Source organism: Lacinutrix sp. MEBiC02404, from assembly GCF_053601575.1.
The window spans coordinates 57,672-115,342 of the sequence record NZ_JBSHNV010000146.1; the positions used below are offsets into that span (position 1 = coordinate 57,672).

General features: G+C 33.3%; 51 protein-coding genes (1 of these 51 only partly in view). 25 read left to right on the top strand and 26 right to left on the bottom strand.

Features of this window, described 5'->3' with window-relative positions:
* Positions 1–2,945 carry the 3' portion of a T9SS type A sorting domain-containing protein gene (locus tag ACVCXO_RS05605; RefSeq protein ID WP_452228615.1) on the top strand. Its footprint begins 40 nt before the window's first position, so the window shows 2,945 of its 2,985 coding nt (coding positions 41–2,985); its start codon lies off the left edge, out of view; it ends in the stop codon at positions 2,943–2,945.
* Positions 2,945–3,751 carry a DNA/RNA non-specific endonuclease gene (locus tag ACVCXO_RS05610; RefSeq protein WP_452228616.1) on the top strand — a complete coding sequence of 269 codons (807 nt, stop codon included), beginning with the start codon at positions 2,945–2,947 and terminating at the stop codon, positions 3,749–3,751. Before ACVCXO_RS05605 ends, ACVCXO_RS05610 begins: the two co-directional genes overlap by 1 nt.
* Before the next feature lie 39 nt (positions 3,752–3,790).
* Here the strand turns inward: ACVCXO_RS05610 and ACVCXO_RS05615 are convergent, their stop codons facing one another.
* The 4 genes from ACVCXO_RS05615 to gcvP form a co-directional block, all read right to left on the bottom strand.
* Complete coding sequence (locus tag ACVCXO_RS05615) at positions 3,791–4,639, bottom strand: glycosyltransferase family 2 protein (RefSeq protein WP_452228617.1); 849 nt, start codon at positions 4,637–4,639, stop codon at positions 3,791–3,793.
* 58 nt (positions 4,640–4,697) lie between these two features.
* A complete protein-coding gene (locus tag ACVCXO_RS05620) occupies positions 4,698–5,219 on the bottom strand; it encodes a methyltransferase (protein WP_452228618.1) in 522 nt (173 codons plus the stop codon).
* A 51-nt stretch (positions 5,220–5,270) separates the two neighbouring features.
* Positions 5,271–6,329: a 3-oxoacyl-ACP synthase III family protein gene (locus ACVCXO_RS05625; protein WP_452228619.1), complete on the bottom strand. Its 1,059-nt coding sequence runs from the start codon at positions 6,327–6,329 to the stop codon at positions 5,271–5,273.
* A 94-nt stretch (positions 6,330–6,423) separates the two neighbouring features.
* Entirely contained in the window at positions 6,424–9,276 is a 2,853-nt protein-coding gene (gene gcvP, locus ACVCXO_RS05630) for an aminomethyl-transferring glycine dehydrogenase (RefSeq protein WP_452228620.1), read from the bottom strand.
* 188 nt (positions 9,277–9,464) lie between these two features.
* On the opposite strand from gcvP, the gene ACVCXO_RS05635 reads away from it, so the two are divergent.
* Positions 9,465–10,304 carry a hypothetical protein gene (locus tag ACVCXO_RS05635; protein ID WP_452228621.1) on the top strand — a complete coding sequence of 280 codons (840 nt, stop codon included), beginning with the start codon at positions 9,465–9,467 and terminating at the stop codon, positions 10,302–10,304.
* Here the strand turns inward: ACVCXO_RS05635 and ACVCXO_RS05640 are convergent.
* The 10 genes from ACVCXO_RS05640 to ACVCXO_RS05685 all read right to left on the bottom strand — a co-directional run bounded on the left by ACVCXO_RS05640 (position 10,272) and on the right by ACVCXO_RS05685 (position 17,531).
* Positions 10,272–10,535: a hypothetical protein gene (locus tag ACVCXO_RS05640; protein ID WP_452228622.1), complete on the bottom strand. Its 264-nt coding sequence runs from the start codon at positions 10,533–10,535 to the stop codon at positions 10,272–10,274. The genes ACVCXO_RS05635 and ACVCXO_RS05640 overlap by 33 nt on opposite strands.
* A 2-nt stretch (positions 10,536–10,537) precedes the next feature.
* Complete coding sequence (locus ACVCXO_RS05645) at positions 10,538–11,092, bottom strand: sigma-70 family RNA polymerase sigma factor (protein ID WP_452228623.1); 555 nt, start codon at positions 11,090–11,092, stop codon at positions 10,538–10,540.
* A 49-nt stretch (positions 11,093–11,141) separates the two neighbouring features.
* Positions 11,142–12,044 (bottom strand): TIGR01777 family oxidoreductase, encoded by a 903-nt coding sequence (locus ACVCXO_RS05650; protein WP_452228624.1) that lies wholly within the window; start codon positions 12,042–12,044, stop codon positions 11,142–11,144.
* A 4-nt stretch (positions 12,045–12,048) separates the two neighbouring features.
* Positions 12,049–12,480 (bottom strand): hypothetical protein, encoded by a 432-nt coding sequence (locus ACVCXO_RS05655; protein WP_452228625.1) that lies wholly within the window; start codon positions 12,478–12,480, stop codon positions 12,049–12,051.
* 3 nt (positions 12,481–12,483) lie between these two features.
* The gene (locus ACVCXO_RS05660) at positions 12,484–12,909 is read right to left on the bottom strand and encodes a hypothetical protein (RefSeq protein ID WP_452228626.1); all 426 of its coding nucleotides are present in this window, start codon (positions 12,907–12,909) and stop codon (positions 12,484–12,486) included.
* A gap of 8 nt (positions 12,910–12,917) precedes the next feature.
* Positions 12,918–14,954 carry a M3 family metallopeptidase gene (locus ACVCXO_RS05665; protein ID WP_452228627.1) on the bottom strand — a complete coding sequence of 679 codons (2,037 nt, stop codon included), beginning with the start codon at positions 14,952–14,954 and terminating at the stop codon, positions 12,918–12,920.
* 351 nt (positions 14,955–15,305) lie between these two features.
* The gene (gene purE / locus ACVCXO_RS05670) at positions 15,306–15,782 is read right to left on the bottom strand and encodes a 5-(carboxyamino)imidazole ribonucleotide mutase (RefSeq protein WP_452228628.1); all 477 of its coding nucleotides are present in this window, start codon (positions 15,780–15,782) and stop codon (positions 15,306–15,308) included.
* 13 nt (positions 15,783–15,795) lie between these two features.
* Positions 15,796–16,170 carry a type II toxin-antitoxin system death-on-curing family toxin gene (locus ACVCXO_RS05675; protein ID WP_452228629.1) on the bottom strand — a complete coding sequence of 125 codons (375 nt, stop codon included), beginning with the start codon at positions 16,168–16,170 and terminating at the stop codon, positions 15,796–15,798.
* Positions 16,167–16,346 carry a hypothetical protein gene (locus ACVCXO_RS05680; RefSeq protein ID WP_452228630.1) on the bottom strand — a complete coding sequence of 60 codons (180 nt, stop codon included), beginning with the start codon at positions 16,344–16,346 and terminating at the stop codon, positions 16,167–16,169. The genes ACVCXO_RS05675 and ACVCXO_RS05680 overlap by 4 nt, the downstream gene beginning before the upstream one ends.
* 30 nt (positions 16,347–16,376) lie before the next feature.
* Positions 16,377–17,531, bottom strand: a complete 1,155-nt coding sequence (locus ACVCXO_RS05685) for a 5-(carboxyamino)imidazole ribonucleotide synthase (RefSeq protein ID WP_452228631.1) — start codon at positions 17,529–17,531, stop codon at positions 16,377–16,379.
* A gap of 205 nt (positions 17,532–17,736) precedes the next feature.
* Between ACVCXO_RS05685 and ACVCXO_RS05690 the strand changes: the two genes are divergently transcribed.
* The 3 genes from ACVCXO_RS05690 to ACVCXO_RS05700 all read left to right on the top strand — a co-directional run bounded on the left by ACVCXO_RS05690 (position 17,737) and on the right by ACVCXO_RS05700 (position 20,740).
* The gene (locus ACVCXO_RS05690) at positions 17,737–18,846 is read left to right on the top strand and encodes an adenylate kinase (RefSeq protein WP_452228632.1); all 1,110 of its coding nucleotides are present in this window, start codon (positions 17,737–17,739) and stop codon (positions 18,844–18,846) included.
* Between the two features lie 169 nt (positions 18,847–19,015).
* Complete coding sequence (gene obgE / locus ACVCXO_RS05695; protein ID WP_452228633.1) at positions 19,016–20,014, top strand: GTPase ObgE; 999 nt, start codon at positions 19,016–19,018, stop codon at positions 20,012–20,014.
* Positions 20,015–20,215: 201 nt separating this feature from the next.
* A complete protein-coding gene (locus tag ACVCXO_RS05700) occupies positions 20,216–20,740 on the top strand; it encodes a DUF4136 domain-containing protein (protein ID WP_452228634.1) in 525 nt (174 codons plus the stop codon).
* Positions 20,741–20,744: 4 nt separating this feature from the next.
* Here ACVCXO_RS05700 and ACVCXO_RS05705 read toward each other — a convergent pair whose 3' ends face one another.
* The 3 genes from ACVCXO_RS05705 to ACVCXO_RS05715 form a co-directional block, all read right to left on the bottom strand.
* Complete coding sequence (locus tag ACVCXO_RS05705; RefSeq protein ID WP_452228635.1) at positions 20,745–22,130, bottom strand: M64 family metallopeptidase; 1,386 nt, start codon at positions 22,128–22,130, stop codon at positions 20,745–20,747.
* 2 nt (positions 22,131–22,132) lie between these two features.
* On the bottom strand, positions 22,133–22,639 hold the full coding sequence (locus ACVCXO_RS05710; RefSeq protein ID WP_452228636.1) for a hypothetical protein: 507 nt from the start codon (positions 22,637–22,639) through the stop codon (positions 22,133–22,135).
* A 468-nt stretch (positions 22,640–23,107) separates the two neighbouring features.
* Positions 23,108–29,197, bottom strand: a complete 6,090-nt coding sequence (locus ACVCXO_RS05715; protein ID WP_452228637.1) for an alpha-2-macroglobulin family protein — start codon at positions 29,195–29,197, stop codon at positions 23,108–23,110.
* Positions 29,198–29,358: 161 nt separating this feature from the next.
* Between ACVCXO_RS05715 and ACVCXO_RS05720 the strand changes: the two genes are divergently transcribed.
* The gene (locus ACVCXO_RS05720; RefSeq protein ID WP_452228638.1) at positions 29,359–30,312 is read left to right on the top strand and encodes a tetratricopeptide repeat protein; all 954 of its coding nucleotides are present in this window, start codon (positions 29,359–29,361) and stop codon (positions 30,310–30,312) included.
* Positions 30,313–30,585: 273 nt separating this feature from the next.
* Positions 30,586–31,941, top strand: coding sequence for a UDP-N-acetylmuramate--L-alanine ligase (locus ACVCXO_RS05725; protein ID WP_452228639.1), 1,356 nt, complete (start codon positions 30,586–30,588; stop codon positions 31,939–31,941).
* 14 nt (positions 31,942–31,955) lie between these two features.
* Here ACVCXO_RS05725 and ACVCXO_RS05730 read toward each other — a convergent pair whose 3' ends face one another.
* Positions 31,956–32,396, bottom strand: coding sequence for a hypothetical protein (locus ACVCXO_RS05730; RefSeq protein WP_452228640.1), 441 nt, complete (start codon positions 32,394–32,396; stop codon positions 31,956–31,958).
* Positions 32,397–32,844: 448 nt separating this feature from the next.
* On the opposite strand from ACVCXO_RS05730, the gene ACVCXO_RS05735 reads away from it, so the two are divergent.
* Positions 32,845–33,492 carry a hypothetical protein gene (locus tag ACVCXO_RS05735; protein WP_452228641.1) on the top strand — a complete coding sequence of 216 codons (648 nt, stop codon included), beginning with the start codon at positions 32,845–32,847 and terminating at the stop codon, positions 33,490–33,492.
* On the opposite strand, the gene ACVCXO_RS05740 is transcribed toward ACVCXO_RS05735, so the two are convergent.
* Positions 33,479–34,084 carry an FMN-binding negative transcriptional regulator gene (locus ACVCXO_RS05740; protein ID WP_452228642.1) on the bottom strand — a complete coding sequence of 202 codons (606 nt, stop codon included), beginning with the start codon at positions 34,082–34,084 and terminating at the stop codon, positions 33,479–33,481. The genes ACVCXO_RS05735 and ACVCXO_RS05740 overlap by 14 nt on opposite strands.
* A 94-nt stretch (positions 34,085–34,178) precedes the next feature.
* On the opposite strand from ACVCXO_RS05740, the gene radC reads away from it, so the two are divergent.
* From radC to ACVCXO_RS05770, 6 genes are all read left to right on the top strand, one after another.
* Positions 34,179–34,877, top strand: coding sequence for a RadC family protein (radC, locus tag ACVCXO_RS05745; RefSeq protein ID WP_452228643.1), 699 nt, complete (start codon positions 34,179–34,181; stop codon positions 34,875–34,877).
* 98 nt (positions 34,878–34,975) lie between these two features.
* Positions 34,976–36,277, top strand: coding sequence for a polysaccharide deacetylase family protein (locus ACVCXO_RS05750; protein WP_452228644.1), 1,302 nt, complete (start codon positions 34,976–34,978; stop codon positions 36,275–36,277).
* Complete coding sequence (locus ACVCXO_RS05755) at positions 36,270–36,956, top strand: YjjG family noncanonical pyrimidine nucleotidase (RefSeq protein ID WP_452228645.1); 687 nt, start codon at positions 36,270–36,272, stop codon at positions 36,954–36,956. Before ACVCXO_RS05750 ends, ACVCXO_RS05755 begins: the two co-directional genes overlap by 8 nt.
* 50 nt (positions 36,957–37,006) lie before the next feature.
* The gene (locus ACVCXO_RS05760) at positions 37,007–37,582 is read left to right on the top strand and encodes a hypothetical protein (protein ID WP_452228646.1); all 576 of its coding nucleotides are present in this window, start codon (positions 37,007–37,009) and stop codon (positions 37,580–37,582) included.
* Entirely contained in the window at positions 37,579–38,997 is a 1,419-nt protein-coding gene (locus tag ACVCXO_RS05765) for a DUF5723 family protein (RefSeq protein ID WP_452228647.1), read from the top strand. Before ACVCXO_RS05760 ends, ACVCXO_RS05765 begins: the two co-directional genes overlap by 4 nt.
* On the top strand, positions 38,987–39,865 hold the full coding sequence (locus ACVCXO_RS05770; RefSeq protein ID WP_452228648.1) for a hypothetical protein: 879 nt from the start codon (positions 38,987–38,989) through the stop codon (positions 39,863–39,865). Before ACVCXO_RS05765 ends, ACVCXO_RS05770 begins: the two co-directional genes overlap by 11 nt.
* A gap of 13 nt (positions 39,866–39,878) precedes the next feature.
* On the opposite strand, the gene ACVCXO_RS05775 is transcribed toward ACVCXO_RS05770, so the two are convergent.
* A complete protein-coding gene (locus ACVCXO_RS05775; protein WP_452228649.1) occupies positions 39,879–41,156 on the bottom strand; it encodes a replication-associated recombination protein A in 1,278 nt (425 codons plus the stop codon).
* A 119-nt stretch (positions 41,157–41,275) separates the two neighbouring features.
* Here ACVCXO_RS05775 and ACVCXO_RS05780 point away from each other — a divergent pair, with 119 nt between their 5' ends.
* Complete coding sequence (locus ACVCXO_RS05780) at positions 41,276–42,034, top strand: rhomboid family intramembrane serine protease (RefSeq protein WP_452228650.1); 759 nt, start codon at positions 41,276–41,278, stop codon at positions 42,032–42,034.
* An 11-nt stretch (positions 42,035–42,045) separates the two neighbouring features.
* Here ACVCXO_RS05780 and rlmB read toward each other — a convergent pair whose 3' ends face one another.
* The 6 genes from rlmB to ACVCXO_RS05810 all read right to left on the bottom strand — a co-directional run bounded on the left by rlmB (position 42,046) and on the right by ACVCXO_RS05810 (position 51,384).
* Complete coding sequence (rlmB, locus tag ACVCXO_RS05785) at positions 42,046–42,780, bottom strand: 23S rRNA (guanosine(2251)-2'-O)-methyltransferase RlmB (protein WP_452228651.1); 735 nt, start codon at positions 42,778–42,780, stop codon at positions 42,046–42,048.
* Positions 42,781–43,180: 400 nt separating this feature from the next.
* Complete coding sequence (locus tag ACVCXO_RS05790) at positions 43,181–44,071, bottom strand: hypothetical protein (RefSeq protein WP_452228652.1); 891 nt, start codon at positions 44,069–44,071, stop codon at positions 43,181–43,183.
* A gap of 20 nt (positions 44,072–44,091) precedes the next feature.
* A complete protein-coding gene (locus ACVCXO_RS05795) occupies positions 44,092–44,982 on the bottom strand; it encodes a hypothetical protein (protein WP_452228653.1) in 891 nt (296 codons plus the stop codon).
* Between the two features lie 17 nt (positions 44,983–44,999).
* The gene (locus ACVCXO_RS05800; RefSeq protein WP_452228654.1) at positions 45,000–46,418 is read right to left on the bottom strand and encodes a SusD/RagB family nutrient-binding outer membrane lipoprotein; all 1,419 of its coding nucleotides are present in this window, start codon (positions 46,416–46,418) and stop codon (positions 45,000–45,002) included.
* 13 nt (positions 46,419–46,431) lie between these two features.
* Positions 46,432–49,569, bottom strand: a complete 3,138-nt coding sequence (locus tag ACVCXO_RS05805; RefSeq protein ID WP_452228655.1) for a SusC/RagA family TonB-linked outer membrane protein — start codon at positions 49,567–49,569, stop codon at positions 46,432–46,434.
* Positions 49,570–49,689: 120 nt separating this feature from the next.
* A complete protein-coding gene (locus ACVCXO_RS05810) occupies positions 49,690–51,384 on the bottom strand; it encodes a POTRA domain-containing protein (protein WP_452228656.1) in 1,695 nt (564 codons plus the stop codon).
* 180 nt (positions 51,385–51,564) lie between these two features.
* Here ACVCXO_RS05810 and rpsL point away from each other — a divergent pair, with 180 nt between their 5' ends.
* The 9 genes from rpsL (at position 51,565) to rpsS (ending at position 57,668) form a co-directional block, all read left to right on the top strand.
* The gene (rpsL, locus tag ACVCXO_RS05815; protein ID WP_008269190.1) at positions 51,565–51,939 is read left to right on the top strand and encodes a 30S ribosomal protein S12; all 375 of its coding nucleotides are present in this window, start codon (positions 51,565–51,567) and stop codon (positions 51,937–51,939) included.
* A gap of 21 nt (positions 51,940–51,960) precedes the next feature.
* Positions 51,961–52,437, top strand: a complete 477-nt coding sequence (gene rpsG / locus ACVCXO_RS05820) for a 30S ribosomal protein S7 (RefSeq protein ID WP_452228657.1) — start codon at positions 51,961–51,963, stop codon at positions 52,435–52,437.
* A gap of 3 nt (positions 52,438–52,440) precedes the next feature.
* The gene (fusA, locus tag ACVCXO_RS05825; RefSeq protein WP_452228658.1) at positions 52,441–54,567 is read left to right on the top strand and encodes an elongation factor G; all 2,127 of its coding nucleotides are present in this window, start codon (positions 52,441–52,443) and stop codon (positions 54,565–54,567) included.
* A 12-nt stretch (positions 54,568–54,579) separates the two neighbouring features.
* Positions 54,580–54,885 (top strand): 30S ribosomal protein S10, encoded by a 306-nt coding sequence (gene rpsJ, locus ACVCXO_RS05830; protein WP_010181931.1) that lies wholly within the window; start codon positions 54,580–54,582, stop codon positions 54,883–54,885.
* Between the two features lie 121 nt (positions 54,886–55,006).
* A complete protein-coding gene (gene rplC / locus ACVCXO_RS05835; RefSeq protein ID WP_452228659.1) occupies positions 55,007–55,624 on the top strand; it encodes a 50S ribosomal protein L3 in 618 nt (205 codons plus the stop codon).
* Entirely contained in the window at positions 55,624–56,253 is a 630-nt protein-coding gene (rplD, locus tag ACVCXO_RS05840) for a 50S ribosomal protein L4 (RefSeq protein WP_452228660.1), read from the top strand. The genes rplC and rplD overlap by 1 nt, the downstream gene beginning before the upstream one ends.
* A gap of 7 nt (positions 56,254–56,260) precedes the next feature.
* Positions 56,261–56,551 (top strand): 50S ribosomal protein L23, encoded by a 291-nt coding sequence (gene rplW / locus ACVCXO_RS05845; protein ID WP_452228661.1) that lies wholly within the window; start codon positions 56,261–56,263, stop codon positions 56,549–56,551.
* Between the two features lie 10 nt (positions 56,552–56,561).
* Entirely contained in the window at positions 56,562–57,386 is an 825-nt protein-coding gene (rplB, locus tag ACVCXO_RS05850; protein WP_452228662.1) for a 50S ribosomal protein L2, read from the top strand.
* A 3-nt stretch (positions 57,387–57,389) separates the two neighbouring features.
* Positions 57,390–57,668, top strand: coding sequence for a 30S ribosomal protein S19 (gene rpsS / locus ACVCXO_RS05855; protein ID WP_055442880.1), 279 nt, complete (start codon positions 57,390–57,392; stop codon positions 57,666–57,668).
* Positions 57,669–57,671: the final 3 nt, after the last annotated feature.

Here is a 57,671-nt window from a genome sequence, read left to right on the forward strand (position 1 = left end):
TATTGGCTCCTATTTATATGTTTTCGCAAACCGGTCCAGGTGGCGTTGGTAATGTATCTACAAATGGCTTATGGCTAAAAGTAGATGATTTAGAATTATTAGATGGAGAAGCCGTTTCTAATTGGCAAGATGCTTCAGGTAATAATAATGATGCAAATCAAACCATTGCCGGTGAGCAACCATCTTTTATTAGTAGCTCATCTTTTAATAGTTACCCAAGTGTGGACTTTAATGGTGTTAGAGATTATTTAAAAGTGGATGATGCCGATATTTTAGATGGTACTACTGGAATTACTTATTTTTCTATCTTTAGACCAAAAGGTCTTTATACAAGTAATAATGTGCACGCTATAGTTGGAAAGAGATTAACTTATAATGTTAATTCAAACTACGCGTATACCTTTTTTCTATATAATAATAAGCTTACAACCGATATTGTAACTTCAAACAATCGTTATACTAGTTCTGCATCTTTTTCTAATGATCAAAATTATATTTTAAGTTTTGATTTTGATGGAAGTAAACCTGCTAACTCTAGAAGTTCTATGTCTAGAAATGGAAGTGTTTTGTTAACAAGTACAGAAAGCAGTACGAGTATTATAAATTCAAATCAGCCCTTAACAATTGGAACCATGAATGTGGATTACAGTCGTTATTCAAAAGGTGAAATGTCTGAGCTAATTCAATATAATTATAAGTTGAATCAAGCAGAAACCATAATCGTTAATAATTATCTTTCCGCAAAATATAATATCGCATTAACTTTAAACGATCTATACAAACAAGACGATAGTGCTAATGGTAATTTTGACCATCATGTTGCAGGAATAGGTCAAGCATTAGATGGTAGTAAGCATTTAGATTCACAAGGATCTGGTATTGTTAGAATCCATACACCTTCCGCTTTAGCTAATGGAGATTATTTATTTTGGGGAGAAGACACCAAAGATTCTTCCTATAATTTTGTTACAGAAACCGTAAATTATAGAGAGCAACTAGATTCAAAATGGCGCGTTAGTAAAATTGGAAACCTAGGAACTGTAAATGTTAGTTTTAATATTTCCGCTTTAGATGTAACAAAAAAACAAAGTTGCCAACCATTACAATTAGTAGTAGGTAGTGATAGTGGTTTTTCTTCTGCAACAAGTTATGATTTAACAGTTTCAGGATCTACAGCAACAGTATCGGGAGTTTCTTTTTCTGATGGAGATTATTTTACATTACGCTATTTAGATCAAATTGTTTGGGATGGCATATCGTATTATAATGGTTCTGGTATTGGGAATGCACCAGGAGTAACAGACTCTTGTTTAAAATTAACAGTACAATCTGGAGCAATAGGATTGTTAAGTGAATCTGGGTATGTTAGAGAGGTTGAGGTTGAGTTAGGAGCAACATTACACGTTAATGATGGTTTACTATTAGAAGTTGAAAATGGGATATTAAATAATGGAACGATTACTTTTATAAAGGAAGCGCAATTAATTCAAAACCACACAGGAACATCTTTAAATTCGGGAAGTGGTGATTTAACCATTACGCAGGAAGGTTCTAATAATTTATATAATTATAATTATTGGAGTGCTCCAGTACATAGAAATGGTAATTGGCAAGTGAATTATTTAGAAACGGAAACGGCACCTATTGGGTTTACAACTAGTTATGATGCTAATCCGTTAGCTAGTCCAATGGAATGGAGTAGTCGTTGGTTGTACACTTTTAATGGCTTAGCCAATACGTATGCAGATTGGCATTATATCACACCAACAACACCAATTCTTCCGGGATTTGGTTACACCATGAAAGGTTCTGGAAATACATCTGTTTTAGAACAAAGATATACTTTTAAAGGTACAGCAAACGACGGAGATATATTTATAAATGTATTAGCAGGGGATGAAGTTTTAATAGGTAATCCATTTCCTTCTGCATTAGATGCTACGCAATTTATTAATGATAATCTTTCTGTAATAGATGGTTCCCTTTATTTTTATGAGCAATTTGCTTCCAATGATACACATGTATTATCCGAATATCAAGGTGGTTATGCAACCTACAATTTATTAGGATCTGTAAGTTCTCCTGCTCCAGTAAATGGAGGAGTATCCTCTAAAGGAAGTCCGAAAGATTATATTCCTGTAGGGCAGAGCTTTTTTGTTAAAGCGCATACAGATGGTGTCATTGTATTTAAAAATAGTCAACGTGCCTTTAAAAAAGAGTCTTCGGGAGATGCTGTTTTTTATAGAACGTCAGAAGAAGACGTTACAGATACTCGAATTAAATATTGGCTTAAGTTTAAAGACGCGGATAGTAACGAGTCTACCATTGCTTTGGGTTATGACACGAATGCTAATGCGGATTTTAATAATGGTTATGATAGTAAAACGTTTAATGCACTTTCTAATGAGATATATTGGGCGATTACAGAGGATGCGCTATGTATTCAAGGGCTTAATCGTTTTGATGTATTAGAGGAAATACCTTTAGGAATACATATTACCGATTCTGGTGCTTATACTTTTGAGATTACAGAAACCTTAAATTTCCCGGAAAATGAAACTATTTATTTGAAAGATAGTGAGACGAATATGTTTTATAATATAATAGATAACCCAATAACTTTAAATATAAACAGTAGTGTAGATGTCTCTCGTTTTTCAATAGTTTATCAAAATAATGAAACTTTATCTTTACAAGATTTTAATGCGAATCCAGTTTCCGTTTTTTATAATATGGAAAAAGAAATATTAGTATTAAATGGTATAGAAGATTTAAATGAGATTCAAAGTTTGCATATTTATAATTTGCTAGGACAAAATATAAAATCTTTAAGTAATGTGAATTCAGAAAATATAGATGTTTCCTTTTTAAATTCAGGAATGTATATTGCAGAAATTATGCAAAGTTCTGGTCGAAAAATAAAGCTTAAATTTATAAAACGGTAATGGCTAATAAAAAAGTATACTCTGTAATTGCTATCCTAATTCTTGTTGGGGTTTATGGATATGATGCTTATTTTGATAATGAAGTTAAAGTTGGTATCATAGAACAAGGTGGAACGGTAAAAACCAACACCAACGAATACTTTTTACCAACGAGTACCACAGGTCAGATTGTCCATCACGAAGGATATAGTTTAAGTTATAGCGAAGCACATGAACAAGCAGAATGGGTTGCCTATGAACTAAAGAAATCACACTTGTCAAGCACCAATTTTAAACGTCCTTATTTTGAAGTAGACAAAGCAGTGAAAACCAAAGCAGCACATTGGCGAAACTATAAAAAATCTGGTTATGATCGTGGGCATCTTTGTCCGGCAGGAGACAGGAAGTATAGTAAATTTGCACATGACGAAACTTTTTTAACTTCTAATATTTCTCCTCAAAAACATGACTTTAACGCAGGTATTTGGAATAGATTAGAACAAAAAACTAGATATTGGGCAAGTAAGTATGATGGTGTTTTTGTAGTTTCTGGAGGTGTTTTAAAAGGAAGTATGAAAACAATTGGTGCCGAAAAAGTATCGGTTCCAAATCAGTTTTATAAAGTATTGATTGATACGAATTCGGGGACAACGAAAGTACTTGCTTTCTTAATGCCTCATAAAGATTCTAAGGAGCCTTTATACAACTTTGTGGTTTCTGTAGATGAAGTGGAAGCATTAACCGGAATCGATTTCTTTAGCGAATTAGAGGATACTGTAGAAAATAAATTAGAAGCTTCAGCAGATTATAAAGATTGGAGTTTTTAGTATAATTCGGATGGCATGCTGAGCACAGTCGAAGAATCTTTAACTAAATTTATTCAAAATTCCTTCCCAACGCAATTTTCTAATAAAGGTACCTTGATCTTCGGTAACTAGATATTCTGTTTTATTGTTTTTCGCTTTGAAATAACCAGACATATAGTCTTGAAATAAAGTAAAACTCCCTTTTTTATATGCCAATTTTAACGCAGAGATTAGTGTGATTATAAATCCGTAACGCATTTTATACATCGCTTCTCCTTGCATGTGTTTAGATGCTTTATTATAGCTTATTCCAGTTGGTTTTAAATGCTTAACATGTAGCGTTTCATCGGTTAAAATTTCCCAATCGTAATATTTAGATAATAGCTCATCCACAGTGTCCCAACCCATCGAAGGTTTTAGTTTTCCTATTTGCTCAAAACAATCCTTTCTATAGGCTTTTAAAGCACCTCGAATATGATCTTTTCTGGTTAGGTTTTCTAAAATCCATTGGTTGTTTTTTTCAATGTAACAGAAACCAGCAGCCATTCCTAATTTCTTATTTGCATTAAAATGATTCGCTAATTGCTCTAAATAATTATTCGGAAAGATTAAATCTGCATCAAATTTACAAATCACATCATAGTTGGTATCTAGAATTTCGAAGCCTTTATAAAAAGCATTGATAATTTTAGTGCCAGGTAAATGGGCGTCTGAAGAATTAATATTTACAAGAGATATCCAGCTGTATTTGGATAAATAATACGAAACTATCTTTTGTGTTTTGTCTGTAGAATTATCATTTACAATCACAAGTTGCTTTGGACGCAACGTTTGATTGACCAAAGAAACTAAAGTTTTTTCAATAAACTTTTCCTCGTTATGTGCAGGAATGACAATGGATATATTCAAAGTTTAAGATTTAGAATGCAAAGTTATCTTATTTTTTGGAATTTAGTTTTTTGAAGTTTTATATGCGTTCAGCATACACAATATAATATCTAGGCGTAAACCAGCGTAGAATTGGTCGGATTCCTATTTTTTTGGTAGGATTAGTCCATTTTTGCCTATCTATAATTTTCCATCCTGTTTTTTCTAATAGCCAATCTAATTGCCAATCTTCAAACTCGTGGTAATGCCTGTCCCATTTGTCTGTTTTACTTCTATAAGCGGAAGAAAACCATAACCGAAGTGGAACACTTATCACTAGTTTATCTGCTTTTATAGCTTGTAAAACGGTAAAAGGAGAGAGTAGATGTTCAAAAATTTCAAAAGCAGTAACTACTGTAGCTTCTGTGTTTTTAATAGCAGAGGTATCTATGTCTAAATCTTCACCTTTTGTATTTTCAACAGAAAAACTATTCTCTTTTAATATTTTAGTAAACGGATTTGCTACACCTAAATCTAAAATAGATTCGGATTTAGAAATGTGTTTTTCTAAAAACTGATAAGTAAGCTTGTATCGTTTATGCGGAAATGTTTGTTCGTACATATTTATTTTCCACGTTAGTGAAAATCTTGTGAATTTAAGAAATCTTGCCTTTTAGTGCTTGTAAACTATTGCGTTAATATTCATTCCAGCGCCAACACTTGCAAACATAATGATATCTCCTTTTTTGATTTCTTGATTTTCCAGTTTACCTTTTAAAATCATATCATATAAAGTAGGAACCGTCGCTACGCTAGAATTACCGAGCATGCCTATAGACATGGGCATAATACCTTCTGGTGTTTCCATGTTATGAAGCTTGTAAAAACGATTTACAATCGCTTCATCCATTTTTTCATTTGCTTGGTGAATCAATATTTTTTTGACATCATGGATAGAATATCCACTTTTGTCTAAACAAGATTTTAATGCTAATGGCACGTTAGTTAAGGCAAATTCATAAATCTTTCTGCCATACATTTTAATGTATTTACGTTGGCTCGCATTTTCTAGTTTATTGGTTTCCCCAAAATAAATGAAATGCGCTTCGTCTAAGGCAAAAGTTGCAGATTCATGACTAATAATTCCTCCTTCTTCCGCAGATTCTTCAACAATAACTGCTCCAGCGCCATCACTATATATCATAGAATCTCGATCATGTTTATCTATAACTCTGGATAACGTTTCCGATCCGATAACCAAACAGCGTTTTGCTATTCCTGCCTTAATAAATGCATTGGCTTGTATTACTCCTTCAATCCAACCTGGACATCCAAAAAGTAAATCGTACCCAACACATTTTGGATTTTTAATTTGTAACAAGTGTTTTACACGAGAAGCTATACTTGGTACCGTATCACTTTGTTGGGTATTATGTTTTACGTCTCCATAATTGTGAGCTACAATAATATAATCTAAAGTCTCTTTGTCAATTTTGGCGTCAGCAATAGCCTTTTCTGCCGCATAAAAAGCAATGTCTGAATTTACCAATTCAGGCTTTGCGTAACGTCTTTCTTCAATTCCTGTTATCGCTTTAAATTTAGTAACGATAATTTCATTTGAACTGTTTATTTTAGAACCATCTGCATTTAAAAATTCATGATTATAAAAATCTTCATTTTTTTCTATAGTGCTTGGTATATAACTTCCTGTTCCGGTAATTTTGATATTCATAAAAAAAGGATTGCCTTTAATTGTTTATCCGCTAAGATAAGCAGTAAAAATTAAAGGCAATTTTAATTAATTAATTATTTACGATGTTCAACCGTTAGTTTGCGTCCATATATGCCTCAATAGGAGCACATGTGCATATTAAATTACGGTCTCCGTAAGCATCATCAACACGTCTTACGCTTGGCCAAAATTTATTATCCTGTACATATTCTAAAGGATATGCAGCAGTATCTCTTGTATAAGGGAAATCCCAATCATTAGCAGTTACCATGGCTAATGTATGTGGTGCGTTTTTTAAAGGATTATTTGCATCCTCTTTAGTTGCTAGGTTTATTTCTTTTCGAATAGAAATCATAGCATCACAAAAACGATCTATTTCTTGTTTGCTTTCACTTTCAGTAGGCTCAATCATTAAAGTTCCTGCCACTGGGAAAGATACTGTTGGTGCATGAAAACCATAATCCATTAAACGTTTCGCAATATCTGTAACTTCAATACCATTCGCTTTAAAAGCACGACAGTCCACAATCATTTCATGTGCTGCGCGACCACGTTCACCAGAATATAACGTGTCAAAATGACCCTCTAATCTCGTTTTAATATAGTTGGCGTTTAATATTGCTATTTTAGTAGATGCTGTTAATCCTTTTGCTCCTAACATTTTTATGTAACCATAAGAAATCAAACAGACTAAAGCAGATCCAAAAGGAGCAGAGGAAATTGCAGTAATAGCCTTTTTTCCTCCCGTTTTAATGATTGGATTTCCTGGTAAAAAAGGAGCCAATTGTTTTGCAACACATATTGGTCCAACGCCAGGACCTCCACCTCCATGGGGAATAGCAAAGGTTTTGTGTAAGTTTAAGTGACAAACATCTGCGCCAATATTTCCAGGATTGGTTAATCCTACTTGAGCATTCATATTTGCTCCATCCATATAAACTTGACCTCCATTATCATGGATAATTTTGGTGATTTCTTTTATAGAAGCTTCATAAACACCGTGAGTCGATGGATACGTTACCATTAAACAAGATAAATTATCTTTGTGTAAAATTGCTTTTTCACGTAAATCTTCCACATCTATATTTCCTTCATCTGTAGATTTTGTAACCACTACTTTCATTCCTGCCATTACTGCACTTGCTGGGTTTGTACCATGTGCAGAACTAGGGATTAAACATATGTTTCTATGATTGTCTTTACGAGATTCATGATATGCTTTTATGACCATTAAACCTGCAAACTCTCCTTGAGCACCAGAATTTGGTTGTAATGATGTTGCTGCGAAGCCAGTGATTTCTGTAAGTTGGTCTTCTAATTCTTTTAAAATAGTATCATAACCTCTAGCTTGTTTTAATGGCACAAAAGGATGAATACTTCCCCATTCTGATTGGCTTAAAGGTAGCATTTCTGCTGCTGCATTTAATTTCATAGTACAAGAACCAAGTGAAATCATAGAATGATTTAAAGATAAATCTTTACGTTCTAATTTTTTAATGTAACGCATTAATTCCGTTTCAGAATGGTGCGAATTAAAAATATCTAGTGTTAAGAAATCGGTAGTTCTTTGCAGTTCTTTGTCAATATTATTTGCTTCCGTAAAAGAAGAAATAGTAAATGCTTTTTTATCCGCAACTTTAGCAAAAACAGAAATGATCGTGTTTATATCTTTAACCGAAGTTGTTTCGTTTATAGAAATAGTTACCGTTTTTTTATCTGGATAGTAAAAGTTTACTTTTTTGTCTTTTGCTATTTTCTTTACTTTTTTAGCTTTGGTTTTAATTTGAAGCGTATCAAAATAAGAAGTATTAGTTTGTTTAAAACCTAACTTTTCTAGAGATTCAGCTAAAGCTGAAGCTGCATTATGCACTTGGTTCGCTATAAATTGTAGGCCTTTTGGACCGTGATATACAGCATACATTCCAGCCATAACGGCTAGTAATACTTGCGCAGTACAAATATTAGATGTTGCTCTATCTCTTTTTATATGTTGTTCTCGAGTCTGCAAAGCCATACGTAAAGCTCTGTTTCCGTTTACATCTTTAGTAACACCAATAATACGCCCAGGAATATCACGTTTGTAAGTTTCCTTTGTTGCAAAATATGCAGCGTGTGGTCCACCATAACCCATTGGGATTCCAAAACGTTGTGTGGTTCCAAGTACTACATCTGCACCAAATTTTCCAGGAGCTTCTAATTTTACTAAGCTTAAAATATCGGCTGCAACAGCAACTTTTATTTGTGCTTCATTCGCTTTAGCTATAAAAGATTTAATATCGGATACTTGTCCGTTTTTTCCTGGATATTGTAAGATTGCTCCAAAGAATTCCGAAGAAAAATCAAAAGTATTTTCATCACCAACAACAAGTTCTACACCAATAGGATTCGATCTAGTTTGTAATAAGGAAAGTGTTTGTGGTAAAATATTTTCAGAAACAAAAAACTTATGTATTCCTGCTTTTTTTTGTGAACGTTCTCTAACTGCAAATAATAAGCTCATGGCTTCAGCAGCAGCAGTACTTTCATCTAAAAGCGATGCGTTTGCAAGTTCCATTCCTGTTAGGTCCGTAATCATGGTTTGGTAATTTAGAAGTGCTTCTAAGCGACCTTGTGCAATTTCCGCTTGATACGGTGTGTAGGCAGTATACCAACCCGGATTTTCTAAAATGTTACGTTGAATAACTGCCGGTAAAATAGTTGGATGGTATCCTAAACCAATATATGTTTTGTAAACTTTGTTTTTTTTAGCAACCTCATTTAGGTATCCTAAATATTCTTGCTCACTCATGGCTGCCTCTAATTCCAGGTCTTTTTTTAATCTAATATCATCTGGAATAGTCTCGTAGATAAGTTGGTCTAAACTATCTACACCAATAGTTTTTAGCATTGATTTTTGGTCTTCTTCTCTAGGACCAATATGACGTAGTGCAAAAGCGTTTGTATTCATGCTTAAAAAGTTGTGTTAGATTCCCGCTTTCGCGGAAATTACAATTTATTGTTGGCCTTATTTAGTAAAAAATAAAGCGTGTTATTTTCAGGCGCAAAAATACGGAAATTATAAGGCATTTTAGTTTTGAATTATGAAAGTTTTTAACCAAATAACTTCTTTATTAACAGTTTGTGTAACTTTGCTATATGCGAATATTAAAACACCTTTTCGATTTTTATATAAACGCGAGTATTCATGTGGCTTTAAGTGTCTGTGCTTTAACGTGGATCACACTTTTAGAATTTGGGACTTCTTATGATACTACGGTGTTATGGTTTAATTTTTTTGCAACCATAACGGGTTATAATTTTGTAAAATACTTTGGCTTGGCAAAGTTTCATCATAGAAGTTTAGCAAATAAATTGAAGGTTATTCAGGTGTTTTCGTTTCTCTGTTTTGTGGCATTGTGCTATTATACTTTTATGCTAGAAATAAAAACATGGCTGTATATTGTGCTTCTTGGTGCTATTACTTTTTTTTATGCGATTCCTTTTTTACCAAGAAATATATTTGTGGATAGTAACCAAAACCTAAGGCAGATAGGCGGATTGAAAATTTATGTTATTGGTATGGTTTGGTGTGCTGTAACGGTATTACTTCCTGTTATAGATAATGAGATTGCTATAACTGCGGATGTTCTTTTAACTACTTTACAACGTTTTATTTTTGTTTTAGTACTTATGATTCCTTTTGAAATAAGAGATTTACAGTACGATAGTTTGAAATTATCTACCATTCCGCAACGTATTGGAATACGAAAAACCAAAATTATTGGCGTTTTATTGTTAGTTGTTTTCTTCTTGTTAGAATTTTTCAAGAATCAAACTAGTAGTGGAAATGTATTTATTTTAGGCCTATTTACACTAATAACTTTATTGTTTGTAGTATTGGCTAGAAAAAATCAGTCGAAGTATTATAGTTCTTTTTTTGTGGAAGGTCTGCCAATTTTAGGGCTAGTTTTGTTGCTCTTTTATGGCCTTAGATAGGTTTTGTTTTAAAGCCTCTTTTTCTTGTTTATGCATACATTCTACATTCGCATTATGCATTTTTTTGGTAAGCTTTTTATTGTTGCTTGAGTATTTTCTGCAAGCTTTGCAAAATGCTAGGTGAAGTGTGAGCTTCATTTTTTCTAAAAGAGATGCTTCTTTATATTGCGATTTATCACAAACATGATTTGCTTTTTCGCAAGCTTTATTTATATTCATTTGTGTATTCATAATTAAAACCAATTTTTCTCCATACAAGATGCCATTGCCGTTCTTGCTCTATGGATGATAACCCACAGGTTAGACGCTGTAATGTTTAGTTCATTACAAATAGTTTCGGTATCTATTCCTTCTATCGTTTTCATTTTAAAAACAGTGGCTTGTTTTTCGGGGAGTTTAGACAGACAACTATAGATAGCTTCGCCTAGTTCTTCGTTTTCGATAACACTTTCTGCATTTTTATCAAAGGGATCGGCAACACGTTCTTCTAGCCAGTCGCCTTCCGATTCTGTATCGCTATTATAGCTCATTCTAACTTCTGCTTTTCCTTTGTTAGAGTTTATTCTTCGGTAATAATCTATAATTTTTCGCTTTAAAATAGAAATTAACCAAGTACGTTCACTTGCTTCTCCTTTAAAATTTTTCATCGATTTTAAACCAGCAAAAAAAGTATCTTGAACCAAGTCTTTAGACAAATCTCTATCGTTAACACGAGAAATAGTGTAGTTGAATAGATAATCTGAATATAAATCAATCCACTTATTTGGATCTATTACGTGTTTTGGCATACTCTTTTTTTAGCTAATTTTGAACAAAAGTAAGCAAAAGGATTTATATCTAACCGATTAAGTTTTTTATAGCGGAAGTAATTGTTGGAAATTGAAATGTAAAACCACTTTCTAAAAGTTTTTTCGGCACCACATTTCTACTTTTTAAAATGAGTTCGGGTTCTGTTTGCATAAATAAAGCACCAATTTCTAGGATGAATTTCGGACTAGGAATGCCAATCGGAACGCCTAATGTTTTTCTAAAATCTTTCATCATCGTAGCATTGTCTGTTGGTTTTGGAACACAAAAATTATAAGCGCCTTTAGCATTTTCTTTATGAATTAGAAAATCTACAGCTCGTGCAAAATCGGTTTGATGAATCCAACTTACTTTTTGTTTTCCGCTGCCTTGTTTTCCTCCTAAACCAAATTGTGTTAGTTTTTTTAGCGGCACAAAAGCACCTTCGTCATTGCCTAATACGATAGAAGTACGTAAAACAATTTTTCTTGTTTGTGGGTTTTCTGTTTTGTAGAATGCTTTTTCCCAAACTTTTGCGACTTCGCTTTCAAAATCGTTTCCAAATACTGTGCTGTCTTCGGTTCTTTCTTCTGTAAAGGCTTCTTTATATATAGAAGTAGTGGAGGAGTTCATCCATATTTTCGGTGGATTTTCACAGCAGTCAATAGCTTGTCCGAGAAGTTGTGTAGAGACAACTCTAGATTCTTTTATTGCTTTTTTATTCGCATCTGTAAATCTGCAATTAATTGTTTTTCCGGTAAGGTTAATAAGTACATCTAAATTTTCAAGATGGGAAACCCAAGAATCTTCCATCGTTTTGGCATCCCAATAAATTTCATTTTCACGTTTCGGACTTCTGCTTAATATGTTTACAGAATAGCCTTTACTGGTAAAATGCTTTTCTAAGGTCTGACCAATAAAACCTGTTCCTCCAGCGATAAGTATTGTTTTCATTGTTTTAATGATTTGTTATATTCACAATAACTAAAAGCGAATAAACTACTGCGAAAAATACAAATAAAGTATTCATGAAATAGCTTCCGATTTTGAATATTTTTTTCTGCGGAATATCATACATAGGGTAATATGCGATTTGCGTTAATACCTTTCCAACCCAATAGGCAGCAATTAAACCCGTTAATGCAATTGCCAGATTCGTATGGTTTTTTAAATCCGAAGGTATTAGAATAGCAATTAATCCAAATGAAAAATTTAAACCTTGAATATATCTGCCATAGGTTTTTGCGATTTCTTGGTTTAAAGGCTTTAGCTGCTTTACATCCGTATACCAATCAAAAACGTGATGTCTTATGTACGGGTAAATTAATGCTGTGAAAATCTGACCAATTCCACCGAGAATAATAATCCAATTCGGAATGTCTAATTTCATATCTTAATCTCTATCAATAGTTACATTTACATGAATATCTTCTTTTTCCACTTGCTCATCAAACTTTAAAATAAAACGCGCTATCTTATCTGGATTGAGTTTACAGTTTTCTATAACCTTACTAGCTAAAAGTCTCCTTAAAAGCATTTTTCTAGTGAAGATAATCGATTTGGAGGTCAAGGAAAGCTTCTCATCTAAAAAAGTTACTTTCGCATAGCTCTCACCTCGTTTAGTCTCCAGATATTTCATGAAAATAATTTCTTCGCCATCCAAATCATAAAAAGAGGTGTTTACAGGATAACCTTCTGTCGATAAACATTCCGTTCCATCCACATAGATAACTCCTTTTTTAATTTTAATTTTTTGTGCTTGCATCATACTTATAGAAAGCATTAAAATTAGTATGGTCAATATGTGTTTTAGCTTCATGTTTTTTTTTATTTAATTAAACCAGCTCTTTTTAATAAAGCTTCAGGTTTTGGTTCTTGACCTCTAAAGCGTTTGTAAAGTGTCATTGGGTTATCTGTTCCACCTTGACTTAATACATTTTCTTTAAATTTAGTAGCTACGGTTTTGTTGAAAATACCTGCTTCTTTAAAATACTCAAAAGCATCCGCATCTAAAACTTCGGCCCATTTGTAACTATAATACCCAGAAGAATAACCGCCTTGAAATATATGTGAAAAGGCTGTACTCATACAATTTTCTGCAACGTCTGGAAATAATTGGGTATCACCAAAGGAAGCATTTTCGTGCGCTTTTACATTTGTGATTTTTGAAGGGTCTTCGGCATGCCAAGACATATCTAATAAGCCAAAACTTATTTGTCGCATGGTTTGCATACCTTCATGAAAGGTTGCAGATTCTTTTATTTTCTCCACCAATTCCATAGGAATTACTTCTCCTGTTTCATAATGTTTAGCAAAAAGTTCTAATGCTTCTTTTTCATAACACCAGTTTTCTAAAACTTGACTTGGTAATTCTACAAAGTCCCAAAATACACTGGTTCCAGATAAACTTGGATACGTTGTGTTGGCAAGCATACCATGTAATGCATGTCCGAATTCATGAAATAAAGTGGTTACTTCATTAAAGGTTAAAAGCGATGGTTTACTTTTTGTAGGTTTTGTGAAATTACAAACTATAGAAACATGCGGTCTATCATTAACACCATTTTTGATGCTTTGCGGTTTGTAACTAGTCATCCATGCACCATTTCGTTTTCCTTTTCTTGGGAAGAAATCGGCATAGAAAATAGAAACTAATTCGCCGTTTTCATCTTTTACTTTATAGGTTAAAACATCTTCGTGATATTTATCGATAGTATGAATTTCTTCAAATTGTAAACCAAATAATTTGTTCGCAATAGTAAAAGCACCTTCAATGACGTTTTCTAATTTAAAGTATGGTTTTAATTGTTCGTCGTCTAAGTTGAATAACTTTTGTTTTAGTTTTTCGGAATAATAACCAGAATCCCATTTTTGTAAGGTATCAATGCCGTCTAGCTCTTTAGCAAAATTCTCCAGATTCGTATATTCTAGATTTGCAGCTGGTTTTGCTTTTTCTAATAAGTCGTTTAAAAAACTTTTTACTTTTTCTGGCGTTTTTGCCATACGTTCTTCTAAAACAAAATGCGCATGTGTTTGATAACCTAAAAGATTTGCTCTTTTAAAACGAAGCGTTGCTATTTGTAAAACGTTATTTTGATTATCTAAAGCATCGTTATGAAACGCTTTACTTCCACCAGCTAATGACAGTTTTTCACGCAGCTCACGATTGTCAGCATACGTCATAAATGGAATATAACTAGGATAGTCTAAAGTAATAAGCCATCCTTCTTTTTCCTTAGATTCTGCGAGCTGTTTTGCAGCCTCTTTAGCGCCTTCTGGCAATCCTGCTAAATCGGCTTCCTTGGTAATTAGCATTTCAAACTTGTTGGTTTCTGCTAAAACATTTTCGCCAAACTTTAATTTTAGTTTGCTAAGTTCTTTATCTATAGCACGAAGTTCTTGTTTTTTGTCTTCGGCTAAATTGGCTCCGTTTCTAGAGAAACTTTTATATTTTTTATCTAAAAGCGTTTCTTGTTCTGTGCTTAAATTTAATTCCGCTTTTTTAGTATAAACGGCTTTTACACGTTTAAATAAATCTTGATTTAATGTTATGTCGTTCCCGAAATCGGAAAGTAAAGGCGAAACTTCTTGTGCGATTTTTTGAATTTCATCATTGGTTTCGGCAGAGTTCAGATTAAAAAATATGCTGGATATTCTATCTAATTGTTCGCCCGAAAAATCTAAAGCTTCTATGGTATTTTCAAAAGTGGGAGCTTCCGGATTAGTAACAATAGCATCTATTTCTGCTTTTGCATTTTTTATTCCTAGTGTAAAAGCAGGAAGGTAATCGGTAGTTGCTATTTTAGAAAAAGGAGCGGTTTGAAAGGCTGTGGTGAATTTTTCTGTAAGTATATTCTTGTACATCTTTTAAATTTATGTTAAATGTAGATTTTATTATGCATGCATAGCATGTAATCTCTATCTTTGTATTGATTTTTTCATATAAGAGCTGGTTACTCGTTGATAAAATTATTGATTAATAGCGAAAAACCTTGATGCAAATCAAGGTTTTTTTTATTTTTAAAAACACTTGATTTGCATTTTAACTGATTTATGTGCTTTTCATCTAAAAATCTGAATTGACTCTCCTTTTCATTAAGAATAACATGAAATAGTTGAACCTTTGCATAAGTTTTTTCATATGAGTTCAATCTCATGTTTAAGAAAATTGATTAATAGCGTTATAACCTCAAGAGCAATCTTGGGGTTATTTGGTTATAGACCTTTTGCAGATTCTATTACTTTAACTTTTAAGCTTTCTTTATACGCAATTACTTTATCTAGTACTAATTTATCGGAAGTTGCAATAATTTGTGCTGCAAGTATTCCTGCGTTTTTTGCTCCATTTAAAGCTACTGTCGCTACAGGCACTCCTCCAGGCATTTGAAGAATAGACAAAACAGAATCCCAACCATCTATAGAATTACTGCTTTTTACAGGAACGCCAATAATAGGAAGTGGCGATAAAGATGCAATCATTCCTGGTAAATGTGCAGCTCCTCCAGCTCCGGCAATGATAACAACAATGCCTTTTTTATGCGCGTTTTTACCATAATCGAACATTTTTTCTGGTGTTCTGTGTGCCGAAACAATATCTACTTCTACTTCTATATCGAAGCTTTTTAAAATATCGATAGCTTCTTGCATTATTGGAAGATCACTTTTACTTCCCATGATTACTCCTACTTTCATAAATTTTTGCGCTTTATAATTTAATATGTTTTACTAGCCACTTTTTTATAAATTCAAAATCTAGATTACCTCGTGAAGCTTCGATTACAAATTCGTACTTTTCATCCTCTGTTGCGTTAACTTCAAAACCATCCTCCTTTAAAACAGCTATCATAAAAGCGTAAGCCATTCTTTTATTTCCGTCAATAAATGGATGGTTAATAATGATACTTTCAAAAAGAGCAGCAGACTTATCAATTATTGTTGGATATAAATCTTTTCCATCAAAGGTTTGAAAAGGTCTGTTTAATGCCGAAAGCAATAAGTTTTCATCTCTTAATCCATAACCTCCTCCGGAAGCATCCGAAATGATTTTATTTAATTGTACTGCAAGATTTTTAGAAATCATTGCGCCAATCTTTTAAATAAATTTTCTTCTTTTTTTAGTAATTCAATTACTGATTTTTTTATTCTCAATTCTTTAGAACTTATTTCTTGAACAACATTTAAGACTTCATCTAAGTTTTCTTCAGGAAGCGTATCAATTAAATTCTTGATTTTTATTTTCTTTTCAATAACTGTCATAATGCTTATATTTTACCAAAAATACAAAACTTATTCGCTAATCACTTTTATCGTATTCTTAACCTGTTCCGCAATTTTACGTGCTTCGTTGATATCTTGATTTACAATAGTAACATGTCCCATTTTTCTAAAAGGGCGTGTTTCTTTTTTACCATAAATATGAGGTGTTACACCTTCCATATTCATAATGACTTCCATGTTTTCATAAATAACACTTCCTGTATAACCTTCTGCACCAACAAGATTTACCATGATTCCACCACCTTTATTTGCTGTGCTTCCTAAAGGTAAATTTAAAATGGCTCTTATGTGTTGCTCAAACTGCGAAGTATAATTCGCCTCAATAGTTTGATGTCCAGAATTGTGTGGTCTTGGTGCTACTTCGTTGATTAATATTTTATTGTCTTGCGTTAAAAACATTTCAACAGCCAACAAACCAACATGTTTAAATGCTTGGGATGCTTTTAAAGCTACTTCTTCTGCTTTTTCAGCAATCTCAGTATCAATTCGTGCCGGACAGATTACATATTCTACTTGATTTGCTTCTGGATGAAATTCCATTTCTACAACAGGAAACGTTTTTACATCACCTTTTGCATTTCTAGAAACAATAACCGCTAATTCATTTTTAAAAGGAATTAATGCTTCAGCAATACATTCGCCAGTTGGTAACCCTTTTAAATCTTCTAAACTTCTAACTACTTTTACGCCATTACCATCATAGCCAAATTGTGCGGCTTTCCATACAAAAGGGAATTGTAATCCGCCGTTATCTACAGCGTCTTCAATTTCAGAAAGGTATGCAAAACGAGAAAATGGTGCAGTTGGTAAATTATGATCGATATAAAATAACTTCTGTTTTGCTTTATTTTGAATAATGCGGAGCGTCTTTGATGAAGGATATACGGTAACTCCTTCTTTTTCTAACTTTTCAAGCGCATCTACATTTACGTTTTCAATTTCTATAGTAAGTACATCTACTTGTTTTCCAAATTGGTACACCGTTTCAAAATCCATTAAGCTTCCTAAATGAAATTCATTGCTTCCTATTTTACAAGGTGCTTCTGTGCTTCCGTCTAAAACACAGGTGTAAATATCTAGTTTTCTAGTTTCGGTGAGTAGCATTTTGCCAAGTTGTCCGCCACCAAGAATACCAAGTTTAAAATTTGAAGAAAAATAATTCATATGTTTTCTGTCTTTCGACTTCGCTTAAGATAGACTCCAGCGAAAATTTGTTTTTAATGAAACATTTGTTTTAAAAATCGATCTAATACTACAAAAATACACTTAAAATTAGAATGAGTTTTAAAAACTTCCAGTTTCTAGCTTCTGACTTCTAACTAAAAGAATTATCTTTGCAAAGAATTAATAAAAAACAAGTTAGTCTTACATGATTAAGCTAGACGATTTATATTTTAAACCATTTATTTCGGCAGAAAAAATTGATGCTGCTGTTCAAAAAATGGCGGATGATGTTGCTGCAGACCTAGGAGATATAGTACCTGTATTTATAGGTATTTTAAATGGCTCTTTTATGCTAGTCAGTGATTTTGTTAAAAAATACCCGAAACCTTGCGAAGTTACTTTTATAAAACTTGCTTCTTATGAAGGGATAAAATCGACAGACGACATACAAAGACTTATTGGTTTAACACAGGATTTAACAGGACGTACCGTTGTGATTCTAGAAGATATTATAGACTCTGGAAAAACATTAGCAGAAGTACATCGAATTTTTAAAAACGAAAATGCTAAATCGTTACTAATAGCTACTTTGTTTTTTAAACCAGAAGCATATAAAAAAGACTTTAAACTGCATTATGTCGGAATTGAAATTCCGGACAGGTTTATTGTTGGTTATGGTTTAGATTATAATGGATTAGGAAGAGATTTACCAGAAGTATATCAATTACAAACAACCCAACACATGACAAATTTAGTCCTATTTGGACCTCCAGGAGCAGGAAAAGGAACACAAGCTAATTTTTTAAAGGAAAAATATAATTTAGTACATATCTCTACAGGTGATGTGTTTCGTTATAATATAAAAAACGAAACTGCTTTAGGGATGCTCGCTAAATCTTTTATGGATAAAGGCGAATTGGTTCCAGATCAAGTGACTATTGATATGTTGGAAGCGGAAGTAGATAGAAATTCGGACGCCAAAGGATTTATATTTGATGGTTTTCCTAGAAATGAAGCACAAGCGGAAGCTTTGGATAAAATACTTGAAGCTAAAGATTCTAAAGTTAGTGCAATGGTTGCGCTAGAAGTAGAAGATGAAGTGCTAGTACAACGTTTACTGGAAAGAGGTAAAACTAGCGGAAGAAAAGATGATTCTGATGAAGCAATTATAAGAAACAGAATTAAGATTTATTATAATGAAACCGCAATTTTAAAAGATTACTACTCTGCACAAGATAAGTATTTTGGTGTAGATGGTGTTGGTGGTATTGAAGATATTACAAAGCGATTAAATATAGTAATCGATACACTATAAATGTAAGAATGCTACTTGGAGCGCAATCGAAAAGTAGCAGTATCAAACGTTTATAAAATACAATTCCCTGTTTTGATGGGATATTTACAACGGAAAATTTGAAATAATAAGGAGGACAACTAGTGGTTGTCAGGAATTTTTCAAATTAAAGTTTTTACAAAAGATAATTATGACTGAAGGCAATTTCGTAGACTACGTAAAAATGCATGTTTCTTCTGGAAATGGAGGACAAGGATCAACGCATTTACATCGCGAAAAATATTTAGAAAAAGGTGGCCCAGATGGTGGAGATGGAGGTCGTGGTGGTCACGTCATTCTTAGAGGAAGTTCCAATCTTTGGACACTGATACACTTAAAATTTAAGAGACACGTAAGAGCTACACATGGTGGACATGGAAGTAGCGGAAGAAGTTCTGGTGCAGATGGTGAAGATCAATATGTAGAAGTGCCATTAGGAACTGTAGTTAGAGATACAGAAACCAATGATGTTCTTTTTGAAATTACCGAAGAAGGTGAAGAAAGAATCATTGCAGAAGGAGGAAAAGGTGGTCGTGGTAACTGGCATTTTAAAAGTTCTACCAACCAAACACCTCGTTATGCGCAACCAGGAATTCCGTTAGAGGAAAAAGATGTTACCTTAGAATTAAAATTGCTAGCAGATGTTGGTTTAGTAGGTTTCCCTAATGCAGGAAAATCTACCTTACTTTCTGTAGTTACTTCTGCAAAACCAAAAATTGCAGATTATGAGTTTACCACGCTAAAACCTAACTTAGGGATTGTAAAACATAGAGAATTTCAATCTTTTGTAATGGCAGATATTCCTGGTATTATTGAAGGTGCAGCAGAAGGAAAAGGTCTTGGTTATTACTTTTTACGTCATATTGAGCGTAACTCTATTTTGTTATTTTTAATTCCTGCAGATGCGGAAGATATTAAAAAACAATACGATATTCTGTTAGATGAATTAAGACGTTACAATCCAGAAATGCTAGATAAAGATCGTATGATAGCTATTTCTAAAAGTGATATGTTGGATGCAGAACTACAAGCAGAATTAAAAGAAGAATTAGATAATACCTTACCAATAGATTATATGTTTATCTCTTCGGTAGCACAACAAGGCTTAACAGCACTTAAAGATAAGCTCTGGAATATGTTAAATGATTAATTTTTTGGCGTTACACTACTACGCTTAGGCTGCATAGTGTCAGGCTTTTCGTTGTATCTTTTATTTTGAAATAAAATAAAAGGATGCCACTACAATCCTTAACGCGATACATCATATATTAGGATTACTTTAAAACTACCATCTACATGGTAGTTTTTTATTGGAATAGTTTTTGATTATTTTTACAAAAAAATAATTCCTATGAAATCTATTAAAATATTACTATTATCATTTCTAGTTACCGCTTGCGCGCCAATTTATCTCACTACAGATTTTGAAAAAGGCACCGATTTTTCTAAATATAAAACCTATAATTATTATTCGGATATAGAAACCGGTTTAAGCGAATTAGATGCTAAGCGATTGTTTTATGTCTTAGATAATCAGTTACAGCTTCAGGGATTCTCTGTTTCCGAGACTCCAGATTTCTTTATTAATATTCAAAGTAAAGAATATCCAAAAGAACAGCGAAGTACTGTTGGAGTAGGCGTTGGCGGAACAGGAAGAAATGTTGGAGGTGGCGTTGGTATTGGTATTCCTATTGGACAAGCAAAAACAACAAGACAAATTATATTCGATTTTATAGACGAAAATGGTATTGGCCTCTTTTGGCAAGCAACGAGTGAAAGTACATATAATCCAAATGCAAATCCAGAAAAACGAGAGGCAAGTCTGCAAGCACTTGTAGAAAAAGTATTTAAAAAATATCCTCCGCAACAAAAATAGAAAACTAGTTCTTAATTAGCTTTTTACTAGCGATTAAAACATTGTTTGCATAAAAGTTAGTAATGTATAATCCTTGACTTAAAGCACTAATATCGATTGGTGTGTTTTGGTTATTCGTAAGGTTTATAGTTTTTACTTCTTTACCATCCATACTTGCTATTTTTACAATAACAGTATTGGCTAAGGTGTTTTCTAATTTAAAATGAACTACGTTATTAGCAGGATTTGGATACATCGTTAAACTAAAATCATTAGCAACAACATCTTGAATACCTAAAGTATTATCAATGGTCCAAGAAACTGTTGCTACGTGAATAGATTCATGACCATCTATATTAATTAAAGTGGTCGCATCATGTACCACTGCAGTTAAGTTATTTGTTCCAGCATTTAAATCGCTTTCTAATAGGTTTAAAGCATCTACATTGGTTGCAAAACTAGTACTGTTAAGTGTCCAAGTGTTTTCTAAAGTATTTGTTGTTAATGTTGGTATGGTGTTTATTTGAAAACCTAAAGGAAAGGAAGGATTACTTATAGTAGCTTCTGTTGGTGTATACGAATCAATAGTAGAAACTAAACTATGAATTTTCTCTATAATTCCTTCTTTACAAACCGAGCAAAAAGGATAGCCTAAATAGCGCATTTTGCAAAATTCGTGAGGTCTATTCCATGTAGCAGCAGTTCCAGAAGCAGCATAAGGATAAATACCTATATTATTAATACCTATCCAGTTTTTCCATTTTACTAAAGTAGGATCTGTTTGTTGCGTCATATTAATGGCTTCTGCAGCTAGCATATCACCAGGGTAATATTCGTCTTTTAAATCTGCAAACGAATGTCCGATTTCATGAATAGCAATTTCGCCACCATCTTGTCCGGTAGAAGCAATAGGAAACATTCCTCCGCTACCTCCATAATAAGTAGAATTTACTAATATCATCGCTTGATCATACATAGGGAAATTCATAGCTAAAACAGTAGCAATGGTTCCTTGGTTTTCGGTATAAAGTAATCTGTGAATGTTATAACTATCATAGGCTGTATCAAAATAGTTGTTTACAATTTGTGTCGGCACCGTGTAGCTTGCTTCGTCTGCAGCAGTTCCTGAATGCGCTGCACCACTTTCTGTAGAAATAACTTTTACTATATGTACATTAAAGTAGTTTTCATAACTAGCAAAGGGTTCATCCGCAAATAAATCATTCATAAAACTAGTTGCGTCTATTTCAAATTGTGCAAGTTCACTTGTTTGATAACCTTCACTTAAAATAACGAGGTTGATTCGTTTGTTGTCATCACCAGAATCTTTTATTTTTTGTACATCAAAAATTTGGGAAAAAACCAACTGAAGATTAAAAACAAGAAGTATTAAAAGTAATATTTTTTTCATATCTAATCTATTTTGGTAGTAATGTGTTTTATTGGGGCTGCGTTGGTTATTTCTGAAATTACAATATGTTTAGCTTCCGGAGATACTTGCATTCTAATAGAGAATTGTACACTATCTAAGTCTAAAACTTTTTTTTCAAAATTACCATAATCATTAACAAACTCCACTGTTTTTTTTAACGGATTTTTTAAAGCATATTTTTTAATCGCTTTAAAGTCTTTATCTAGAAGCATATATTCTAGATCACCAATAGTCGCGTTTGGTATGTTTTCTGGTTTGCCTTTTAATTTTCCTTCGGTATTAATTTGATTTATTAAAGTGATGCTTTTTTTACCTCCAGTATTTTTAACCAATAGATAATTTAAAAAAAGAATTTTGGAAGTTTCAATAGTTTTAGTTTCCTCTATTACTATTATGTCTTCTGCAGTAACTTGCCTTTTTGAAGCACAAGAAAGCATAGAAAATAGAAGTATTATAAGTGAGAAATATTTAAATATTCTAGGAGTCATCTAAATGTAGCTAATTAGGAATGGTTAAAGTTACACATTAATGAGATTGTATTAGAATTATAGGTGTAAAAAAGAAGGACTATAAGTAGTTCTCCTTTTTTGATGAAAAGGGGATTAAAACCTTTCCATCCTTCGGACACCTTCCCTTGAAATAAGGGAAGGGAACTTAAAAAGATACTTTGGTTTTTTAGTTAGGAAAATCTCTGCGTGCGTCTCTTTGTAAATGCTGTAAATCTGAGTGTAATAATATTTTTCCAGAATTTTAGAATAAGAAAACGCTTCCGTTTTTATTCCGATGTGTTGGACTAAATTCACCTTCCCTTGAAATAAGGGAAGGGAACTTAAAAAGATACTTTGGTTTTTTAGTTAGGAAAATCTCTCAGCGCATCTCTTTGAAAAGGCTGCAAATCTGAGTGTACTAATAATTTTAGTCTTTATTCAAGAGATTCCTGCCTACGCAGGAATTTTCTATTCTACTGTGATTTTAACGCCTTCGCTATGACTACTAAATTCTGGCGCATACATACTTTGAATAGTTGTAATTCCATTACTCATATAACCCGAATTATTAACACGTAAGTCATACTCAAATACAAAAATACCTTTAGGTAAATAGTCGAAAAAGAAATTAGTCGAAGCGTCTTTTGTAGCTTCATAATAGCCCAATCCATCCTGCCATTTATAATGCGAAAGTACATTTATTGGCTCTAAACCAGAAGCTCGCATATCTTTCATATGTACAAATTCCATAGCACGATCGCTTTTTAATTCTATACGAACACGTACTAAATCGCCAACCTGTAACTTCGTGTCTATAGTAACTTCTTGAAGTTCTTCCCCTAAATCGGTATTCTTTTTTAGGAATAGTTTTTTCTTCAATTTTAACGGCGTTTCTGCTGATGTAATTTTATCTAAATCTTCAAAATATTGCCAGTACAAACTTCCCCAAGCGATTCCTTTTCCTTTTTTAGTAATCTTCACTTCTGCCATTTCTGGTTTTATCTCTTCGCCTTTCCAAGACGTTTTAAAATAACCAGTTCCAGCTTCCACTTGTACATCTTCCAATTTTTTAGGATCTATTTCTTGGTTCCCAATTACAATATCAACCATATCTGTAACCGATAACCAATCGCTTCCTTGTAATAATAAAGCATAGACAGCTTCGGTGGTTGCCTTGGTGGTTTTCCAACGGTTGGTTTGCTTATTTTTAAGGAGCCATATTTTTAGATTGTCGATGGTTTCTGTATCCTTTTCAATTTCGGCAAACGCTTCAATTAATAAAGCTTGCGTTTCTATTGGCGCTTGATACCAATACCAAGAATTTGTATTTGCTTTCCAATACATTCCTAATTCTTCGCTAGTAATACTGTTTTCTTTTAACGATTTTAAAATGGCTTTTGCAGTTTTTGTATCATCGAATCTTTCAGCAACTAAAGCCATCATTCCTTTTGCATATAAACTTCTAGACAACCAATATTTCTCTATTTGCGTTTGATAATAATTGGTAATCTCTTGTACTTCTTGGCTCTTTTTAATTTCAGGGAAAAAGCTTCGCATGTATAAATAATGCAATTGTGTGTAGCTTAAATGATCTTTACTTAAGTCGATATCTTTGTTATATTTTTTGATGTTTTTGTATTCCTGAATAAATTCTGCATCTAAATAATCAATTGCTTTTTCAATCATAGAAGACGTCTCGACGCCACTCGGCGTGATACCAAGTTTATCTAAATGTCCAAAACCAGTAATGATATGTTGTGTGATGTAACGGTTTTCTCTTCCGCCAGCAAACCAAGACCAAGCACCATTTTGCATTTGATTTTGTTCTAATTTGCGTTTTGCCGATTGTAATTCATTATTCATTTTGTTTAAATCGAATAACAAAGCAATTCGTTTTTTCTGTTCGGATTCACTTTGTGCATCGCGTAACCAAGGCGTTTCTTGAATTAAAAGGGACTTCAATTCTTCATTCTTTTCTAAGTTAGAAAGTAATGCATCTGTGTTTTTCCATTGGTTAAAAACATCTTGAATTCTCGGATTGCTATTTGCAATATGACTTGCCAAAGCATTTGCATAATATCTGCTGAAGGTTTGCTCATTGCAATCATAAGGATATTCCATTAAATACGGAAGCGCTTGCACAGCATACCATGCAGGATTGCTAGTCATTTCTAACGTTAGGTTATGATTTTTAAGCGTGGTTGAAGTTGTATTCTTTAACTTATCTAAAGTAAAGGTTTTTGTTTCGTTACTTTTAATCCACATAGGAAGCGTTTCTGTCACCAACATTCTATTGGTTAATACAGGAAGCACGTTTTGCTCGCCATCACTATATTTACCAGATTGTGCAATAATTTTGTATTGTACTGCTGCTATATCTTCCGGAATGTATAACAGCCAAGCCACTTGTGTATTTCCATTGGCGTCTACTGTAAATTCTCTAGTTCCGTAGGTTCCAGAATAATTCGGACTAGGAATTTCTGCTTCTGTGTACAATTTTTTGTCAATACGTTCGCCAGTTGTAGCATCAAAAAGTTGAAGCACAGCTTCACCAGAAATTTGCTTTTCGGTAAGATTTGCAATTTTAGAGCTAATAACAATTTCATCTCCTTCACGTAAAAAACGAGGCGCATTTGGTATTACCATTAACTCTTTTTGAGTAACTGTTTCTAAACTAGTAATCGTGCTTTCTAGGTTTTTAGTATGTGCTAATAATTGTAGATTCCATTTGGTTAAAGCTTCCGGAGTAGTAAAACTAAAGCTTATGTTTCCGTTTTTGTCTGTTTGTAATTGCGGAAAGAAAAATGCGGTTTCTTGTAAGTTTTCCCTAATAGTAACACCAGAGAAATCAGTTTCTTCTTTGGTTGTTTCTGTATTATCAGTGGTGTTTATTCCTGCTGTCTTTCCGCTTAAAGCATCAGCAACAGTGATAACTTCTTCGTCTAATTCTTCTCCTGCCATATTCATTTCAGCAACTGGGGCTCCAGCAACTCTTTTAGATCTAGAAGCACTTTTAACCATATACTCTGCTTCATACATAAGCCTTCCATGACCAAAATAAAAACCAAACCAATTCCATTGATCATAATTTTGCTGCGAATAGGATACTGTATTTCTATTTTGATTATACACTCTAAACCCAGTAGTACCAAAACTCTGTCTTGCATTTGCTCGATTATATGTGTAATAGTTTTGTGGGCTAATCGGATTAAAATTCCAACTGTGAGGTTTAAACGGATCTAGTGAAGCATCATACATACTTGCCAATAACTCTGCACTAACTTTTTCTCCTTGCGGTCCTTTAATTTTAAAGCTCCAAGTTTCCTCTGTTCCGGGTTGCAGTTTATCTCTAAAGGTTAGCGTTTCTATTTCTAATTCGGTTTTTGGATACGGAACAGTTATGTTTAAAGTTCCTGCATCATAACTATTAAAAGCAGACAAACTATATTGTACTACAAAGCCACCAACATCTTCTTTGGTCACAGGAATACGAATCGTTTTTTTGTTATTGTTTAAGTGAATAACCTCTTGCTTGATAATCTCATGTTGCTTGTCTACAGTAACCGTTAGATATACATCTGTTGCCGCCGAAGCAAAAGTTACTATTGCCGTTTCGCCAGCTTGATAGGCGTCTTTATTAGTGGTAATACTAAAAAGCTGGTTGTCTGCTAGCGTTTCGTCCTTATCACCAAAAAGAGTTGTTTTCATTTCGTCTTTTACTTCTTGTCCGAATTTATCTTTGCTTTCTAGAAGAATAACATACCCGCCAGATTCCCATTTTTTAAGGTTTCCTAAATCGAACTCTTTCGCTTTTGAAGTATCAAATTTTTCGTCTAAAACAAGTTTGCCTTTTTTCCAGGTAGTGCTATTGTGTTCGTCTTTATATGCTTCGTGCGGAAAGGTATTTTTAAATTCACTTTCTGTGATATCTTGATAATCTGGAGCAGTCCAAGGTCTTGGTCTTAAAACTTGTTTGGGCGCTTCTAGTTTATAGATTTTAATGCTTCCTTTTGCAGGAACAAATTCGCCATTTAAGTTTTTAGTATCTATTTTTAAAGTATGGTTTTTATTGCTTTTTTCTAATTTATCAGCAATAGAAAGATTCGCTAATAAAGCATGATAACCAACATTTACAGTGGTAGTAGCACTTCGTGTTTCGCCATTAAGATCTGTAATATCTGCGGTTACTTCATAATGAAAAATTGGTAAGCTATTGTTGTCTGCACTTTGGTCTGGTTGTGCTTTAAAAGTAATTTCAAACTCGCCTTTATCATTCGTTTTACTTTCTCCATGTTTTATTTCTTGAGGTTCGCTAGAAAAATAAGGACGATACCAATAATACCATCTCGGATATTGTACTTTTCTATGTACTCGATATACCACTTTTGCATCTGTAATAGTACTTCCCGCGTAAGCAAGTGCATTTCCTTTTATAGTAATTTCATCGTTTACTTTATAGGTTTCTGTAACAGGAAGAAAGGTCGCTTCAAATTTTGGTCGTTTGTATTCTTCTACGGAAATATTTGCGTTTCCATTTAAATTTACTTTTTCGGAAGAAATATTTAAGTTGAAATTTCCTGTTAATCCTGTGTTTGGTAAAATGAATTCTCCCTGAAAAGAACCAAATGCATTGGTAACAAATTCTAACGTTTTTAGTTCTTGATAATTCGCGTCTTTTAGAGTAACGGTTAGTTTTGTGTTTGTAAATACTTCCGATTTGCCATCTTTAGTTTTCATGGCAATACCTTTAAAGAAAACTGTTTGTCCTGGTCTGTAAATACTTCGGTCTGTAAAAAGGAACCCTTTATAGGTTTCTTTATTTTTATCGGGCTGGTTGTAATTACGTTGATAAATGTAATAATCGCCAAAGTACGCTTTCTCGTCGTTATGACGGACTTCAATTTTTACATTACTATATCTTTCTACAGATTTAGAAACGGAGGCTTCACCTTTGGTATTCGTGATTACGTTTTCTGAAACTCGCGTACGATTATTATTTTTTAAATAACTGATTTTAAGTTTGGCATCCGGAATTGGTTTTCCGTTATTTCTATCTATAACTTGAAAAACGGTTTTGTCATTTATCGTGTTTTCTACAACTGCCATGTCGGTGATTTGTGCATTTGTAAACCCGAAAGTGCTAGTGTTATCTGTTGTTTCCGCTAAAAAGATATAACGACCATTGCCTAATTTAGGTACAATAACTTCGGTAGTATGTGATTGGTAATCGTTTTCGTTACGTAAGCTGCTTTTCCAATTGGTTACTAGTTTTAGATCTTTTATAAAAGCAAACTGTTCTTCTTTTCTATAGGTTTTGTTTAACTGTTCTAATTCGTTTTCGGTTATTTTATATACCGTAAAAGACAAATCACTCATGTTTTTATAACGAATTAAAAGCCGAGCTTCTTTTTGAATTGGTAAATTGGTTTCTGTAGTAATTTGTAAACTTTCTTGTAAGATTTGCTGTTTTAAAACTTGGCATTTTTGAGCCCCAATACTTTTTGGGAATTGTGCAATAACAGCATCACAAAGAGCAAGAGCTTCCTTGTTTTTCCAACGGTTTTCTTCTTTTGTTTCTGGTTGAAAATCGTTTCCTTGCTGAACATAAAAAGTTGCAATTTCAAAATCATATAAACCAGAAGCAGCATTACCTTTTAGCTGTTTGCTTTCCGCTTGAAGTGCATTTAAATAAATAGCATCTTTATTTTTGAAGGTTGCATGGTTTCTAACAAAATTCAGCCTTTTAATATTTACATCTGCTAAAGCTTCTGGTGATTTATCCTTACTATGAAACTGAATTAGATCTTGATATATTTTTAAAGCATGAAGCTGCAAGGAAGTGCTGTCTTTGGAAGTGATTTTTAGTTTAGAAAAAGCGGCCGCTTCACTAAGGTATTCTTCTTTGTTGATTTCAAACTTGTAAGCAGGTTTAGTGATGCTATTCTCGTCTGTTTTGTAAAACTGTAATGCATTATGATTTAATAAATCGAAAAGCGTAGGTCTAAATATTTTGGAGTTTTCTTGTTCTTGTAAAAGAGTGGTGTAATTGTTTAAACTTGTTTGTTGTAACAATAAACCGTTTTTTAGAGAACTTTCGTAATACGTGTTAATCTCTGCAAATAGCGTTTGTAAATCCCAAGTTCTAAAATCTGTAGCGTCTACTTTTTCTTCCGTTTTTGTTCGGTTATAAAATGCATATCTGTTATCCTGAAAATATTGCCAATACAAGTTGGCAAGCATGCTTTCTAATACATTTTTGGTAGGAGAAACATTTTCATTAATTGCTTCTTTAAAATCGTTTATAATGTTTAGTTGCGCCTCTTCTTCCAGTGTTAGTGCATATTTACTTTTATACAGAAGTGCTTTTATAATTTGTGGAGAGTTCTTATCTGCTCTTGCTTTTTTGCTAATGGCTTCAACCGCTTTTAATGCTGATTTTGTTAATCCTTCTTTTTCCAATTGGGCAATTTCCTTCCAAAGACTTTCGTAATTGTTGGTTTGTGCTTGTGAAAAATTAGCAAAAAGGATAATCATAAATATAGTGGTGATTTTTTTCATATTCATAGTTTTACGTAAAACTAACTTCAAAATGTGTTCCAAAAAATACAGAATTAGGGATTCTGGCGTTTGTATGAGTGAAGTTAACTTTTTTTTAAGGAAACGTAGCTTTTTCCATTTAGTTTATGAAAGGTTATCTTTGCTTTACAGACTTTTATCTTATGCGACTTTTTTATGTTTTTTTATTATTTCCATTATTCAGCTTTAGTCAACCAAGTCTGGATAAAGCAGAAGGATATCTTCAGCAGAAAAAATATGTAAAAGCAGAACAGTTATTGGCGGATTACGTTTCTGAAAATCCGAAAAACGAAAAAGCAATCGAACTTTTTGGGGATGCGTATGGGTATCAGAAAAAATGGGATGATGCTATTATTCAATATGAAAAATTAGTTTCCGCAAAACCATTAGAAGCAAATTATCATTATAAATACGGAGGCGCTCTAGGTATGAAAGCTTTAAGTGTCAATAAAATAATGGCTTTATCTATAATTGGCGATGTTAAAGAAGCTTTTTTGACAGCTGCTAAATTAGATGTAAAACATATTGAAACACGTTGGGCTTTGGTGGAATTGTATATGCAATTACCCGGAATTATTGGCGGAAGCCAAAGCAAATCCATGCAATATGCAAATGAGCTAGAAGCTTTATCTAAAGTAGATGGCTATTTGGCAAAAGGATATATTTATGAATATGATGCGCAACCAGAACTTGCCGAAAAATATTATAAACAAGCCATTACCGAAGGCGGATCTTTAACCTGTTATCAAAAGCTTTCTAGTTTTTACGAAAACATAAATGAACCTGAAAAAGCCTTAGAAACTATTGTGGCATCGGAAGCAAAGCACAAACGAAATGCTTTGCATTATCAAATAGGAAAAGTGGCTGCGGAGTATAATGTGCAGTTACAAAAGGGCGAACAGTGTTTGCAAAAGTATATTGAAAATTATTCGGCAGAAGATGGTGTTCCTGTTGCTTGGGCAAATTATAGATTAGCGCAAATTTATAAGCATTCCAAAAATAAAGAAGCAGCGATTAAGTATATTGATTTAGCCATTTTGGAGCTTCCAAAAATTAAAGTTTTTAAAGAAGAAAAAGCGGAGATAAAGAATTTATAATCGTTTGGAATATTATTCGAGCATGAAATGATATGTCCTTCCGAGATTTTTCAATAAAAAAAATGTGAATCTGTTTCTTTATGGATAAGGAATCCATTTCAAGAGATTGCCACCGTCGGGCCTCCTTCGCAAGGACAGTTTCTTTTTGATGTTCGTTTTTATTTCTATGGGTATCTCTGTGAAATTCTCCGTCTGTCTCTGTGTAATAACCAAAAAAACTATTCGAGAATTCGTAGCAAAAAACTATCTTTGAGACTTCTACAAAATTAAAACATGAACGTACATTTTATAGCTATTGGCGGATCGGCAATGCACAATCTAGCATTAGCATTACACAACAAAGGATACCAAGTAACAGGAAGTGATGATACTATTTTCGAACCTTCTAAATCTAGGTTAGCAGCTAAAAACCTTTTGCCAGAATCTTTTGGATGGTTTCCAGAAAAGATCACTGCAGATTTAGATGCAATAGTTCTTGGTATGCATGCAAAAGAAGACAATCCAGAATTGTTGAAAGCACAAGAATTAGGTTTGAAAATCTATAGCTATCCGGAGTTTTTGTACGAGCAATCGAAACATAAAACCAGAGTTGTTATTGGTGGAAGTCATGGTAAAACAACTATAACTTCTATGATTTTACATGTGATGCATTATCACGATCGCGATGTAGATTATATGGTTGGTGCGCAATTAGAAGGTTTTGATGTGATGGTAAAACTTACCGAAGAAAATGATTTTATTGTTTTAGAAGGAGACGAATACCTAAGCTCTCCAATAGATAAACGACCAAAATTTCATTTATACAAACCCAATATTGCTTTATTAAGCGGAATAGCTTGGGATCATATTAATGTGTTTCCTACCTATGAAAACTATGTCGAACAATTCGACATCTTTGTAGATAGTATTGTTAAAGGCGGAAGTATCACCTATAACGAAGAAGATGCGGAAGTAAAAAGAGTAGTGGAGGCGAGTACAAACACGATTAGGAAACTGCCTTACCAAACTGCGGAATATACTGTTGAAAACGGACAAACACTTTTAGAAACTCCGGAAGGACCATTGCCAATTGAAGTCTTTGGAAAACATAACCTTAACAATCTTGCAGGAGCAAAATGGATTTGCCAGCACATGGGAATTGATGAAGATGATTTCTACGAAGCGATTGCAACTTTTTCAGGAGCAAGCAAACGATTAGAAAAAATTGCAGAAAGCAAAAACGCAGTTGCTTATAAAGATTTTGCGCATTCGCCATCTAAAGTAGAAGCAACTACAAACGCTGTAAAAGAGCAATATGCCAATAGAACTTTGGTTGCTTGTTTAGAATTACATACCTATTCTAGTTTAAATGCTGAATTTTTAAAAGAATACAAAGGCGCTTTAGATAAGGCAGATGTTGCTGTAGTTTTCTATTCGCCGCATGCTGTTGAAATTAAAAAATTAGAAGAAGTAACAGAAGTACAAATAGCAAACGCTTTTCAACGAGATGATTTAATTATCTATACTAATCCCGAGGAATTTAAAGACTTTCTTTTTAAACAAGACTTTGAAGATAAGGCTTTGTTGTTGATGAGTTCTGGTAATTATGGTGGTTTGGATTTTGAAGAGGTAAAGGGTTTGATAGGGTAATTGGATGGAGCGTTTTATTCTATAACTAAAATAACTCTTATTTTTCCATCTCTGCCTTTGTATTCTCGATTGAAAACCTTTTTTCCAATAATCTCTTTAGCTTTTTTCAGTTCGGCTAAATAGCCACCTAATTCTAGTGTGTACGTATTTGTATTTGGCTTATTTTCTGATTCCATGGAGTCGGAAACATGTATTAAGTATTTATCTAAAATATCCTCTAATGGATATTGGTTATTCGTTTCATCCAATTCTAACTGGTAAGAGATGGTCATTAAATAGATAGCATCTTCTTTACTGTTTAAGTCTCTATAAATGCCGTTTTCAACAAGCTCATATTGTTTTTCGTTTTCATATTTCTTGTTTTTTTTCAATGCGATATTCTGCATTACATTGAATTCTAATTGAAGTTCTTGGTTATTTGAAGCTTCAGAATTCTTTTTTTCAGTTTGCCCCAAATAGATTACTAAGAAATCCCATAATTAATAATAAGGTCAGTATTTTTTGTCTAATTGTACTAAAGACTTTAATCATGGTTATTGGTCGGTTCTAATGAAACATAATTCCTTTTTCTCCAAGGAAAAGAAAGTAGCTTTCCTTTAAAAATAATTTTTAGTTTGTGGTTAAATAGCTACAAGACTAATTACATGCTTACAATTAAGATTCTGCATCTGCCAATTTCTTGGTATCCGTGTATTGTTGAAAAGTCGTAATTTTACCTGCTGATAATTAAAATTTTATATAAGCAATTTACATGTTTTTCTGATAAAATAAAATAGGTGTAATCACATGTTTTTTCTTATATAATAAAGTCGTAAAACCTACGTTAAAGTATAACGTTAATCAAATCAAACACTTATAAAGCAATACTACATTTTTAATTTTAACCAACCAAACCAATTTAATATGAAACGTATTCTTTTCACCGTATGCTTTTTTGCCTTTTTCTTTTCTTGTAATTCGGATGATGATAGTAGTAATGCAACTGCCCCAGAAGCGGGTTTTTATGCCTTAACTGTTGGCAATTCTTGGGAGTATAGATATTATGATTTAGAGACTTCTAGTGATAGTTTTGTAGCGAGTACTGTTGTGGAGAGTGTTTCTATTGTTTCTACAGAAGAAATAGAAGGCAAAACCTATTTTAAGTTTAGATATTTTGTTACAGGTAACGATCTTAACTCCCTTTATTATCCAGCGAATGGAGAATCTTTTAAATATCTTAGAGAGGATTCGGATAATTTGATAGATGACAACAATACCATTATTTTTCTTAGAGAAGATTATGAAGAAAGATTAATAGGAAACTTGGGTGATCCTATTGTTCAGTATTTACGATTAACGGAAGGTACACATAACATTTCCACAATAGCAGGAACATTTGAGACCTTAGAAATGGAATTATATGCAAGAGATAGCGATGGTAATCTGTATCCTGGTATTGCACATTACTACTATGCAGATGGTATCGGAATGGTTGTAAGCACCACTGCTTTTCTTTCTAGGGCACAACATTTTCTAGAAAAACGTTTAGAATCCTATACTATTTTGAATTAAAAATACGATCCAAAAATACCTGAATACTTTCTTGGCTAGCACGAATCAATTCCGCTTTAGCGTAAGCAGTATCTATGGTTTTTTTATCTTGTGAAAGTTTAAATTTGCCTTCCCAAGAGTCTATCGTTATTTCAAACATTTTAATATAATCGATAGCGCCTTCCATTCTTGGGTTATCTGCTTCCAGCACATATTTATGCTCTGGAGCTTCCATGAACTCGGTCATTTTGACCAAAGACTCTATTAATGCGTCTTTATTATCAATAGCTTTAACGGTTCCTTTTAGGTGCACTTTTATGTAATTCCAAGTTGGTAATTGCGTAGTGGTATAAATACTAGGCGATATATAACATTGCGGTCCAGAAAATATAATGGTAAGTTCTTTATTACCTTGCATTAATTTGGTTTGCGGATTGTAAATATCAATATGACCAATCAATTTACCATCGGATTCTCTGTAAATTAATGGTAAATGTGTAATGTATGGTTGGTTTTCTTCTACAGAAATTACGGTAGCAAGCGGATAGGTTTTAATAACTTCTAATAGATGAAGCGTATCCTGATCTTGATGGTGTTTTGGTGGATATTTCAAGTGTATATAAATTAAGGATTAAAAGTTACACATTTTGTTTATCGAAAATATTCTCTATATTTATTCTCTATAAAAATAGTAATTAACAAACAATATGTCTAGTAAACCAGAATCCTTTTCTATAAAAAACTGGAGTCAAGACGATCAACCACGTGAAAAACTTCGCGATAAAGGTAAAGCTGTTTTAAGTGATGCAGAACTGGTAGCCATTTTAATAGGTTCTGGAAATAGGCAAGAAAGTGCGGTTGCTTTGTGTAAACGGATTTTGGCAAGTGTAGATAATAATTTAAGTGCACTTGGTAAATTGTCTATAAAGCAACTCATGACTTTTAAAGGTATTGGAGAAGCAAAAGCTATTAGTATCACAGCTGCTTTAGAGTTAGGAAGAAGACGTCGTGGAGGAGAAGCTTTAGAGAAAAAGAAAATTACGTCTAGCGTTTCGGTTTTCGAGTTTATGCAACCTATAATTGGCGAGTTGCCGCATGAAGAATTCTGGATTCTATATTTAAATAATTCCAATAAAGTGATTCAGAAAAACCAATTAAGTAAAGGCGGAATAACAGGAACTTTAGTCGATGTGCGCTTGGCATTAAAAACAGCTTTAGAGGTTGGAGCAACAGGAATTATCTTGGCACACAACCATCCTTCAGGAACTTTAAAACCTAGCGAAGCCGATAAACAACTCACCAAAAAACTAAAAATAGCAGCAGAAAGTTTAGATATTAAAGTATTAGACCATCTTATTATAACCGAAAATGCATACTTTAGCTTTGCAGATGAAAATCTCCTTTAGGTTACATCTCAAATTACAAAACCTAAATTCCAAAAACACATAAGAAAGCAATTGTCATTTGGAATTTGTAATTTTAATAATTGGAATTTGATTAACGGATGTTATTAGTATATACACATAAAATTACACCAAGAGTAAAGTATGTTTTTAAGCATATTTGTACCAGAATTTTAGGGCTTCCGGTTACATTTACAACTACAATTGAAGAGTTTATTGCACACGATAGTTTAAAAATATCGTATACCAAGCAACCATTAAGTCATGAGATATTTATTCGTAGTAACGAGTTGTTATTTGAGCAAGGATTAAACGATGTAGAGATTCATGTACAAGACTGGGAAAACACAAAAGGTTTTTTTCCTACAGGAGAAATAAGCGTTTTACCTTATGATATTTTTGCAGCATCTTTTTATCTGCTTTCTAGATATGAAGAGTATTTACCACATGTAAAAGATGCCTATGGGCGCTTTACAGCGGAAGAAAGTCTTGCATTTCAAAATGATTTTTTAAAGCAACCTATTGTGGATATTTGGGCGTACAAGTTTAAAAGGATACTACAAGAAAAGTATCCAGATTTTGAATTTGCAACAAAATACTATCAAGTAAAACCAGTAATAGATGTCCCTGAAGCGTTTACCTTTAAACATAAAGGACTCATGCGAAGTTTTGGTGGGACACTTAATGATTTAGTGAGCTTTGAATTTAAAAGACTGTATACTAGATTTTCGGTTTTATCTGGACTGCAAAGAGATCCATTTGATACTTTTAAGTACCTTATAAACAAGCAGAAGCAATCTGAATTTAAATTTATATTTTTCTTTTTAATTGGCGATTATTCTACATACGATAAAAATATAAACGTAAACAAAGCACAATTTGTTTCGCTAATAAAACAAGTAGCAGATTATAGTATTGTTGGTTTAAAAGCATCCTTTTTTGCCGTATCTAGCTTTAAAACTTTAAAAAAAGAAAAGGATAAAATGGAAGCTATAATAAACACGTCGTTATTAGCTTCCCGAAATTCGTTTTCCAAACTAAACCTGCCAGAATCGTATAGAAATTTGGTGGAACTGGAAGTGCCTGAAGATTACACCATGGGATTTGTAAATCATATCGGTTTTAGAGCAGGAACTTGTACACCGTTTTTCTTTTATGATTTAGATTATGAAGTGCAAACACCTTTAAAAGTATACTCGTATAATCTATTAGATTATTCGTTACTTAAAACCAATTCACTTTTAGATAAAAAGAAGGTTTTAAACGAAATTATTAGAGAAATAAAAAAAGTGAATGGCTATTTTATTCCTGTTTTTCATAACTATACTTTTAGTGATATGGAACGCTGGAAAGGCTTTAAAGAACTTTTTAATAGTATTATAGAATCGCCAAACGATGCATAAAACCATAACAGATATTTTTTTCGATTTAGATCATACCCTTTGGGATTTTGATAAGAACTCGGGTTTAACTTTCGAGAAAATCTTCAAAATGAACGCCGTTAATATTGATGTTTCCGAATTTTTAAAACATTATGAACCCATAAATCTAAACTATTGGAAACTCTATAGAGAAGAAAAAATTGATAAAGAATCTTTGCGTTTTGCTAGACTTAATGATACTTTTCAAGCGGTACATGTTTCCGTAGAAAAAGAATTAATTCATCAATTAGCAGAGGACTATATCACACACCTTTCTAGTTTTAATCATTTATTTGAAGGCACAATAGATCTTTTAGAATATTTAGAACCTAAATATAACTTGCACATTATTACGAATGGTTTTCATCAAGTACAAAATGAAAAATTAAAAAATTCTAATATTGACACCTACTTTAAAACAGTAACCAATAGCGAAATGGTTGGTGTTAAAAAACCAAACCCTAAGATTTTTAATCATGCATTAGATTTGGCACAAACTACAAAAGCGCAAAGTATCATGATTGGTGACAATTATGAAGCAGATATTCTTGGTGCTTTAGACTTTGGTATAGACGCTATTTGTTTTAATTATCATAAGTTTTCTTTAGACTCGAAAATCAAAAAAGTAGACAGCTTATTAGAGCTAAAGTGCTATTTTTAAATAAATTAGCTTAAATTTAGTAACGCTCTTATTTAAAAAGGGCGAAACGGATGCTTAAATTTAAACTAAAATACCTTTTTGTTTTTTGTCTAATTGGAGTGCTTTTATCTGCTTGTGTAAACGATTTAGATTTTTCACAAGGTGAAGATTTTGCTATTTCACCAACCTTAGATGCTAGTCTAATTTATTTTGAAGAATCGGCAAGCTCTTTTATAGATGAAAATGGCGCAGAGCAAATCGTGGTTCGGGACTCTGTGAATATAGAGATATTTACCGATCCATTTACCGTAGATAATTTAATAAAATCGGAATTTTTATTTCAAGTATCCAACAGCATCAATAGATCTTTCCAAGCGCAAATAGACTTTTTAGATGAAACCGGCGTACTACAACATAGTTTTACTTTTTCGGTAGATGCTTCGCCAACAAATGAAGCAATAGTAATAATGCATCTGGAAACGTTTGAAAATGAATCTTTACTCGCCTTAAAGCAATCGGTACAAATAGTTATTACCTTAAGATTATTGCCAAGTAGTGATGGTTCTGTTATAGATGAAAACACCCCAGGAATATTAAAGTTTAAATCTAAAGCGACGTTTTACTTACTTTTGGATACTTCGACATGAAAAATATAAGGCTGTTATTTCTTTTAGCTACTTTTTGTGTCAGTTTTGCGCAAAACAAGCAGCTTCTGTATGGTTTTAATGAAATTCCGCAAAGTCTTCTATTAAATCCTGGAGGGCAAGTAAATAATGACTGGTATATTGGAATCCCTTTTCTGTCTCATGTACATGCTAGCTTTGGGATGACAGGATTTTCTGCATATGATATTTTTGCAGACGATGGGAGAGATTTTAATAGCAAATTACAGCGTACTATTTACGCAATGAAAGACACCGATTATTTTGCGCTAAACCAGCAATTTGATTTATTTTCTGGTGGATTTGCTTTTGGTAAAGATTTTATAAAAGACAAATATCTTTCTTTTGGTATGTATCAAGAAACCAATGCATTTATATATTTCCCTAAAGATTATGCTATTTTGGCTTATGAAGGAAACCACGGTAACATCGATAGAGTTTTCGATTTAAGCGATTTAAATATAAGTGCAGAGTTGCTTACTGTTTTTCATTTGGGATATAATAAGAAGGTAAATAAGAAATTTTCTTATGGTGTAAGAGGAAAAATTTATACGAGTGTTTTGGATATAAAATCGATTAATAATAGAGGGACTTTTGTTACAACGGAAGGAGAAAACAATTTTCTTAAGCAGGATTTCATATTGGATTTAGAAGTACAAACGGCCGGATTGAAAAGTTTTCTGGATGACGAAAATTCAGAGGTACGGAAAGACATGAAAAAGCTGTTAAGTAGCGCCTTTTTTGGAGGTAATTTAGGAGTAGGAGTAGATATTGGTTTTAGTTATAATATCACCGAGCAATGGACTTTAGATGCCAGCGTGCAAGACATTGGTTTTATAAGATATACAAAGGATCTGGAACACTTCAATTTAGATGGGGACTTGTCTTATGAAGGTATAAACTCATTATTTCAAGAAACGGAAGATGGACAAACAGCAGCGGAATATTGGGATGCCGTAGCAACAGATTTTGAAGATTTGTTTGTAATAGATACCACTTATTCTAAATACAGTACAGCTCGGCCAATTAAGTTTAATGCAGCGTTGCAGTATGCTTTTGGAAAAAAAAACGGCGAAGATTGCCACTGTTTACTAGCACAAGAAGAATACCAGAATAGAGTAGGAGCACATCTTTTTTTTATGCGAAGACCAAAAAGACCGCAAGCCGCAATAACCGCATTTTATTACCGAAGACTCTTTTCTAGTTTAGGTATTAAAGCTAGTTATACTTTAGATTCTTATTCGTATACCAATCTTGGTTTCGCACTTTCAGCAAATATTAATAATATAAATTTTTATATTGCAGCAGATAATTTATTAAAATATCAAAACGTAGCAAAAGCACAAAGTGTATCTTTACAGCTAGGTTTTAACTATATATTTAAAAACAATGAAGAATAAGATCGTATTATTATTTATAACCGCTATATGTATGTGCAATATGGCAAAAGCACAAACCAATATTAATGATTACAAATATGTAGTTGTGCCAAATACGTTTGATTTTTTAAATAAACCAGATCAATATAGATTAAATACATTGACCAAACTTCTTTTTGAAAAACATGGTTTTGCAACGATCATGGAAGAGGATACCTTTCCAGATGATGCTATTTCTAATGGTTGTTTGGCTTTACATGCCGATGTACTTAAAGAATCTGGAGTTTTTAATTCTAAGCTAAAAGTACAGCTAAAAGATTGTAAGAATAATATCGTTTTTACTTCTAATATTGGAAAGTCTAAAGAGAAAAATTATCAAGTAGCTTACAATTTGGCCTTACGAGAAGCTTTTAAATCTTTTGAGACTTTTAAATACCAATACAAAGAAAATGAAACCATACTAAGTTATGGTAAAAAGGACTCGCAAGAAAGTAGTGCAGAAATTGAAAAACTAAAGGAAGAAATTAAGACCTTAAAAGAAGAAAAAGTAGTAGTAGCAGAAGTAACTAAAGAAGTGGTTGCAGAAAAAGAGGTCGTTGCGGTGAAAAAGCCAGAGATTAAAGAAGAAGTAAAAAAAGAAACAATAGTTCAACCTTATAAACAAGAGTCTAAAAATATAGATTTTTTATATGCGCAAAAAACGGACAATGGTTTTCAGTTAGTAGATAGTACACCTAAAGTGGTTTATAAAATAAAAAAAACAGGAATGCCTAATGTTTATTTAGTGGAAGGTAAAGATGCCATTATCTACCAATTAAATAGCAATTGGTTTTTGGAGTATTATGATAATGGAAAGCTGCAAACTAAAACAGTACCTATTAAATTCTAGTAACAACTAATAATTAATAGCCATATTTAGCTTTCCAACGTTGTTTTAAAAACTCTCTGTGCGCATTTTCCCTAGCATTATTACTGGGATCATATAGTTTGGTGTTTTTAATTTCCTCGGGTAAGAATTCTTGTTTTGCAAAATTATTTTCGTAGTTATGGGCATATTTATAGTTATCACCATAACCTAGTTCTTGCATTAATTTGGTTGGTGCATTTCTAATTTCTAAAGGCACAGATAAATCTCCAGTTTCTCTAACTAATTGTTGTGCTTTACCAATAGCTTGATACGCAGCATTACTTTTTGGTGAGCAGGCTAAATACGTAGCGCATTGGCTGAGTATAATTCTTGATTCTGGATAGCCAATAGTAGAAACAGCCTGAAATGTATTATTTGCAATGACTAAAGCGGTTGGGTTTGCATTACCAATATCTTCACTAGCGGCAATTAATAAACGTCTTGCAATAAATTTCACATCTTCTCCACCTTCAATCATTCGTGCCAACCAATAAACAGCGCCATTAGGATCGCTTCCTCTAATCGATTTTATAAATGCTGAAATAATATCATAATGCTGTTCTCCGGTTTTATCATAACGAACCGTATTGTTTTGTACTTTTTCTAAAACACTATCATTCGTAATTATTACTTCATCGCTTTCTTCTGCATTTACAAGCAACTCAAAAATATTTAAAAGTTTTCTTGCGTCACCTCCGGACAGCTTCAGTAAAGCATCTGTTTCTTTGAGGGTTATGTTCTTTTTAGAGATGTACTCGTCTTTTTCTATAGCACGCTTTAAAAGGCTTTCTAAATCGTTTTTATCGAATGCTTTTAATATATATACTTGACAGCGTGACAAAAGCGCAGATATAACCTCAAAACTTGGGTTTTCTGTGGTAGCACCTATTAAAGTAACCCAACCTTTTTCTACTGCTTGTAATAAGGAGTCTTGTTGTGATTTGCTAAACCTATGAATTTCATCAATAAACAAAATCGGGTTTTTGGTGGTGAATAGTCCGCCACTTTGTTTGGCCTTTTCAATAACTTCTCGTACATCTTTTACTCCAGAATTTATAGCACTTAAGGTATAAAAAGGTCTGCCAGATTCATTAGCAATAATGTTGGCAAGTGTTGTTTTTCCAATACCTGGAGGTCCCCAAAGTATTAAAGAAGGTATTAAACCTAACTTTATCTGTTTGGTTAAGGACCCATTTTCACCAATCAGGTGAGCTTGACTAATATAGTCTTCTAAAGATTTAGGTCTTAAACGTTCTGCTAATGGTTCATTCATAAATGTAAAATTACAAATTCCTTTGTAGGCAGGAATCTCTTTTGAGTATTTTTAATGAAAAGAATATGACAATTTAACACACCAAATACTATTGGATAACAATTTGCTATCTTTAAAATATGCAAGAACAGTTTAAATTTACAACAGGAGTCTTAGGGTATCCAATAGCATTTGTGTTAATGCTATGGATTGTCTTTTGGTTTGAAATCCGTTTTCATGTAAATTTAAATAGCCATGGTATATATCCTAAAAGACTTTCTGGGCTGCAAGGTGTTTTGTTTAGTCCGTTTATACATTCCGGAATAAAACATTTATATTCTAACACCATTCCGCTATTTGTATTATCTACAGCGTTATTTTATTTCTATCGGCCAATTGCTTGGAAAGTATTGCTTTATGGTATTTTATTTTCCGGCTTCTTTACTTGGTGTATTGGTAGACCTTCTTATCATATAGGAGCTAGCGGACTTATTTATGTTCTTGTAAGTTTTACTTTTTTTAAAGGAATTTTGGCCAAACATTACCGGTTGATTGCTCTTTCGTTATTAATTATATTTCTATATGGTAGTATGGTTTGGTATACAATGCCAATAGAAGAAGGTATATCTTGGGAAGGACACTTGTCTGGTTTAATAACAGGATTACTGTTTGCTTTAGTTTTTAGAAAGGAAATTGCTAAACCTAAAAAATATGTTTGGGAACAGAACGATTTCAATCCAGAAGAAGATCTTTTTTTGAAACAATTTGACGCCGAAGGAAATTTTGCGCCAATAGAGGAACCTGAACCTGAAACAGAAGAGGAAATTCAAGATGGAAATCTTTCCGAAAAGCAAGAGAGCCCTACATTTCATTATATTTTTAAAGAAAATAAAGAGTAGCTTTCCTAATTCTACATACGTTGTCTAACTGCTTCGTATAGAAAAGCACCACAAGCAACAGAAACATTTAATGATTCGATTTCGCCAAGTAAAGGTAGTTTCGCTTTAGCGTCTACCAGTTTTAAAACCGAAGGATTTATACCGCGACCTTCGCTTCCCATGATAATGGCACAAGGCTCTTTAAATGATACATCAAAAAGCATATTATCTGTTTTTTCTGTAGCAGCAATGACTTTTATACCAGAAGCTTGTAAAAGAAACATAGCGTCTTTTATATGATCTACTTTACAAATAGGTATTTTAAAAACTGCTCCAGCACTCGTTTTTATAGTATCTCCATTTACAGGAGCACTACCACTTTTTTGAATAATTATACCATCTACTCCAGTACATTCTGCAGTTCTAATAATAGCACCAAAATTTCGTACATCGCTTAATTGGTCTAGTAGTAAAAACAATGGTGTTTTACCAGATTCGGTAACTTGGGTTACAAGATCTTCTAAGTTATGAAACGCTATAGGTGAGATTTGAGCAACTACACCTTGATGGTTACTTTTAGTAAATCGGTTTAATTTTTCTACAGGAACATAGGAAGTGTTAATTTTCTCTTTTCGAATTAAAGATTCTAGTTCATGAGAAAGTTCTCCTTTAAGACCTTTCTGAATAAAAACTTTATCAATAGCTTTTTTTGCATTTATTGCTTCAATAACTGCTCGTATACCAAATATTTGTGTACTGTTTTCCATCGATACAAAGGTATAAAAAAACCAACTCTGTTTCGGTGGTTTTTTTAAGATATAAATTTATCTTTTATAGTGGTGTTATTGTAATGGGAAATCGTAAATATGGGAAAGGTAGGATACCTTAATAGGTGATTGGATTGGGAGAATGTTTAATGGAGCGTATAATCTAGGATAAATGTTATAACATAAGAATAATAGGTAACTATTTTTAGGATAGGACATATAGTATTGCTTGCTCTTAGGAAAGAGATTAGGAAGACAATACCTTTTTATATAATGGGAATATACCATGGTAGAGATACTGTATTCTTTTTATAGGATTTAAAAGGCGTTTTTTGTTAAATAAAGGATATAAAAAAACCACCTCTATTGAGGTGGTTTTTGGTATTTAAATGGTTAAATATTATAAAGATGTAACTGTATAATTATAACCGGATACTTCAATTATTGCTATACCAGCAGCAGCATCAAAAGCTGAGTTCCCTACAGCATCATGAGTTGATTGCACGGTACCTAAAGTATGGTTTGCATTTGTAATTACACCACTTGTAGTAAAATATTCTTGAGAATATTCTAATGTTAATGGTATTGTATCTGTAAAACCATCACCACTATACGGGTTTTCATACATATCTGCAAGAATATAGTATGTTCCATCTGCAAGACCAGAAATTGAACCCACTTCAGGACAATCAGCTGTACCAGCAATATAGGAAACAATTGCACCTGCACTATTAGCTAATACAATATCATAATCAATTGCACAAATGCTAGTTAATGTTAAATCTCCGTTTTCGAATTCTCCATCCCAAGATAAAGTTAAATCTAACACATCGTTAATGTAATCATTTTCGATATCAATAGTTAATTCAAAAGGAGTTACTGTCATTCCAGCCGCATCTACACCAGTTAATACTAGTGTTTCATTACCTTCAACATATCCATTTTTAGCGATTTCAATTTCAATCGTAGCAGAAGTTTGTAAAGCAGGAATAATTAATTCTGCCATGATAAAATCATCAGCATCTGCAGTACTTGAATTTGCTATTACAATTGGTACTCTTAATGAAAGAGGGTTTGGCTCTGCAATAGTAGCAGTAAGCGTTACCACTGGTAAATCATCTGGGTCTATTAAAGACTCATCAATTACCGTATTATTCATTGTACTAGATAATGTTACTTCAACGGATGAGTAGTCTATTATAGAGTCTCCGGTCGCATCATCATTATCACAAGCAGTAAAAATAATACCTGTAAACAAAAGTAATGCTATGTTTTTAATTGTTTTTTTCATTTTTTTCATTTTAGTTTATTTTACTGTTTTACGTATGTAGAACTGTACTCATTATTTCCAGCATCAAATGTAATGGTATATATTGTTACAATATCTCCGTTAGCTTGAACTTGTCCATCAGCATGACTAAAAACATCATTACTATAGAAGCCTTGCGCTAGTTTTTGAGCAGGAACAGTTATTATGTTACAAGTATCTTGAAAATTGTAACCTTGTGTAGCTGCGGGAGCAGTACCTAGACCTCCTAAAGTCCAAGTTCCTGGAGTTTGAGCGTAATAGTATCCTGGAGATACTTCTGTTATTGTTTCAATACCTTGTACTCTAATGAAACCAGTAGTAGTATTTGTACTAGTAACGCTATAAGTTCCTGCTAAATTTGAAGCACAATTTACAATTACTTTAAAAGTACCAAACTCATCATTGAAATAGATAACAGATCCATCACTCTTAAAAAGTTTAACTCTAAAAGTAAATACATCTCCAATACGGATAGCATTAGATGCTAAAGATAAACCAGAAGTGTAATCATCAATACTAGAGTAAATCACATTAAAAGGAAGAGTAGTAGTTTCTGCAGCAACTGCTTCTTCGCTCACGATATCAACAAGTTCTCCATCTACTGTTTCATGTGCAGTATGTGTTTTTACTACTTGCACTTTTTCTATACCAGCAAGGCTTCCAAATCTTAATTTTAAATCAAAATCTAGATTCGTTGACGTAAAATCAATATCAGCATCTGATAAGGGAAGTCCTGATGCAGGAATTCCTAAAATAACTCCTGAAGAATCGTTATTATCTATTGTAAATCCAGCAACAGCTGAAGCTTCAATACTTTCAGAATCATCTGAGTCACAACTAACCACTACAAGAGCAATAGTTAATATTCTTAATATATTTTTTAAATTTTTCATTTTTTTCTTTTTTTTGATTATTGCCAGAATAATGTTGAAGTTAATTCATCACCACTGCTTAAAGAAGCTTTCGCTGCTTCATAACTAGCGTTGTTTAATGAAACTTCAGTAGTTGGGTAATATAAACGAGTTGGTATAGATGAGATATCACCTTCAACAGCTGGTGTTAAAGCTGGAAAACCAGTTCTTCTCCATTCTGTCCATGATTCAAATCCTTGACCAAATAAAGAAATCCACACTTGAGTAGCGATTTTTTCTCTTGCATCGCCTTGAGTCGTAAGTGCAATAGTAGCAGCATAATCAGCACCACCATCAGCTTCGTTGAAATCAAAACTAGCAATAATACCTTCGTCCATGTACATTTTAGCAGCAGCTAAGCTACCTCCAATTTTTCCTTCATTAGCAGCTTCTGCCATTAATAATTTTAATTGAGAGTGAGACATAATTACACCAGGTAATGTTGGACTTAAATAAAAGTCACCTAAAGGACTAATGTTTCCATAAGTATATCCTAAAGCATCACTAGGTAAACCAGTATATCCTGCAGGCTTTCCAATAATGTTTCCATCTACATTTTCACCTGCATAAATAGGTAATCTAGGATCTGACAATCCAGTAAGAATATCTACAACTGGTGAACAAATTTTATATTCAGATCTGTTACCATCTACGATAGTTTCATAAATAGGGTTAGCATCTGGTGCGATTTCATTATAAACTAATTGTGCACTATCTGCATTAGATGCAAACATTTTACCTTCAGTTACTAATGCTTGTAATTCTGACGCAGAACCATTAGAGCGCATTAACACTTTAAATTTTAAAGAGTTACCAAATTTCTCCCATTTAGATACATCACCTGCATATAATAAATCTGAACTAGCAGTTATTTCACCAGTACCAGAAGCTAATAATGCGTCTGCTTGAGTTAACATCTCTAATATACCTGCATATACTTCTTGAGAAGTACTGTAAGCTGGTTGCTCAATAGCAGGGTTTAAAGCTTCTGCAAATGGTATTGGACCATATAGATCTGTTAAGATTTGAAAAGCGTTAGCTTGCATGATTAAAGATACAGCTTGTAAGTTCGTGTTACCTTCCGCTTCCGCTAATTGGTACATCGATTTTGCATCACTTAAAACATCTGCATAAAGATTATTCCAAATTCCATCAATTACAGCACGTCTTGGAACATAACGAGCTTCGTCGTTATATTGTACTTTAGACCAATGTTGTGCCCAACATTCACCCATATCTCCACCACCTTGAGCGTTGTATACAACGTTTTGGTTGATTCTAATGATATTACCTAATAATAAATGCGCAGGAACTTCTGTGGCGTTATCAGGATCTGTATTTACTTCTCCAAAATCACTATCACAGCTAGCAATAACTAATGATAAAAGTAGGAGAAAAATTATTTTTGTATTTTTCATGTTTTATTTTTTTTTAGAATGATAAGTTTACATTAAATCCAACTGAACGAGCAGATGGTATTTGACCAAATTCTTGTCCTTGATCTCCATTATCACTACTGAAACCAGTTTCAGGATCAATGTGAGGAACTTTAGAATATAATAAGGCTAAGTTTCTACCTACAACCGCAAATCTAGCATTTGTAATAAAAGTGTTTTTTAATAAAGTCTTAGGTAATGAGTAACCTAAAGAAACAGATCTTAATTTAACATAAGATGCATCAAAAATAGCACTTTCTTCTACACCATTACCAAATGCTGCTTGGTTAAAAGCTCTAGCAGGAGCAGCTACATTATTTGCAACATATCCACCAGCACCATCAGACATAACTCCATTTCCAACGATTCCAGTTTCTCTTCCTACAAGAGTTTCTTCTAAGACACCTGCATATCTACCCCAAGCATAAGACATACTATGTACCTCTCCACCTATTTTAGCATCTATTAGTGTACTTAATGTAATCCCTTTGTATTCTAAGTTTAAGCTAACACCTCCTGTCCAGTCTGGTGCAATATCTCCTAATACTTTGTATTCTTGATCTACAACAGGTAAACCATTTTCGTAAATTACTTGTCCAGCATCATTGGTTTCAAAACCTCTACCTACAAGAACTCCATAAGGCTCTCCAGTTCTAGCTTCTAATCTAACTCCCCATTGACCACCTAATATGTATGAATCAAGACCTCCTAAAGAAACAACTTCGTTCTCATTTTTAGCCCAGTTTAAATCTACACCTAATTTAAAGTCATCGTTATCAATTATAGAAACTCCTAAAGATAATTCAATACCTTTATTAGACATTTCTCCTGCATTTTTCCAAGCACTTGTTTGTCCTGTAGAAGCAGATAATTGAATAGGTAAAATTAAGTCCTCACTTAATTGATCGTAGTAAGTTGCACTAAATTTAATTCTACTTTTAAACATTCTTACATCTATACCAGCTTCAAAACCAGTTACAGACTCAGGAGTTAAATCATCATTAAACCTTGTGTTAGGAGTAGATGCTAAGTTACCAAAAGCATTATTTGCTAAAGAATATGTTTGATTTAAGTTGTATGGTCCTAATGCACCAGTACTACCTACTTTAGACCAACCACCTCTTAATTTTAAGTAATCAATTTTAGCACCATCTAAGTCCACCATATCTGAAACGATTGCAGATAAAGAAACAGAAGGGTAAAAGAAAGAATTGTTTTGTACAGGCAATACTGAAGCCCAGTCATTTCTTCCAGAGAATTCTAAGAATAAGTAATCGTTATATCCAATAGATCCAAATCCGTACACACTATTAATTCTTCTATTACTAGTTGTATTAAAGTATGTTGGTGTTGCACCTGTTTTGATATTAGATAAATTGTATAAACCAGGTAACTCTAATTGAGCAGCTTCACCAATTAAAGAAGAATAATTTCTTTTCATTCCATTGGTACCAGCATTAAGAGATAAGCTAAAGCTTTCTGATAAATCGGTGTTGTAAGATAATAATAACTCTAAGTTAGTTTCAGAGTAATCTCTTTTGAATTCTGCGTAATAACCAAAAAGATTTTCGTTAGATCCTTGGGATTTAATTCTTTTTTCAGATTGTGTATATTGATCTCTACTGTATTTTGTAGTAATAGAAAATTTGTCTGAGAAGTCATAAGTAAAGAAAATATTACCAACGAAACGATTTTTATCAAATGTATTTCTGTTGTTTTCTAATACCCAGTAAGGATTGTTTTGGAAGTTTGCATTCCAGTTTAATGGAGTACCTTCTGCTGGCGTTCCTGCTGCTGCTAATGGTAAGTTTCTCCAGTCTTTAAAGTCTGAGAAATTTACCTGTCTTGCAGACCAGATGAACTGTTGCATTGGGTTTTCATTTGTATAACCACCAATTGGTAAGTTATCACTTTCTGTATTGATATAACTTACAGACATTCCTGCATGAAACTTTTTACCTAAATCCATTTTACCGTTGAAACCAAGGTTCAATCTATTAAGTTCAGTAAAAGGTAACATACCATCTTGTTCAGACTTACCTAAAGAGAATCTCATGGATCCTTTTTCACCACCTGAAGTTACAGTAATACTGTTACTTAAAGCAACTCCTGTATCAAAAAAGTCTTTTACGTTATCAGGACTTGATACCCATGGTAAAGCTTGACCTCCGTTTAATTGAGAATCCCATTGAATAAATTCAAAACCTGAATCTAAAGCAGGACCCCAACTTTCATCAACACCATCATTAACACCACCATTAGCACCATCTACAAACTCGAAATAATCAGGGTTAGAACCTTGACCATAAGAATTTTGGTAATCTGGTAATCTTAAAGGATTAGAGAAACTTGCGTTAGAGTTAATACTCACAGCGAAAGAACCATCTTTGTTACCACCAGACTTGGTAGTAATTACGATAACTCCATTTGCCCCACGTACACCGTATAAAGCAGCAGCATTAGGCCCCTTTAATACAGAAATAGACTCAATGTCATCTGGATTGATATCCGAAGCACCATTTGGTAAATCAGCTCCACCAGTAGAAGATGCTCCACTATAAGAAGAGTTATCTAATGGCACACCATCAACAACAAATAAAGGTTGGTTGTTTCCTGTAATAGTAGAGTTCCCTCTTAATACTATTCTTGAAGAAGCACCTACACTACCTGAACTGTTGGTAACTTGAATACCTGCAGCTTTACCAGAAAGCGCATTTACTAAGTTTCCTTCTCTAGCTTCAGTAAGACCTTCACCAGATACTTTTTGTACTGAATAACCAATTGCTTTCTCTGATTTTTTAATACCAAGAGCAGTTACAACAACTTCATCTAAAGTGTTGTCTGGTTCTAGAGAAGCATCTATTTTGTTAGATGCACCTACAGTTTTTGTTTGGTTTGAATAACCAACATAACTAAAAATTAAAACATCACCTTGTTTTGCATTAATGGTATAGTTACCATCAAAATCAGTTGATGCCCCAGTAGTAGTTCCTTTAATGATTACCGTTGCCGTTGGAAGAGGCAAACCGTTTTCATCAGAAACTGTTCCCGAAATTGTTTTTTCTTGTGCAAACGTAAATTGCACAACAAACGCCAGTAATAGCGTTAAAATTCCACTAAACTTTGTTTTCATTTTATATTTTATTTGAATTAGTCTATGCCAAAAATCATAATAAAAAGTTAATAAAACAATAATAATTGGTTAAAATTTTGATTTTTTTTTCAAAACATCACTTTTAAGGCCAATATTACGTTAAAAAATGGCTGTTAAGCTTAGGTGGATTTTGGAATTAGAGAATTTGAATTTTTGATTTTCGCTTTTACCATTAGCATAATTAAATTTTAGTAATCCTGCCTTAGTTAATAAGCCAAAACCAAAGCCAAAACCATATAATTTTTCTTTTTGACTGGTAAGCGTATTTTCCAAATAGGAGAAATCAATAATGGAATGTATATATAGGGAGTTGCTTAGCTGGTATCTGTATTCGGTGTTGGTAAGCGCATATAAGGAGGCCGTAAGACTATTTTCTTCAAAACCCCGAATAGAGTTTATACCACCAAATCTAAATAATTCATTTTCTAAATAATTTTTTGAGAATAAACCAGAACCATTAATTCTTATATATGCGCTGTTTTTTTTGTTTAAATTAAAAATTTTAAAAGCATCTATAAATAGAAGCGTTTGATTTTCGGTGTTATTAGCAAAACTTCTTTTTCCATTACCTACTTCGAGGGCCAAAAAGAGATTCTTGTCAAAGAGAAAGTTGTTTTGAAGTTTATTGTAAGTAAATCTTAAATTATAGATATTTGAGTTATAGTCTTGTATTTCTGGTAAAGTATTAGACTCGCTTAATAAACTATTGGATTTTGTGCTATTAATACCAAAGTGAATTCTGGTTTGCGGATTTATTTGATAAAATAATTTAGCAATTTGATTAACGGTTGTAAAGGAGGAATCTTTTTTAAAAATCTGCAAACCAACTTCAGCTCCAAGAGGAGAATTAAATAAATAAGGCAAACTTAGATTGGCATTAAATGTTTTTTGCTCATTCTCATCACTCTTATAAATTAGTTGAAAAGATTCACCAGTATTTAGATTATTATTTAAGTTGAGATTAAGGTATCCATTAAAATCTATTTTGTTGGTAGTTTCATTCGTTCCAAAACCTAAAAAGCCATCAAAATTATTGCTTTTTGCCTTTTTAAGATATAGATATAATATGGTGGAGTCTTTTGTGAATAAAACTTCGGGTTCTTTAATTTGATTTGCAAATTTTAATTCTTTTAAGACTTCGGTCTTTTTTTTGATTTCAGAAAGGTTAAATGTTTTCCTCTTTTTTAATTTTAAATAATGCTTTAAATAGGATTTTGGGAATTTCTCGTAACCCTTTAAGATAATTTTATCTATAGTTCTTTTATCTAGTGTTTCTTTTAAAACTAAAGTTGCCTTTAAGGTAGTTTTGTTTTTTACGGATATATCTTGAAGGGTAATTTCGCTAAATGGAAAACCTTGATCGCTAATTTTGGAGTTTATGGAATATAGAGAGCGTTCTATACTATTAAACGGTAAAATAAAAAAATCGTCATAAACTAGATTGGAAACTTGCTCTAGTACCGATTTTCCGATTATGGCTTCATCATAATATATATGTATGTTATGATATCGATGTTTTAAACGGAATAATACCGAATACGTAGAATCATTCTCTTTGTTTAAATCTTGGAAGTCATTTTCAATATAGCCAATTTGGAATAACTTTATTTGAAGCGAATCTATTTCCTTTTTAACGGTATTTAAATCTATGTGCTTCTTTTGGTAAGAAATAGAATCTATTCGTTTTGTTTCCAATTCGGTTTCACCAGTAACTTTTAAATATAATTGCTGACTAATCGCTTCCGAAGAAAATAGAATACATAGAATAAGCGGTAAAAAGAAAGATTTAGACACAGGTATATGAAAACTTTTTATTGTGTAAATCTAACGGAAAAACAACAAAATTAATATAGATTGAATCCTAAATTTTAATTTATGTAAAAAATTAATGCCCAGTTGTTTGATATTTTCAAATTAATTCCTACATTTGCAGCCCTCTAAGAAGAGGACTTTAAAAAATTATATATAATATATATGCCAACAATTTCACAATTAGTACGAAAAGGAAGAGCCAAAATAACCAAGAAGAGTAAATCGGCTGCTTTAGATTCGTGTCCACAAAGACGTGGTGTGTGTACTCGTGTTTACACGACGACACCTAAAAAACCTAACTCAGCAATGCGTAAGGTAGCAAGGGTTCGTTTAACAAACGGTAACGAGGTTAATGCATACATCGGTGGTGAAGGACACAATTTACAAGAGCACTCGATAGTATTGGTTAGAGGTGGAAGGGTAAAAGATTTACCAGGAGTTAGATATCACATTGTTCGTGGTGCCTTAGACACAGCAGGTGTTGCAGGTAGAACGCAACGTAGATCTAAGTATGGTGCAAAACGCCCTAAGAAGTAATTTAAACTTTAAGAAGAAGACATGAGAAAAAGAGCAGCGAAGAAAAGACCGCTTTTGCCAGATCCAAAATTTAACGACCAGTTAGTAACTCGTTTCGTTAATATGATGATGTGGGATGGTAAAAAGTCTATAGCTTTTAAAGTATTTTATGATGCAATTGCAATCGTAGAAGAAAAGAAAACAGACGACGAAAAAACAGCCTTAGAGGTTTGGAAAGAAGCGTTATCTAACGTTATGCCTCACGTAGAAGTGCGTAGTCGTAGAGTTGGAGGAGCAACATTTCAAATACCAATGCAAATCCGTCCAGACAGAAAAGTTTCAACAGCAATGAAGTGGTTAATTAGTTATTCTCGTAAAAGAAATGAGAAATCTATGGCACAACGTTTAGCTTCAGAGGTTTTAGCAGCAGCTAAAGAAGAAGGAGCAGCAGTTAAAAAGCGTACTGACACGCATAAAATGGCAGAAGCAAATAAAGCATTCTCTCACTTTAGATTTTAAGAAATGGCAAGAGATTTAAAATATACAAGAAATATTGGGATTGCTGCTCATATTGATGCTGGTAAAACAACAACAACAGAGCGTATTCTATATTATACAGGAGTTTCACATAAAATTGGTGAGGTACATGATGGTGCTGCAACAATGGACTGGATGGAGCAAGAGCAAGAACGTGGTATTACTATTACGTCTGCTGCTACAACATGTACATGGCAGTTTCCAAAAGAGAACGCTCAAGTTCTTGCAGAAACAAAGGATTATCACTTTAATATTATTGATACTCCAGGTCACGTAGATTTTACGGTAGAAGTAAATCGTTCTTTACGTGTATTAGATGGTTTAGTATTCTTGTTTAGTGCAGTAGATGGTGTTGAGCCTCAATCTGAAACGAACTGGAGACTAGCGGATAACTATAAAGTGCCAAGAATTGGTTTCGTTAATAAAATGGACCGTCAAGGATCTGATTTTATGATGGTTTGTGGCCAAGTTAAAGAAATGTTAGGTTCTAATGCAGTGCCTATTGTTTTAAATATTGGTGACGAAGAGAACTTTAAAGGTATCGTTGATTTAGTTAAGAATAGAGCTATCGTATGGCATGAAGAAGGAATGGGAGCAACATTTGATGTTGTAGATATTCCGGAAGAGCTTAAAGAAGAAGCAAGAATTCTTCGTGGTAAACTTATTGAAGAAGTAGCTAGTTACGACGAGAATTTATTAGAGAAATTCATGGAAGATGAAAACTCTATTACAGAAGAAGAAGTGCATGCTGCACTTAGAGCTGCTGTAATGGATATGGCTATCATTCCAATGATTTGTGGTTCTGCTTTTAAAAATAAAGGGGTACAGTTCTTATTAGATGCTGTATGTCGTTACTTACCTTCTCCTATGGATAAGGAAGGTATTGTAGGTATTAACCCAGATACAGATAAAGAAGAAATTCGTAAGCCAAGTGTAGACGAACCTTTCGCTGCATTAGCTTTTAAAATTGCTACAGATCCTTTTGTAGGTCGTTTAGCATTCTTTAGAGCATATTCTGGTCGTTTAGATGCAGGTTCTTATGTGTTAAATAATCGTTCTGGTAAGAAAGAGCGTATTTCACGTATCTACCAAATGCATGCAAACAAACAAAATGCAATTGATTATATAGAAGCTGGAGATATTGGAGCTGCTGTTGGATTTAAATCTATCAAAACAGGAGATACACTTTCAGCTGAAAAATTCCCTATAGTTTTAGAATCTATGGACTTCCCAGATCCAGTAATTGGTATCGCAGTGGAGCCTAAGACGAAGGCAGATGTGGATAAATTAGGAATGGGCTTAGCTAAATTAGCGGAAGAAGATCCTACGTTTACTGTACGTTCAGACGAAGCTTCAGGACAGACTATTATTTCAGGAATGGGTGAACTTCACCTAGATGTAATTGTAGACCGTTTAAGACGTGAGTTTAAAGTAGAAGTAAATCAAGGGCAACCACAAGTAGAGTATAAAGAGGCTATTACACAAGCTGCAGATCATAGAGAAGTTTATAAGAAACAATCTGGTGGTCGTGGTAAGTTTGCGGATATCGTATTTACGATTGAACCAGCAGACGAAGGTGTTGTAGGTCTTCAATTTGAATCTGTAATTAAAGGTGGTAACGTTCCTAAAGAATTTATCCCTTCTATTGAAAAAGGATTTAAAATGGCAATGGCTAACGGACCATTAGCAGGTTTTGAAGTAGACGCAATGAAAGTGACATTGAGAGATGGATCTTATCACGATGTCGATTCAGATCAGTTATCATTCGAATTAGCAGCTAAACTTGGATTTAAAAATTCAGCGAAAGCAGCGAAAGCGGTTATAATGGAACCAATCATGAAATTGGAGGTGATTACACCAGAAGAAAACATGGGTGATATTGTTGGTGATTTAAATAGAAGAAGAGGTCAAATGAGTGATATGGGTGATAGAGCTGGTGCAAAAACTGTAAAAGCTACTGTACCATTATCGGAAATGTTCGGTTATGTAACTACATTAAGAACATTATCATCTGGTAGAGCAACTTCTACTATGGAATTTTCACACTATGCCGAAACACCTTCAAATGTATCTGAAGAAGTGATCAAAGCAGCTAAAGGAGAACAATCTTAAAAAGTTAAGAAAATGAGTCAAAAAATTAGAATCAAATTAAAGTCTTACGATCATAACTTAGTAGACAAGTCTGCTGAAAAGATTGTAAAAACAGTAAAAAGTACAGGAGCTGTTGTAACTGGACCAATTCCATTACCAACACACAAGAAAATTTTCACTGTATTACGTTCACCTCACGTAAACAAGAAGTCAAGAGAACAATTTCAATTAAGCTCTTATAAGCGTTTATTAGATATTTACTCTTCATCTTCTAAAACAATTGACGCTCTAATGAAGTTAGAGTTGCCAAGTGGTGTTGAAGTAGAGATAAAAGTTTAAGTTTAAACTTACATGTCCTTAACGATGGTTAAGGAAAAACGGTAAAAATACAATTCAAGGCTGAAACGTATTTTTCAGCCTTGTTTTTTTAATAAATAGTAACAAATAAATAAATAATAATATGTCTGGGTTAATTGGAAAGAAAATCGGTATGACCAGCATCTTTGATGAAAACGGGAAAAATATTCCTTGTACAGTAATCGAAGCTGGACCATGTATCGTTACCCAAGTCAGAACTGAAGAAGTTGATGGTTATGAAGCCATTCAACTTGGTTTCGATGACGCGACAGAAAAGAGCGCTACTAAAGCTGACTTAGGTCATGCTAAAAAAGCGGGTACTTCTGTTAAGCGTAAAATCGTTGAATTTCAAGGTTTTGATGCGGAGTACAAATTAGGAGATGCTATAACAGTAGAACACTTTACAGAAGGTGAGTTTGTTGATGTAGCTGGAACTTCAAAAGGTAAAGGATTTCAAGGTGTTGTAAAACGTCATGGATTTGCCGGAGTTGGTCAAGCAACGCACGGTCAACACAACCGTTTAAGAGCTCCAGGTTCTATTGGTGCTGCTTCATATCCTGCGAGAGTATTCAAGGGAATGAAAATGGCAGGTAGAATGGGTGGAGACACAGTAAAAGTTCAAAATTTAAGAGTTTTAAAAGTAGTTGCTGATAAGAATCTACTTGTGGTTAAAGGATGTGTTCCTGGTCATAAAAACGCTTATGTAATTATTAGAAAATAATGAAAGTAGCAGTTGTAGATATTAACGGAAAAGACACAGGAAGAAAGGTAGACCTTTCTAAAGATGTGTTTGCTATTGAACCTAATAATCATGCGGTATATTTGGATGTTAAGCAATACTTAGCAAACCAAAGACAAGGTACTCATAAAGCTAAAGAAAGAGCGGAGATTACTGGAAGTACGCGTAAGATTAAAAAGCAAAAAGGAACAGGTACAGCAAGAGCTGGATCTATTAAGTCAGGAGTTTTTAGAGGTGGAGGTCGTATGTTCGGTCCAAGACCAAGAAACTATAGCTTTAAATTAAACAAAAACCTTAAACGTTTAGCTCGTAAATCAGCTTTAAGTATTAAGGCAAGTGAGAAGTCAATTGTAGTATTAGAAGATTTAAACTTCGATACGCCAAAGACTAAAAATTTCACTGCAGTTTTAAAAGCTTTAGGACTAGAAAACAAAAAATCACTGTTTGTGTTGGGTGCGTCAAATAATAATGTATATTTGTCGTCACGCAATTTAAAAGGCACTGAAGTGTTAATAAACTCAGAGTTAAGCACTTACAAGATTTTAAATGCAAATCAAGTAGTTCTTTTAGAGAGTTCTTTAGAAGGAATTGAAACGAATTTAAGTAAATAAGAAACAAATGAATATCTTAATTAAACCGATAATCACAGAAAAAGCGACAGCGAATAGCGAGTTAAACAACTGCTATACTTTTCAAGTGAAGACAAAGGCGAACAAGGTAGAAATTAAAAAAGCAGTGGAAGCTGCTTATGGAGTTTCTGTTGAAAAAGTTCGTACTATAAATGTCCGTCCAGATAGAAGTACTAAGTTTACAAAAACTGGTATTCAACATGGTAAAACAAATGCTGTTAAAAAAGCAATTGTACAACTGGCGGAAGGTGAGATCATTGATTTATACACTAACATGTAATTAAAGACAAATGTCAGTAAGAAAATTAAAACCAATCACACCAGGACAGCGATTTAGAGTAGTAAACGGATTTGACGCCATTACTACTGATAAGCCGGAGAAAAGTTTATTAGCTCCGAATAAAAGGTCTGGTGGTAGAAACAGTCAAGGAAGAATGACCATGCGCTATATAGGTGGAGGTCATAAACGTAAGTATCGTATTATCGATTTTAAACGTGACAAAGCAGGAGTTCCTGGTGAAGTTATGTCTATTCAATACGATCCAAACAGAACCGCTTTTATCGCATTATTGAATTATCAAGATGGCGAGAAAAGATACATTATTGCTCAAAATGGCTTACAAGTAGGTCAGACAGTAGTGTCAGGTGATACAGCAGGTCCAGAAATTGGAAACGCAATGCCTTTAGGTAAAATACCTTTAGGAACTATTATTTCTTGTTTAGAGTTACGTCCAGGTCAAGGAGCTGTTATGGCTCGTAGTGCTGGAGCATTTGCTCAATTAATGGCGAGAGATGGTAAGTTTGCAACTGTAAAATTACCTTCAGGTGAAACGCGTTTAGTGTTAGTAACTTGTATGGCTACAATAGGAGTTGTTTCTAACTCAGATCATCAATTGTTAGTATCAGGTAAGGCTGGTAGAACAAGATGGTTAGGTAGACGTCCACGTACTAGACCAGTAGTAATGAATCCTGTCGATCATCCAATGGGTGGTGGAGAAGGAAAATCTTCTGGAGGACATCCTCGTTCTAGAAATGGTATACCTGCTAAAGGTTATAGAACCCGTTCTAAAACAAAAGCGAGTAATAAATATATTGTAGAACGTAGAAAGAAATAAGATATGTCAAGATCATTAAAAAAAGGACCTTACGTTCATTATAAACTAGAAAAGAAAGTTGCAGCTAATGTGGACGCTAACAAAAAGACAGTAATCAAAACTTGGTCAAGAGCAAGTATGATTACTCCAGATTTTGTTGGACAAACAATAGCAGTACATAACGGTCGTCAATTTGTACCAGTTTACGTAACAGAAAACATGGTAGGACATAAGTTAGGAGAATTTTCACCAACAAGATCTTTTAGAGGTCACGCTGGTGCTAAAAATAAAGGTAAAAAGTAGAGC

Excerpts from the sequence above, each read along its gene's own strand:
- radC (WP_452228643.1), top strand. The coding sequence starts at position 34,179 with ATGTCTAGTAAACCAGAATCCTTTTCTATAAAAAACTGGAGTCAAGAC.
- rplW (WP_452228661.1), top strand. The coding sequence starts at position 56,261 with ATGAATATCTTAATTAAACCGATAATCACAGAAAAAGCGACAGCGAAT.
- ACVCXO_RS05655 (WP_452228625.1), bottom strand. The coding sequence starts at position 12,480 with ATGAAATTAGACATTCCGAATTGGATTATTATTCTCGGTGGAATTGGT.
- ACVCXO_RS05775 (WP_452228649.1), bottom strand. The coding sequence starts at position 41,156 with ATGAATGAACCATTAGCAGAACGTTTAAGACCTAAATCTTTAGAAGAC.
- ACVCXO_RS05610 (WP_452228616.1), top strand. The coding sequence starts at position 2,945 with ATGGCTAATAAAAAAGTATACTCTGTAATTGCTATCCTAATTCTTGTT.
- ACVCXO_RS05645 (WP_452228623.1), bottom strand. The coding sequence starts at position 11,092 with ATGCCAAAACACGTAATAGATCCAAATAAGTGGATTGATTTATATTCA.
- obgE (WP_452228633.1), top strand. The coding sequence starts at position 19,016 with ATGACTGAAGGCAATTTCGTAGACTACGTAAAAATGCATGTTTCTTCT.
- ACVCXO_RS05715 (WP_452228637.1), bottom strand. The coding sequence starts at position 29,197 with ATGAAAAAAATCACCACTATATTTATGATTATCCTTTTTGCTAATTTT.
- ACVCXO_RS05690 (WP_452228632.1), top strand. The coding sequence starts at position 17,737 with ATGATTAAGCTAGACGATTTATATTTTAAACCATTTATTTCGGCAGAA.
- ACVCXO_RS05700 (WP_452228634.1), top strand. The coding sequence starts at position 20,216 with ATGAAATCTATTAAAATATTACTATTATCATTTCTAGTTACCGCTTGC.
- ACVCXO_RS05800 (WP_452228654.1), bottom strand. The coding sequence starts at position 46,418 with ATGAAAAATACAAAAATAATTTTTCTCCTACTTTTATCATTAGTTATT.
- ACVCXO_RS05760 (WP_452228646.1), top strand. The coding sequence starts at position 37,007 with ATGCTTAAATTTAAACTAAAATACCTTTTTGTTTTTTGTCTAATTGGA.
- ACVCXO_RS05625 (WP_452228619.1), bottom strand. The coding sequence starts at position 6,329 with ATGAATATCAAAATTACCGGAACAGGAAGTTATATACCAAGCACTATA.
- rlmB (WP_452228651.1), bottom strand. The coding sequence starts at position 42,780 with ATGGAAAACAGTACACAAATATTTGGTATACGAGCAGTTATTGAAGCA.
- rplC (WP_452228659.1), top strand. The coding sequence starts at position 55,007 with ATGTCTGGGTTAATTGGAAAGAAAATCGGTATGACCAGCATCTTTGAT.
- ACVCXO_RS05805 (WP_452228655.1), bottom strand. The coding sequence starts at position 49,569 with ATGAAAACAAAGTTTAGTGGAATTTTAACGCTATTACTGGCGTTTGTT.
- ACVCXO_RS05620 (WP_452228618.1), bottom strand. The coding sequence starts at position 5,219 with ATGTACGAACAAACATTTCCGCATAAACGATACAAGCTTACTTATCAG.
- ACVCXO_RS05660 (WP_452228626.1), bottom strand. The coding sequence starts at position 12,909 with ATGAAGCTAAAACACATATTGACCATACTAATTTTAATGCTTTCTATA.
- ACVCXO_RS05710 (WP_452228636.1), bottom strand. The coding sequence starts at position 22,639 with ATGACTCCTAGAATATTTAAATATTTCTCACTTATAATACTTCTATTT.
- ACVCXO_RS05790 (WP_452228652.1), bottom strand. The coding sequence starts at position 44,071 with ATGAAAAAAACAATTAAAAACATAGCATTACTTTTGTTTACAGGTATT.
- ACVCXO_RS05720 (WP_452228638.1), top strand. The coding sequence starts at position 29,359 with ATGCGACTTTTTTATGTTTTTTTATTATTTCCATTATTCAGCTTTAGT.
- ACVCXO_RS05640 (WP_452228622.1), bottom strand. The coding sequence starts at position 10,535 with ATGAATACACAAATGAATATAAATAAAGCTTGCGAAAAAGCAAATCAT.
- rpsS (WP_055442880.1), top strand. The coding sequence starts at position 57,390 with ATGTCAAGATCATTAAAAAAAGGACCTTACGTTCATTATAAACTAGAA.
- ACVCXO_RS05755 (WP_452228645.1), top strand. The coding sequence starts at position 36,270 with ATGCATAAAACCATAACAGATATTTTTTTCGATTTAGATCATACCCTT.
- ACVCXO_RS05635 (WP_452228621.1), top strand. The coding sequence starts at position 9,465 with ATGCGAATATTAAAACACCTTTTCGATTTTTATATAAACGCGAGTATT.
- ACVCXO_RS05685 (WP_452228631.1), bottom strand. The coding sequence starts at position 17,531 with ATGAATTATTTTTCTTCAAATTTTAAACTTGGTATTCTTGGTGGCGGA.
- ACVCXO_RS05735 (WP_452228641.1), top strand. The coding sequence starts at position 32,845 with ATGAAACGTATTCTTTTCACCGTATGCTTTTTTGCCTTTTTCTTTTCT.
- ACVCXO_RS05780 (WP_452228650.1), top strand. The coding sequence starts at position 41,276 with ATGCAAGAACAGTTTAAATTTACAACAGGAGTCTTAGGGTATCCAATA.
- rpsL (WP_008269190.1), top strand. The coding sequence starts at position 51,565 with ATGCCAACAATTTCACAATTAGTACGAAAAGGAAGAGCCAAAATAACC.
- ACVCXO_RS05750 (WP_452228644.1), top strand. The coding sequence starts at position 34,976 with ATGTTATTAGTATATACACATAAAATTACACCAAGAGTAAAGTATGTT.
- ACVCXO_RS05795 (WP_452228653.1), bottom strand. The coding sequence starts at position 44,982 with ATGAAAAATTTAAAAAATATATTAAGAATATTAACTATTGCTCTTGTA.
- ACVCXO_RS05675 (WP_452228629.1), bottom strand. The coding sequence starts at position 16,170 with ATGATTTCTAAAAATCTTGCAGTACAATTAAATAAAATCATTTCGGAT.
- rpsG (WP_452228657.1), top strand. The coding sequence starts at position 51,961 with ATGAGAAAAAGAGCAGCGAAGAAAAGACCGCTTTTGCCAGATCCAAAA.
- rplD (WP_452228660.1), top strand. The coding sequence starts at position 55,624 with ATGAAAGTAGCAGTTGTAGATATTAACGGAAAAGACACAGGAAGAAAG.
- ACVCXO_RS05770 (WP_452228648.1), top strand. The coding sequence starts at position 38,987 with ATGAAGAATAAGATCGTATTATTATTTATAACCGCTATATGTATGTGC.
- rpsJ (WP_010181931.1), top strand. The coding sequence starts at position 54,580 with ATGAGTCAAAAAATTAGAATCAAATTAAAGTCTTACGATCATAACTTA.
- ACVCXO_RS05765 (WP_452228647.1), top strand. The coding sequence starts at position 37,579 with ATGAAAAATATAAGGCTGTTATTTCTTTTAGCTACTTTTTGTGTCAGT.
- ACVCXO_RS05725 (WP_452228639.1), top strand. The coding sequence starts at position 30,586 with ATGAACGTACATTTTATAGCTATTGGCGGATCGGCAATGCACAATCTA.
- ACVCXO_RS05705 (WP_452228635.1), bottom strand. The coding sequence starts at position 22,130 with ATGAAAAAAATATTACTTTTAATACTTCTTGTTTTTAATCTTCAGTTG.
- ACVCXO_RS05665 (WP_452228627.1), bottom strand. The coding sequence starts at position 14,954 with ATGTACAAGAATATACTTACAGAAAAATTCACCACAGCCTTTCAAACC.
- gcvP (WP_452228620.1), bottom strand. The coding sequence starts at position 9,276 with ATGAATACAAACGCTTTTGCACTACGTCATATTGGTCCTAGAGAAGAA.
- purE (WP_452228628.1), bottom strand. The coding sequence starts at position 15,782 with ATGAAAGTAGGAGTAATCATGGGAAGTAAAAGTGATCTTCCAATAATG.
- ACVCXO_RS05680 (WP_452228630.1), bottom strand. The coding sequence starts at position 16,346 with ATGACAGTTATTGAAAAGAAAATAAAAATCAAGAATTTAATTGATACG.
- rplB (WP_452228662.1), top strand. The coding sequence starts at position 56,562 with ATGTCAGTAAGAAAATTAAAACCAATCACACCAGGACAGCGATTTAGA.
- ACVCXO_RS05650 (WP_452228624.1), bottom strand. The coding sequence starts at position 12,044 with ATGAAAACAATACTTATCGCTGGAGGAACAGGTTTTATTGGTCAGACC.
- fusA (WP_452228658.1), top strand. The coding sequence starts at position 52,441 with ATGGCAAGAGATTTAAAATATACAAGAAATATTGGGATTGCTGCTCAT.